At 37.9% G+C, this 51,933-nt stretch carries 49 protein-coding genes and 1 riboswitch; of the genes, 10 read left to right on the top strand and 39 right to left on the bottom strand.

Annotation, left to right across the window (positions count from 1 at the left end; translation table 11 throughout):
• Nucleotides 1-29: 29 nt before the first annotated feature.
• The 3 genes from CKJ95_RS23310 to CKJ95_RS07835 form a co-directional block, all read right to left on the bottom strand.
• Complete coding sequence (locus CKJ95_RS23310; protein WP_180271444.1) at nt 30-170, bottom strand: hypothetical protein; 141 nt, start codon at nt 168-170, stop codon at nt 30-32.
• A 121-nt stretch (nt 171-291) separates the two neighbouring features.
• Nucleotides 292-1,458 carry a TraB/GumN family protein gene (locus tag CKJ95_RS07830; protein ID WP_099352853.1) on the bottom strand — a complete coding sequence of 389 codons (1,167 nt, stop codon included), beginning with the start codon at nt 1,456-1,458 and terminating at the stop codon, nt 292-294.
• Nucleotides 1,459-1,602: 144 nt separating this feature from the next.
• Nucleotides 1,603-3,045, bottom strand: coding sequence for an alanine/glycine:cation symporter family protein (locus tag CKJ95_RS07835; RefSeq protein ID WP_257215734.1), 1,443 nt, complete (start codon nt 3,043-3,045; stop codon nt 1,603-1,605).
• Between the two features lie 246 nt (nt 3,046-3,291).
• On the opposite strand from CKJ95_RS07835, the gene CKJ95_RS07840 reads away from it, so the two are divergent.
• Nucleotides 3,292-3,633, top strand: a complete 342-nt coding sequence (locus tag CKJ95_RS07840; RefSeq protein ID WP_099352855.1) for a cupin domain-containing protein — start codon at nt 3,292-3,294, stop codon at nt 3,631-3,633.
• A gap of 42 nt (nt 3,634-3,675) precedes the next feature.
• Here CKJ95_RS07840 and CKJ95_RS07845 read toward each other — a convergent pair whose 3' ends face one another.
• Together CKJ95_RS07845 and CKJ95_RS07850 are read right to left on the bottom strand one after the other, a co-directional pair.
• Entirely contained in the window at nt 3,676-4,833 is a 1,158-nt protein-coding gene (locus CKJ95_RS07845; RefSeq protein ID WP_099352856.1) for an ABC transporter permease, read from the bottom strand.
• On the bottom strand, nt 4,823-5,575 hold the full coding sequence (locus tag CKJ95_RS07850; protein ID WP_099352857.1) for an ATP-binding cassette domain-containing protein: 753 nt from the start codon (nt 5,573-5,575) through the stop codon (nt 4,823-4,825). Before CKJ95_RS07850 ends, CKJ95_RS07845 begins: the two co-directional genes overlap by 11 nt.
• Before the next feature lie 189 nt (nt 5,576-5,764).
• Here CKJ95_RS07850 and CKJ95_RS07855 point away from each other — a divergent pair, with 189 nt between their 5' ends.
• Nucleotides 5,765-6,463 (top strand): LytR/AlgR family response regulator transcription factor, encoded by a 699-nt coding sequence (locus tag CKJ95_RS07855; protein WP_099352858.1) that lies wholly within the window; start codon nt 5,765-5,767, stop codon nt 6,461-6,463.
• Nucleotides 6,464-6,482: 19 nt separating this feature from the next.
• Nucleotides 6,483-7,262 carry a sensor histidine kinase gene (locus tag CKJ95_RS07860; protein ID WP_099352898.1) on the top strand — a complete coding sequence of 260 codons (780 nt, stop codon included), beginning with the start codon at nt 6,483-6,485 and terminating at the stop codon, nt 7,260-7,262.
• A 12-nt stretch (nt 7,263-7,274) separates the two neighbouring features.
• On the opposite strand, the gene CKJ95_RS07865 is transcribed toward CKJ95_RS07860, so the two are convergent.
• The 26 genes from CKJ95_RS07865 to CKJ95_RS07985 all read right to left on the bottom strand — a co-directional run bounded on the left by CKJ95_RS07865 (nt 7,275) and on the right by CKJ95_RS07985 (nt 32,380).
• Nucleotides 7,275-8,777, bottom strand: a complete 1,503-nt coding sequence (locus tag CKJ95_RS07865; protein WP_099352859.1) for a DHA2 family efflux MFS transporter permease subunit — start codon at nt 8,775-8,777, stop codon at nt 7,275-7,277.
• Between the two features lie 122 nt (nt 8,778-8,899).
• Nucleotides 8,900-9,829, bottom strand: coding sequence for a glutaminase A (glsA, locus tag CKJ95_RS07870; protein ID WP_099352860.1), 930 nt, complete (start codon nt 9,827-9,829; stop codon nt 8,900-8,902).
• 162 nt (nt 9,830-9,991) lie between these two features.
• A complete protein-coding gene (locus CKJ95_RS07875) occupies nt 9,992-11,080 on the bottom strand; it encodes an iron-containing alcohol dehydrogenase family protein (RefSeq protein ID WP_099352861.1) in 1,089 nt (362 codons plus the stop codon).
• Between the two features lie 24 nt (nt 11,081-11,104).
• Nucleotides 11,105-11,944 carry a MetQ/NlpA family ABC transporter substrate-binding protein gene (locus CKJ95_RS07880; protein ID WP_099352862.1) on the bottom strand — a complete coding sequence of 280 codons (840 nt, stop codon included), beginning with the start codon at nt 11,942-11,944 and terminating at the stop codon, nt 11,105-11,107.
• Nucleotides 11,945-11,974: 30 nt separating this feature from the next.
• Nucleotides 11,975-12,646: a methionine ABC transporter permease gene (locus tag CKJ95_RS07885; RefSeq protein ID WP_099352863.1), complete on the bottom strand. Its 672-nt coding sequence runs from the start codon at nt 12,644-12,646 to the stop codon at nt 11,975-11,977.
• Entirely contained in the window at nt 12,636-13,649 is a 1,014-nt protein-coding gene (locus CKJ95_RS07890; protein WP_099352864.1) for a methionine ABC transporter ATP-binding protein, read from the bottom strand. Before CKJ95_RS07890 ends, CKJ95_RS07885 begins: the two co-directional genes overlap by 11 nt.
• An 84-nt stretch (nt 13,650-13,733) precedes the next feature.
• Nucleotides 13,734-13,839, bottom strand: a riboswitch (SAM riboswitch).
• A gap of 187 nt (nt 13,840-14,026) precedes the next feature.
• Nucleotides 14,027-14,725, bottom strand: a complete 699-nt coding sequence (locus CKJ95_RS07895; protein ID WP_099352865.1) for an ABC transporter ATP-binding protein — start codon at nt 14,723-14,725, stop codon at nt 14,027-14,029.
• Nucleotides 14,718-15,482, bottom strand: coding sequence for an ABC transporter ATP-binding protein (locus tag CKJ95_RS07900; RefSeq protein WP_099352866.1), 765 nt, complete (start codon nt 15,480-15,482; stop codon nt 14,718-14,720). Before CKJ95_RS07900 ends, CKJ95_RS07895 begins: the two co-directional genes overlap by 8 nt.
• Before the next feature lie 11 nt (nt 15,483-15,493).
• The gene (locus CKJ95_RS07905) at nt 15,494-16,507 is read right to left on the bottom strand and encodes a branched-chain amino acid ABC transporter permease (protein ID WP_099352867.1); all 1,014 of its coding nucleotides are present in this window, start codon (nt 16,505-16,507) and stop codon (nt 15,494-15,496) included.
• On the bottom strand, nt 16,508-17,371 hold the full coding sequence (locus CKJ95_RS07910; protein WP_099352868.1) for a branched-chain amino acid ABC transporter permease: 864 nt from the start codon (nt 17,369-17,371) through the stop codon (nt 16,508-16,510).
• A gap of 230 nt (nt 17,372-17,601) precedes the next feature.
• Nucleotides 17,602-18,840 carry an ABC transporter substrate-binding protein gene (locus CKJ95_RS07915; RefSeq protein WP_099352899.1) on the bottom strand — a complete coding sequence of 413 codons (1,239 nt, stop codon included), beginning with the start codon at nt 18,838-18,840 and terminating at the stop codon, nt 17,602-17,604.
• 392 nt (nt 18,841-19,232) lie between these two features.
• Nucleotides 19,233-20,807: a benzoate-CoA ligase family protein gene (locus CKJ95_RS07920; protein ID WP_099352869.1), complete on the bottom strand. Its 1,575-nt coding sequence runs from the start codon at nt 20,805-20,807 to the stop codon at nt 19,233-19,235.
• Between the two features lie 161 nt (nt 20,808-20,968).
• On the bottom strand, nt 20,969-21,763 hold the full coding sequence (locus CKJ95_RS07925; RefSeq protein WP_099352870.1) for an enoyl-CoA hydratase/isomerase family protein: 795 nt from the start codon (nt 21,761-21,763) through the stop codon (nt 20,969-20,971).
• A 45-nt stretch (nt 21,764-21,808) separates the two neighbouring features.
• Nucleotides 21,809-23,293: an aldehyde dehydrogenase family protein gene (locus tag CKJ95_RS07930; protein ID WP_099352871.1), complete on the bottom strand. Its 1,485-nt coding sequence runs from the start codon at nt 23,291-23,293 to the stop codon at nt 21,809-21,811.
• A gap of 17 nt (nt 23,294-23,310) precedes the next feature.
• On the bottom strand, nt 23,311-24,510 hold the full coding sequence (locus tag CKJ95_RS07935) for a thiolase family protein (RefSeq protein ID WP_099352872.1): 1,200 nt from the start codon (nt 24,508-24,510) through the stop codon (nt 23,311-23,313).
• Nucleotides 24,507-25,256, bottom strand: a complete 750-nt coding sequence (locus CKJ95_RS07940) for a 3-hydroxyacyl-CoA dehydrogenase family protein (protein ID WP_099352873.1) — start codon at nt 25,254-25,256, stop codon at nt 24,507-24,509. The genes CKJ95_RS07935 and CKJ95_RS07940 overlap by 4 nt, the downstream gene beginning before the upstream one ends.
• The gene (locus tag CKJ95_RS07945; RefSeq protein WP_099352874.1) at nt 25,246-26,106 is read right to left on the bottom strand and encodes a 3-hydroxyacyl-CoA dehydrogenase NAD-binding domain-containing protein; all 861 of its coding nucleotides are present in this window, start codon (nt 26,104-26,106) and stop codon (nt 25,246-25,248) included. Before CKJ95_RS07945 ends, CKJ95_RS07940 begins: the two co-directional genes overlap by 11 nt.
• A gap of 15 nt (nt 26,107-26,121) precedes the next feature.
• A complete protein-coding gene (locus CKJ95_RS24110) occupies nt 26,122-26,301 on the bottom strand; it encodes a PaaD-like zinc ribbon domain-containing protein (protein ID WP_142353928.1) in 180 nt (59 codons plus the stop codon).
• The gene (locus tag CKJ95_RS07950) at nt 26,276-26,905 is read right to left on the bottom strand and encodes a Phenylacetic acid catabolic protein (protein ID WP_099352875.1); all 630 of its coding nucleotides are present in this window, start codon (nt 26,903-26,905) and stop codon (nt 26,276-26,278) included. Before CKJ95_RS07950 ends, CKJ95_RS24110 begins: the two co-directional genes overlap by 26 nt.
• A 5-nt stretch (nt 26,906-26,910) precedes the next feature.
• Nucleotides 26,911-27,135 (bottom strand): hypothetical protein, encoded by a 225-nt coding sequence (locus tag CKJ95_RS07955; RefSeq protein ID WP_099352876.1) that lies wholly within the window; start codon nt 27,133-27,135, stop codon nt 26,911-26,913.
• Entirely contained in the window at nt 27,132-27,461 is a 330-nt protein-coding gene (locus tag CKJ95_RS07960; protein WP_099352877.1) for a metal-sulfur cluster assembly factor, read from the bottom strand. Before CKJ95_RS07960 ends, CKJ95_RS07955 begins: the two co-directional genes overlap by 4 nt.
• A gap of 2 nt (nt 27,462-27,463) precedes the next feature.
• Nucleotides 27,464-28,405, bottom strand: a complete 942-nt coding sequence (locus CKJ95_RS07965) for a Phenylacetic acid catabolic protein (RefSeq protein WP_373604841.1) — start codon at nt 28,403-28,405, stop codon at nt 27,464-27,466.
• Nucleotides 28,406-28,908: 503 nt separating this feature from the next.
• On the bottom strand, nt 28,909-29,868 hold the full coding sequence (locus tag CKJ95_RS07970; RefSeq protein ID WP_099352878.1) for an MBL fold metallo-hydrolase: 960 nt from the start codon (nt 29,866-29,868) through the stop codon (nt 28,909-28,911).
• A gap of 195 nt (nt 29,869-30,063) precedes the next feature.
• Nucleotides 30,064-30,936 carry a PaaX family transcriptional regulator gene (locus CKJ95_RS07975; protein WP_099352879.1) on the bottom strand — a complete coding sequence of 291 codons (873 nt, stop codon included), beginning with the start codon at nt 30,934-30,936 and terminating at the stop codon, nt 30,064-30,066.
• Nucleotides 30,937-31,001: 65 nt separating this feature from the next.
• Nucleotides 31,002-31,451: an acyl-CoA thioesterase gene (locus CKJ95_RS07980; protein ID WP_099352880.1), complete on the bottom strand. Its 450-nt coding sequence runs from the start codon at nt 31,449-31,451 to the stop codon at nt 31,002-31,004.
• 131 nt (nt 31,452-31,582) lie between these two features.
• Nucleotides 31,583-32,380, bottom strand: a complete 798-nt coding sequence (locus CKJ95_RS07985) for an enoyl-CoA hydratase/isomerase family protein (protein ID WP_099352881.1) — start codon at nt 32,378-32,380, stop codon at nt 31,583-31,585.
• 277 nt (nt 32,381-32,657) lie between these two features.
• On the opposite strand from CKJ95_RS07985, the gene CKJ95_RS07990 reads away from it, so the two are divergent.
• Together CKJ95_RS07990 and CKJ95_RS07995 are read left to right on the top strand one after the other, a co-directional pair.
• On the top strand, nt 32,658-33,881 hold the full coding sequence (locus tag CKJ95_RS07990) for a benzoate/H(+) symporter BenE family transporter (RefSeq protein ID WP_257215733.1): 1,224 nt from the start codon (nt 32,658-32,660) through the stop codon (nt 33,879-33,881).
• A gap of 74 nt (nt 33,882-33,955) precedes the next feature.
• Nucleotides 33,956-34,249: a hypothetical protein gene (locus CKJ95_RS07995; protein ID WP_099352882.1), complete on the top strand. Its 294-nt coding sequence runs from the start codon at nt 33,956-33,958 to the stop codon at nt 34,247-34,249.
• Between the two features lie 38 nt (nt 34,250-34,287).
• Here CKJ95_RS07995 and CKJ95_RS08000 read toward each other — a convergent pair whose 3' ends face one another.
• Complete coding sequence (locus tag CKJ95_RS08000) at nt 34,288-36,915, bottom strand: putative bifunctional diguanylate cyclase/phosphodiesterase (RefSeq protein WP_099352883.1); 2,628 nt, start codon at nt 36,913-36,915, stop codon at nt 34,288-34,290.
• A gap of 275 nt (nt 36,916-37,190) precedes the next feature.
• Between CKJ95_RS08000 and CKJ95_RS08005 the strand changes: the two genes are divergently transcribed.
• Nucleotides 37,191-38,723: a glycine betaine uptake BCCT transporter gene (locus tag CKJ95_RS08005; RefSeq protein WP_099352884.1), complete on the top strand. Its 1,533-nt coding sequence runs from the start codon at nt 37,191-37,193 to the stop codon at nt 38,721-38,723.
• A 54-nt stretch (nt 38,724-38,777) separates the two neighbouring features.
• Here the strand turns inward: CKJ95_RS08005 and CKJ95_RS08010 are convergent, their stop codons facing one another.
• The 7 genes from CKJ95_RS08010 to rlmD all read right to left on the bottom strand — a co-directional run bounded on the left by CKJ95_RS08010 (nt 38,778) and on the right by rlmD (nt 46,649).
• Nucleotides 38,778-39,746, bottom strand: coding sequence for a cation diffusion facilitator family transporter (locus CKJ95_RS08010; protein WP_099352885.1), 969 nt, complete (start codon nt 39,744-39,746; stop codon nt 38,778-38,780).
• Between the two features lie 387 nt (nt 39,747-40,133).
• Nucleotides 40,134-41,159, bottom strand: coding sequence for a zinc-binding alcohol dehydrogenase family protein (locus tag CKJ95_RS08015; protein WP_099352886.1), 1,026 nt, complete (start codon nt 41,157-41,159; stop codon nt 40,134-40,136).
• Between the two features lie 68 nt (nt 41,160-41,227).
• Nucleotides 41,228-42,511 (bottom strand): TRAP transporter large permease, encoded by a 1,284-nt coding sequence (locus CKJ95_RS08020; protein ID WP_099352887.1) that lies wholly within the window; start codon nt 42,509-42,511, stop codon nt 41,228-41,230.
• A gap of 18 nt (nt 42,512-42,529) precedes the next feature.
• A complete protein-coding gene (locus tag CKJ95_RS08025) occupies nt 42,530-43,087 on the bottom strand; it encodes a TRAP transporter small permease (RefSeq protein ID WP_099352888.1) in 558 nt (185 codons plus the stop codon).
• 53 nt (nt 43,088-43,140) lie between these two features.
• On the bottom strand, nt 43,141-44,160 hold the full coding sequence (locus CKJ95_RS08030; RefSeq protein WP_099352889.1) for a TRAP transporter substrate-binding protein: 1,020 nt from the start codon (nt 44,158-44,160) through the stop codon (nt 43,141-43,143).
• A gap of 129 nt (nt 44,161-44,289) precedes the next feature.
• Entirely contained in the window at nt 44,290-44,961 is a 672-nt protein-coding gene (locus tag CKJ95_RS08035) for a GntR family transcriptional regulator (protein ID WP_099352890.1), read from the bottom strand.
• A 323-nt stretch (nt 44,962-45,284) separates the two neighbouring features.
• The gene (rlmD, locus tag CKJ95_RS08040) at nt 45,285-46,649 is read right to left on the bottom strand and encodes a 23S rRNA (uracil(1939)-C(5))-methyltransferase RlmD (RefSeq protein WP_373604843.1); all 1,365 of its coding nucleotides are present in this window, start codon (nt 46,647-46,649) and stop codon (nt 45,285-45,287) included.
• A gap of 341 nt (nt 46,650-46,990) precedes the next feature.
• Between rlmD and CKJ95_RS08045 the strand changes: the two genes are divergently transcribed.
• From CKJ95_RS08045 to CKJ95_RS08060, 4 genes are all read left to right on the top strand, one after another.
• On the top strand, nt 46,991-48,514 hold the full coding sequence (locus CKJ95_RS08045) for a spore germination protein (protein ID WP_099352892.1): 1,524 nt from the start codon (nt 46,991-46,993) through the stop codon (nt 48,512-48,514).
• A gap of 29 nt (nt 48,515-48,543) precedes the next feature.
• Nucleotides 48,544-49,632, top strand: a complete 1,089-nt coding sequence (locus CKJ95_RS08050) for a Ger(x)C family spore germination protein (RefSeq protein WP_099352893.1) — start codon at nt 48,544-48,546, stop codon at nt 49,630-49,632.
• A gap of 21 nt (nt 49,633-49,653) precedes the next feature.
• Nucleotides 49,654-50,757: a GerAB/ArcD/ProY family transporter gene (locus tag CKJ95_RS08055; RefSeq protein ID WP_099352894.1), complete on the top strand. Its 1,104-nt coding sequence runs from the start codon at nt 49,654-49,656 to the stop codon at nt 50,755-50,757.
• A 242-nt stretch (nt 50,758-50,999) separates the two neighbouring features.
• Nucleotides 51,000-51,614: a PH domain-containing protein gene (locus CKJ95_RS08060; RefSeq protein ID WP_099352895.1), complete on the top strand. Its 615-nt coding sequence runs from the start codon at nt 51,000-51,002 to the stop codon at nt 51,612-51,614.
• The last annotated feature ends 319 nt before the right edge of the window (nt 51,615-51,933 follow it).

The raw sequence follows: 51,933 nt of genomic DNA on the forward strand, positions 1-51,933 counted from the left end.
GTTTCCGACTCACTCTATGTTTTTCCCCCTCATGTTGTCAGAATCACACCTGGTTTCTGACTCACTCTTTGCCTTTTCTGGTTCACGCTGTCAGAATCAACCTTGGTTTCCGACTCGCTCTCTTCTTTTTCCGCTCGTGCTGTCAGATTCACACCTGTTTTCTGACTCACTCCCTGCCTCCCCCCTTCATGCTGTCAGAATCACCTATGCCTAGATTCGCTTCTGGCCATACTTAATCGATTTTTCCGAATACAAAAAAGACCTGTTCGCATCTGAACAGGTCTTTTTGTATCATAAATTTTTTATAAACAATCTCACAACATCTGCGCCACCGATAAATAAGCCGAGAGATGTACCTAAGTTACACAAAACAATAATTAATAAAATTCGTGTTACTTTGTTATGCCAGAAGCCCTTTACACTATAGACATCTGTTGAAAGTGTTTCAAAGTCCTTCACGCTTGGACGGCGTAGAAAAGCTTGGACAAAGCCCGCGATCCATCCTGCAGCAATTAAGGGATGCATGACCCCGATTGGTGCTGCAAAAAATGCGGTCACAATTGTAAGAGGATGTCCTAAAGCAATTGCTGCACCAATAGCTGAAAAAGAGCCCGTCCACAAGACTAAACTTATGGTTTGCTGCATGCCTGCTTCTGGGTTAGCAATAAAGGTATAGGCAATGATGGCCACGATTAAAATTGGAATCGCCCAACCGATAATTTTAGGCGCCTTTGATTTAGGCGGCAACTGCGTAAGCTTCTTCAAATCATGTTCTTTTTTAATTTCTTCCTTGATTCCAGGTACGTGTGCTGCCCCAAGTACGGCTACTACTTTTTCTCCTGGAGCATGTTTGATCTTCTGTGCCAAATACTGATCACGCTCATCAATGAGTGGCGTTTTTAATTTTGGAAAGCTCGTCGAAAATTCGGTTAGCATTGAATTCAGCATATCCTTGGATTTCATCTTTTCTAGTTCTTCCTCAGTAATCGTTTCGTTGCTGAAAATACTATAAATAATGGACATTAATAATTTCATTTTCCCTGTGAATCCGACTGAATTCCAAATACGTGAGAATGTTATTTGAATGTTCCGGTCTGCTAAAACTAATTCGGCCCCTACTTCTTTTGCGGACTCGATTCCTTGCATCATTTCTTGTCCGGCATTGATTCCAAATTGGCTAGCCATTCGCTTTTGGAAAGAGGAAATCGCTAGGTTCATGAGGAGCAAAGTGGCTTTCTTTTCTTTAATTACCTTGAAGATGTCCATTTCCTTCCACTTGTTACCTTCCATCATGGAGTGATATCTTTGTTCATCTAGCTCAATACAAACCGAATCAGGCTTTTCTGCTTCAATGACTTCCTTAACCTGTTCAGCGCTATGCTTTGAAACGTGAGCTGTGCCGATTAATATGTATTCTTTACCATCTAATTCGATCCTCGTAATATTTTCTTCAGACATAGTAGACCTTCCTTATAAATGCTCAATTTGTGTATAGATTTAATTTTAAACTAGAATGACTTAGATTTAAATTCTTTTTACTAAATATATTGAAACATAAAAATAGACCGATACCCTATAAAGGTTAACGGTCCATTTTTATCTTTATCCTGGGAATGACTTATCGTTATCTGCTAACGAGCCTGAAAGATTATCTTCATGCTTGTAATCATTCACCCAATAGTCGGCATTCTTAATTCCAAGCTTAACTGGATCAAAGACTGGATCTAGTCCCGCCTTACGTTGCTTCTCGTAGTCCTTCAATGTGACCAAGGCAGGTTTGGCCAATATGAGAATGGCGATAACATTCAGCCAAACCATTAAACCTAAGCCAATATCACCGAATGCCCAAGCAAGCTTCGCCTCATTCACAGTTCCATATGTCATTGATCCTAATAAGACAATTTTTAAAATAAACATCGCTACCTTACTATCCCTACCCCTTATTAAATAAGCGATATTTGTTTCTGCCATATAGTAGTATGCCATAATCGTTGTAAAGGCAAAGAAGAATAGTGCAACCGCTGTAAATCCAGCACCAAATCCAGGAAGTGCAGTTTCAACGGCAGCCTGTGTAAATGCTGGCCCTGCTTCAACCGTTTCTCCTAAATTATTTACAATAAATGTTTTATCTTCCGCCTGTACATTATACATTCCTGTAAATAAAATCATAAATGCTGTTGCTGAACAAACCAATAAGGTATCAATGTAGACAGCAGAGGCTTGAACCAATCCTTGTTTAGCAGGGTGAGATACTTCCGCAGCAGCTGCAGCGTGTGGTCCTGTACCTTGACCAGCTTCATTTGAGTAAATACCACGTTTTACTCCCCAAGCAATAGCCATCCCAATAATTCCGCCAAATGCCTGCTCTGCTCCAAAAGCACTCTTAAAAATTAAAGCAATTACAGCTGGCAACTGGCCAATATTTATAATCATGATAATAATTGCCATAATAATATAACCGATAGCCATAAATGGCACCACATACTGTGCAACGTTTGCTATCCTCTTAATACCACCAAAAATAATGGCACCAATTAACACAACCAAGATAGCTGCAGTTACCCATTTATTAATTCCAAATGCATTGTCCAATCCAGCAGCAATCGAATTCGATTGGATTCCTGGCATTAGAAATGCCATTGCGAGAAGGGCTGCAAGAGCAAAGATAATTCCATACCATTTCCAGCCGATTCCTTTTTCTATGTAATAAGCTGGCCCACCACGATATTGACCGTCTTGCTTTTCTTTGTAGATCTGCGCTAATGTCGATTCAATGAATGAGGTTGCTGCCCCAATAAAGGCAATGGCCCACATCCAGAAAACGGCACCCGGTCCACCAAATGCAATAGCGGTAGCTGTTCCAGCGATGTTACCTGTTCCAACACGCCCTGATAAAGAAACAGCCAATGCTTGGAAGGATGAAACTCCTGCATCAGAGCTTTTCCCTTTGAACATTAGGGATGTCATATCTTTGATGTGCCTTACCTGTAAAAAGCGAGTTAAAATTGAAAATAAAAGTCCTACACCAAGCATTCCATAAATCATCACCGGGCTCCAAAGGATACCATTCAACCAATCTGCAAAAGCCTGCACATACATTCCCCCTTCTTCATTTAGAAAATTCTATATATTAGGAATTATAATTCATATGTATAGACAACTCAATATTATTGTTGTATAACAGTAAAAATTCGTTCATTTTTAAATCATGATATACATCACAGTCTGACTTTTATTCCTACATTATAATGGGTATAGATAATCTAAAAAACATATTAAGGAGCGATCCAAATGAAAAAAGAAATGCTCAATCATTTTATAGAATATAATGAGGAAAGACTAACAAAGCGTGTCATCTTTAAAGAGGGTGGCAGTACCGTCTTTATGTTAAATTTCATGCCAAATCAAGCACTACCACCCCACAAGCATCCAGAGTCTAATGTATATCTACTAGTTCTTTCAGGTGAAGGTACTTTTACAATTGATGAGCAAGACGTTAAAGTGAAAAAGAACGATGTAATCGTTTGTAATGGAGAAGAAAACTTAAGCTTTGTAAATGATGGTTCAGAAAATGTAAGTTTATATGTCACACTTACAAAAATCCCTGATGAGAGATACGCACAGAATGTGTAAAAAAACTGCCGGCCCCTAATATAAAGGGTTGGCAGTTTATTATTAGTTCATTACCCATTTATCTTTCATAAACAAGATACGGCCAATCACAAAGAAGATAATCATACAAGCAATGTTGCTACCGAAAGCAAGTAGAATATGTTCATAGTCAATGATTCCGAACATTAATTCTTTTAATAAAGTAAACAAATTCATAATTGGCACAGCGAAGTGATAAGTCGTAAGTTCATTCACTCCTACCCCTACTATAATCATTGCTGGGAACATGGCAATCATCATTACAGGGCTACTATAGCTTCCTGCTTCCTTAATCGTCTTCGCGACTATACTTGTAGTCATGATTAATGACGCGGTGAATGCTGCGTAGATAACTGAAAGTAAAATTCCGATTCCAATTATTAATAAGGCGTCATCTCCAAATGATACAGCATTTTTGAGATTTTCAGTTAACAAACTAATCTCCAATGCAACTACAGCCAATGTAATAATGCCGATTACCGACCCAATTGTTGCAATCGTTAGCCATTTTGCAAGTAGCAAGGTAGATCGTTTAACAGGTGTCATTAACAGAGCTTCCATCGTTTTCTTTTCTTTTTCACCCGCAAATAAATCGGCTGCAGAAGGGCCTGAACCAACTCCGATTGCAATTGATAAGATTAATGGAATTAAAAATGCAAGCATATCAACGTTTGGATCCTCATTTGTCATTTCTTCTTGTGTAATCGTAAATGGTTGCATGATAGAAGGATCGATTCCGCCTGCCTGAAGGTTTCCGACAACCACTGTTTTCTCAAAAACTGTTAAGGCATTTAAGATAATTGCATTTAATTGAGTAGACTTTTGACTAAATGAATCCCCAACTAAAGTGACCGAAGCTTCTTCTCCATTTTGTGTCGCCTCAATGAAATTTGGTGTTAATTCCAATCCGACTTGTGCATCTCCGTCCTGAATGGATTGCTCCAAGTTGGGCGATTCAATAAGCTCAATATTCTCTACTCCTGAAAGTATCCTTTCTGCTTCGATCATGGAAGATTCTTCAACTGCAAGCTGGAATGTATCACCTTCGCCATCTGAAATCATATTTTCATAGAAAAACGTCATTCCAGACATCATGATAATTGGTAATAAAACTGTAAGTATTAATGTTCGACGATCGCGAAAGCAATCTTTTAATTCTTTCAAATATATTTTACGAAGCATATGTTTCGTTCCCCCTAACAAGTTTACTCATGAAAATATAATTCAAATCCTGACTTCCTTCTGATTTATAAAGATCATCTAAATCACCATGATAGACGAGTTCTCCCTTATGCATCATTGCGACTGAATCACAAAGCATGGAAACTTCCTCCATAATATGGCTAGAGAAAATAATTGTCTTACCATCACGTTTTAACTGATGAACAAGCTGTCTGAATACATTTGATGACGTAATATCTAATCCGGTCGTTGGCTCATCAAAGAGGATGATGTCTGGATTATGAATGAGTGTTCTTGCAATTGCTACCTTCTGTCTCATCCCTTTTGAGAACCCACTTACCTTACGATTCAAGTAATCTCGCATACCAAACATCCGCGCTAATTCATCAATCCTTATCTTCGTTTCATGCTTGCTTAATCCATATAGTGCTGCGAAATATTCGAGATTTTCACGTGCTGTGAGGCGATCATACAACCCGGTTTCGCCACCAAATAATACTCCGATTCTCTTTTTCACTTCTTCGGGATTTTTTTGAGTATCATAGCCTGCCACTTTAACATTCCCATCCGTCGGAGTTAGTAAAGTCGCAATGGTTCGTAGAAGAGTTGTTTTTCCCGCACCATTTTCCCCTAGCAATCCAACAACTTGCCCTCTTTCAACAGTAAATTTCACATGCTTTAATGCCGTTATAGAAGTCTTTTTATCTTTAAATCTTTTTGTCACTTCATTAATTTCAATCATTTTTTCCACCTCGTCTTGTTCTTATGTCTATATCATAGCCATCCTTTTTGAGAAAATCTCTAGTTATGTCGCGAATGTTCCTTTTTTTGTCGCGAAAAGGTCAAATTTTCCTATAAAGGTGTTAAAATAGAAAGATACTATATTTGGAAATTATCATTTGAATGTTGGTTATGTGAGGTAGATTTGAAAATGAAGGTTGGTCTTGTAGATGATCGTTTGATTGATTTGGATAAATTAAAAGCAATTGTAAGTGGCATTCCAGATATTGAGGTTATCTTCTCTACATTATCCGCAGAGGAAGCCTATGAACAAATCAAAAAAGAGGAAATCGATTTGTTGATTGCTGACATTGAGATGCCAAATTTATCAGGCTATGAACTTGCCGATATTATTCATACGCATGCACTGAATATTTCGGTGATTTTTGTAACGGGAAATAGTGGCTATGCTGTTCATGCATTTGAACTAAATGTTCATGATTATATAATGAAGCCCTATCCGAAGGAACGTTTAGTAAAATCAATAGAACGTTTACTCGAAAAAACAAAATCGGCTGAAATTCATGGAAGACTTTATTTAAAACAAAAAAATGAAATACATATTCTCCAAAAAAAGGAGATTATTTTTATTGAACGTTCTGGGCGTTCGACAACCATTTATACAAAATCAGGACCGATAAAAACCTATCAAACTCTGGGTGAGCTAGAGGGAGAATTACGAGAAAGAGACTTCATTCGGTCACACCGATCGTTTATCATCAATATTCACTATGTAAAAAACTTTTCGCTTTATGCGAAGAACTCCTATATTGTCACTTTCGAAGGCATTGAAGAACAGGCAATGATTACAAAAGAAAAAGTAGACTTTTTACAACAAAATTATTTTTAAGGTGGCGTAATGCTTGATAATGCTTTATTGGGGAATGATCGTGGTATTGGGGATTTTATGCCTTTATGCATGTTTATCACGACTTTCAATTTCAAGAAAAATGAATACTCTATTAGAAGAGGCCAAACATTTTGATGAACAGCGCGCTCAATTCAATGAAACCTTCCGAGTCGTTCGAAGTGAACGGCATGACTTTTTAAAGCATGTTTCCGCCATTCACTTTATGCTTGAAAATGGAAAAAATGAGGAAGCAAAACACTATTTGGATGAGTTGGTTGAGAGCTATAAAGAAACAAATCTTTCGATAAAAGGCGAACGTGGTGTGGTGGCAGGTATTCTCCATCAAATGTATCGCAAAGCGAGGGCACTTGATATTGCAATTGTGTATGATTTTGATTTGCCGCTTTCGTCCTTACCTTTGTCAGACCAGCAAATTGTTACCTTAATTGGAAATCTCTTATCAAATAGTATTGACGCGTGTGAAGAATGGCAAGATAAGCATAAAAGCCAGGCCTTCCTTACCTTGCAATTTTACAAACGAAGTGGATTGTACATTTTAACATGTAAAAATAGTACTCTTCAAATTCCAGCGTCCATCTTGGATCAATTGTTTGAAACCTTTGGAAAAACGACTAAAGGTGATGGTCACGAAGGACTTGGCACAAAGTTAATTCATAATGTTGTCTATGAAGCAAATGGATTTTTGGACTTTGTATGTAAAGACGAGGAATTCAACGTCAAAATTAAAATACCTGCAATAAGAGGAAAGCAAAAAGGAGAAATCAATCCGATTGGATGATTTCTCCTTTTTTTAATTTTTCGCTAATGTAGGTTGAACACCTTGCTTTGTTTTTTTCTTGCCTGTAATATCTTCTTCTTGTTTTGCTCGTTTCATAAAGAACGCAAGGATAAAAGCAAGGAAAATTAAGAAGGTTGAAACGAAAAATGTAAAATTAATTCCATCAAGCATAGCTTGTAATTGAATTTGTAGAGCTTGTGCCTCAGTAGGCTGCCCTTGAATATTGTTTAATAAATTCGCCGCCGATGATTCTTCTTTTAGTGACATCAGTGTAATTAAAAATCCGGTACCAATCGCTGCAGAAACTTGGTTCAATGTATTATTAACAGCTGTTCCGTGCGGGTATAAATTTCGCGGTAGCTGATTTAATCCATTTGTTGAAACTGGCATAAAGACCATTGACATACCAAACATTCGTACAGCATGTAGAACTAGAAGATACATATAGGTAGTTTCAAATGTCAGCTGGCTGAAAAGATAAGTTGTGATAGTTGTGATACCCAACCCTAAGGTTGCCAAGATACGTCCACCAAATTTATCAAATAAACGCCCATTAATTGGTGACATAAATGCATTCAATATTGCGCCAGGTAAAAGCAATAGTCCTGTATCCATAGGTGAAATACCTAAAATCGTTTGTAAATATATTGGAAGCAGTAAAAATCCTGAAAACATGGCCATGTTAACAACCATCGTAATCACAGAAGCTAATGTAAACATTGGATAACGATAGACCCCAAAATTAAGCATTGGGATGTCAAGCTTTGATTGACGTACAATAAACCAAGTTAACGAGATTATTCCAATAATTATGGTTCCATATACAAATGGACTTCCCCATCCCATGTTGCCAGCTGAGCTAAACCCATATAATAATCCACCAAATCCGATACTTGATAAAACTAAGGAGAAAAAGTCCAGTTTTAAGATTACTTTTTCCTTTTTATCCTTCAGCATGATAAAGCCAAGTATGAACACGATAGCTGCAATAGGCGTGATAAAGTGGAAAAGCATTCTCCAGTCATAATGTTCAATAATCCAACCTGAAAGTGTAGGTCCAATAGCTGGCGCGAACATGAGAATTAATCCAAAGACCCCCATCGCTGTTCCCCTTTTTTCAACTGGGAAACTCACCAACATTACATTCATTAATAGCGGCATCATAATTGCCGAACCTGATGCTTGGATCATCCGACCTGCAAGCAGGATAGAAAATACATGAGCAGTACCCGAAAGTATCGTACCGATTGTAAATAATCCCATTGCAACGATAAATAATCGGCGAACGGTATATTTTTCAATTAAAAAGGCTGTAGTCGGAATCAGTATTCCACTGATTAGCATGAAGCCCGTGGTTAACCACTGTACTGTCGATGGGTCAACCTTTAATTCCGTCATAATAGAAGGTAACGCGACATTTAATAATGTATTATTTAAAAATGAAATAAAGGCACCAACCATCAATATTGCAAGAATACCGTATTGAGGACGTACTCGTTTTTCGGAAAAATCCATTAAACTCCCCCCACATTAGACATTAAGTTCATAATTTTATACCATTGTTTTATTTAGCCATAAGATATATCTTATAACACGCCTTTTTGGATTGCAATGAAAATATCTCAGTTTGGGAACTGTTAGAACATGCTAAGGTTATAGGTTTTAGATAGGAGCTCAAGAAGCCTTATTCCACCTATGCTATTTCCTTTTTCATCTAAGGCCGGACCTAATATCCCAATTCCAAACTTACCTGGAACAGCCCCCATAATTCCACCGGATACACCACTTTTTGCTGGAATCCCGATCTTTATGGCAAATTCACCAGATGCATTGTACATTCCGCAAGTCACCATGAACGTTTTACAGATACGGGCTACACTTTTCGGCATAATTTGTTTACCTGTTGCCGGATCGACACCATCAAGAGCAAAAACAACGCCTATCCTTGATAAATCAAGGCAATTCATTTCAATCGCACATTGTTTTGTGTAAAGATCGATAAGCTCTTCAACATTTTCATCAATGATTTGGTGCTGCTTTAAAAAGTAACATAAGGCTCGATTGAGATGTGCCGTTTCAAATTCGGATTGCGCAATTTCCCCATTGTAATGGATCGTGTCATTATTTGCTAATTCACGAATGAATGTGAGTAATCGATGAAATCTCTCATCTACTGTGTTCCCTTTTATCATATGGGTAACAGCAAGTGCGCCAGCATTAATCATCGGGTTTAGTGGCTTTGAGGGAACCATTGTTTCTAGCTTTGCAATCGAGTTAAACGGGTCACCCGTCGGCTCCATTCCGACACGTTCAAATACATATTGTTTGCCCCTATCCATCAAAACGAGAGCAAGAGATACGACTTTGGAGATACTTTGTAACGAGATCTTTTTTTCAATATCCCCTGCGGAAAAGCAACGTCCATCCGGAAAGTTGATTGCAATAGACAGGTCATTCGGGTTTGCTTTCCCAAGTGCAGGTATATAATCTGCTACACGCCCATTTTTAGTTATTTTGCGTGCTTCTTTCACTAATTCCTTTAATTCATCATTTGATTTACAAGGCATTTTCATCACCACTAGTAGTCTTTACCAAATGAGTTTTTACTATGTTATAAGCAGGAGAATTTGCTAACTTAGCCTTTTCTCAATTAACTACGATTGCCAAAGGGTTCGTGTTCTTCACAAAAAAAAAAAAAGACAAGACGTCATCGTCTCATCCTCTATATGTTATGCTCTTGTATATTTCTCAAGCATCATAATCGCATTGCTTACGTCCTTTGCTTTGATTGATCCGATTGGCATCAAATGGATAGACTCTCCTGGGATTGTTGATTTCTCGGCTACTTGGTTAATACGTTCCACCGAAACATCAGTTACTCCAAGATCCTCAATAGACTTTGGCAATCCGAGTTTCTTATAAAACGGTAGTAGTTCTTTTATCTCGTCCAGCTTATTCTCTAAAACAAGCTGAATCAAAATCCCATAGGCAACTTTCTCCCCATGTAGAGCGGAATGAGTCTCTTCCAAAACCGTCAACCCATTATGTATAGAATGAGCTCCGGCAATTCTGCCGTAATGGTCCCCAAAGCCACCAACCATACCACCAAGTGTAATGATTGTTTCAAATACCTTTATAAAATCGTCATTAAGCACGCCACTTTTTACGGCTTCAATCGCGGCTTCGGCATGTTTCACTAAAAGATCCTTACATTGCTTAGCGGCATAATGCGAGACCAACAATGGTACCGGCTTGTTTTCAATCTTAGCCATTTGAACATCTGCTTCATACCATTTTGCGAGTGTGTCACCAATTCCAGCGATGAACATTTCTAGCGGTGCGTTCAATAAAATCCTTGGCTCAATCAAGACCAAGCTCGCATTATTCGGATAAATATCGTAGCGAATGAATGTCCCACTTTCATTATAAATCACACTTATCGGCGTCCACGGTGCGCAATTTGAAGCTAACGTTGGTATTAGCACGTAAGGTTTTTGGCAAAAATGGCTTGAAGCCTTGACTAAATCAAGAACCTTTCCGCCACCAACTGCAATCACAGCATCGAACGATTGTTTTTTAATAAATGATGAAAGGGATTCAATTTCAGTGATTGAACACTCTCCATTATATGAATATTGTTCCGATTGAATCTCACGAAACTTTGGTATATATTCCTTTGCTGCTTTCCAAGACTTTTTCCCATGAACGAATAAAACTTTTTCATAGGAGCGCTCAGCAAGCTTTACTTCAAGTTTGTCTAATATACCTTCAGATACAACATACTCACTAGGGGCTCCATAAACCGAAATGACATCCACTCTCACCACTCCCTACTTATTTGCTTAGTTTTCCATCCATGCTGGCTTACCAAAGCCTTTGAATTCCTCATCAATCACTTTTTCGAAATCCTCAGATTCTACTACTGCTTTTAAATCTTTCGCAAACTGTGAATCATTATTTTTCGCACTAATTGCAACTACATTTCGATACGAATCAGACATATCTTCAAGTGTAAGTGCATCTAATAAATTCATTTTTGCAGCTAATGCAAAGTTACCTGGGACTGCAGCTAGATCAGCACTTTCAACAGAACGTGGTAATTGACCAGCTTCGATTGGTTGGAATTTTAAATTCTTTTTATTTTCGTCAATATCTTTTTCTGAAACTGTTAATGGGTCTGCATCCTTTGCGATTGTAATCAGCCCAGCATCACGTAATGTGTTTAATGCACGTGCTGCATTTGTTGGGTCATTAGGAAGTGTTACTGTTGAACCCTCTTTTACTTCATCGATTGATTTATAAACGTTTGAATAAATTCCCATTGGTGCTGTCGGAACATTAATTAATGCTGTTAAATCCATGTTGTTTTCTTTTTCAAAGTTTTCTAGATAAATTGTGTGTTGAAATAGGTTTGCTTGAATATCACCATTGTCTAAAGCTTTGTTTGGTTGGATATAATCACTGAATTCAATAATTTCTACTGTGTATCCAAGTTCTTCAAGTCCTGGCTTAAGAGCTTTTTTAGCCATATCACTGTATGGTCCTGCTGTTGCGCCAATTTTTATATCTTTTGATTCTACATCTGAGTCTTTACTTTCACCATCATTGCTTGCGCTACTTCCACAAGCTGTAATAACGAATGCTACTAAGAGTAAGATAATTCCTGTTAACCACTTTTTCATTTTTTTTCCTTCTTTCTGTTTTTATGTTATTTATCTTTTATCTACTACCTTTGCAATGTAGTCACCAAGGAGTTGTATGACTTGAACTAAAATGATTAAGATTAGGACTGTCGCAAACATGATGGTATTGTCGTACCGGTAGTATCCAAATCGGATTGCTAAGTCTCCGATTCCTCCACCACCTACAGTACCTGCCATGGCTGAAAATCCAATTAAGCTAATAAGTGTTAAGGTAACACCAGATATAATTCCAGATCGCGCTTCAAGGAGCAACACATCTTTTATAATCATCCATGGAGTTGCTCCCGCTGCAATAGCAGCTTCGATTACACCTCGGTCAATTTCCCTTAAAGCTGTTTCCACAATTCTTGCGAAAAATGGAATCGCTGCTACTGAAAGTGAAACAGATGCTGCAGTCGGCCCAATCGTTGTACCTACGATGAAATTCGTGATTGGAATCAATGCAACAAGCAAGATAATGAATGGAATCGAACGAATTAAATTCACGACAAACCCTAAAATATTTTGAACTGCTTTGTTTTCTAAAAATAACCCTTTGTCGGTTACATATAGAAGAATTCCAACTGGAAGTCCGATTACAACTGCAATAAGTAATGAAATGGCAATCATATAGATTGTTTGGAAAAACGCTGTATTGATATCAGGGAGAAGCTCCATGAGATGATTAAAATCAATACCCATCTCGTAACACCTCCACTTGTGCAGCACGATCCTCAACATAGTTCAGTGCTGATTTGATTTCTTCTTTATTTCCCCTCAACTCCATGATAAAAATACCTAGTGCTGATTCTTGAATGTATTCAATGGAACCATGAAGGAAATTTCCTTTTACATTGAAAGTCTGAAGCATATCTGATATAACACCCTCACCGGCAATATTTCCTTTAAAGGTAACCTTCACGATTGGGCCTTTACATGAATCAAGAATGATTTCAGGAATCTCAAAGGAAACAACACTTTCAATAAATTCCTTTGTTAGTTCAGTGTTCGGGTTTGCAAATACATCATAAACAGAACCTTCTTCAATTACCCTTCCATCTTGCATAATCGCCATACGGTCACAAATTTCCTTCACAACATCCATTTCATGCGTAATCAGGACAATTGTTATGCCAAGTTCCTTGTTAATCTTTTTTAATAGTTTTAAAATTGATTTAGTTGTTGTTGGATCGAGCGCAGAGGTTGCTTCATCACATAGCAACACCTTTGGATCGTTTGCGAGCGCTCTTGCAATCCCAACTCTCTGTTTTTGACCACCACTTAGCTGCGAAGGATAGACATCTTTTTTATCTAATAGACCTACCATAGCGAGTAAATCCTCGACACGTTTTTTGATTTGTTCCTTTGGTAGATTGGCAGCTTTTAAGGAAAACGCAATGTTCTCAAATACTGTTTTTTGACTTATTAGATAGAAGTGTTGAAAAATCATTCCGATTTTCAAACGAGCGATGCGCAGGTCACTAGCTTTTAGAGAGGTAAGGTCTACCCCATCTACTAAGATGTTTCCTGAGGTTGGTCGTTCAAGCAGGTTGATACAGCGAATCAGGGAACTTTTTCCTGCGCCTGAATAGCCAACGATGCCAAAGATTTCGCCGGATTCTATTTGAAGAGTGACATTATCAACACCTGTGATGGTCCCTTTTTTTGTTTTATATATCTTTGAAAGATTGCGAATTTCAATCATTTAAATACCTCATTCGTATACCAGTTTTTTAATGCAAAAATACCTCTTTCATCTGAAAGAGGTATCGAAATAAAAATTTATCTCGACTTATCTTTCAGAATGAAAATCATTCTGCAGGAATTGGCACCTTCCCAAAATGGGGGTTGCCGGACGTCTTAGGGCCTAGTCCCTCGGTCGCTCTGGATAAGTTTGATTATTTATGAAAATTTATTATAGTTAGATATTACTAGCCAGTTAGTATTATGTCAATAACAACGTTACACTATCAAAACAGTATTAAACGTTTCCATTCTTATTGTAGCAACAAAATCTAAATTTTGAAAAATATTATTATCGGATAGTAAATAGCCCATTCCCGAGAATGGGAAGGGCTATTGTTAGCTGCTTAGCGCGAGATGTTGATACGCGATATCCATATTGTTTTTTAGTTTTTCCGGATTGTCGTGGTAGACTACCTTCCCTTTACTTAAAATATAGACATCATCTGCAATTCGTAAGGCAGTTGAAATATTTTGTTCAACTAGAAGCATCGACATTCCTGATTCTTTTAATTTTAAAAGGACGTCCATCACTTCACTGACCATTAAGGGAGAGAGTCCCTCTGTCGGTTCATCGAGCAAGAGGATTTTTGGATTTCTCATCAACGCTCTTCCGATTGATAGCATCGATTGTTCCCCGCCACTTAAGGTGCCAGCATGAGATTTTTCACGTTCCTTTAGGCGTGGAAAATAGTGAAAGATCTTCTCTAGATTCCATTCGCCTTTTTTCAGATCAGCGAAAACGGTTAGATTTTCTGTTACGGTTAGGTTCGGAAATATTCTTCTCCCCTGTGGAACGATACCAATTCCCTTTCTTGCAATTTGGTGACTTTGGAGCGAGGCAATATTTTTACCTTCAAATAGGATTTCACCTTGTACTTTATTAACAAAGCCAATAATTGAATGCATGGTTGTCGTTTTACCCATACCATTTCTTCCTAACAGGGTCACAACCTGGCCTTCTTTCACTTCAAGGTTCACTCCATGAAGGATGTGACTTGAGCCATAGAAGCTATTAACATCTTTCAACTTAAGCATGTGCAGCATCCCCCCGCCCTAAGTAAATTTCCTTAACCTCTTCATTTTCGCGAACCGCTTCTGGTGTACCATCGGCAATTAGTTTTCCTGTATGTAGGACAATCACTCGGTCCATATTACCGAATAACACGTCAATATCATGTTCAATCATACAAATCGTTACTTCTTTTGGCAGCTTATTAATTAGAGCAATAATTTGGTCGGTTTCAACCTGTGACATACCTGCTGTAGGTTCATCTAAAAGTAGAATCTTTGGCTTACCAGCAATAGCCATGACAATTTCAATTTGTCTTTGCACACCATAAGATAGCTCTTGTACCTTTTTATCGCTATACTGCTCAAGATTCCATTCCTGTAAAAGGGCATCCGTTTCTTCATGCAACGCTTGATAATTTTTGAGACTTACCTTCTTCCACCATTGCGTATGCTCTTTCCTCATTTTCTGTAAAACAAGGAGAACATTCTCTTTCACCGTTAATCCAAACATTAGATTGTTCTTCTGGAACGTTCGAACAATTCCATTTTCTGTCCTTTTATAGTTTGGTACCTTTGTAATATCTCGGTCATTATAAGCGATTGTTCCACCTGTTGGGTTCAAGTCTCCAGCAATCATATTGAAAAAGGTTGTCTTACCCGCGCCGTTTGGACCAATTAATCCGACACGTTCTCCAACTGATACATCCAACGTAATATCTTCAATTACTTTTAACCCACCAAAATGCTTTGATAGATTTTGAATTGAAAGAATTGTAGTCATCACTTTCCCCCCTATCCATTTATTTTTGATTGCGGTTTAATAGGTTCAATCGGTTGCTCAACATAATTTTCCTCTACAGGTTTGGACTTTGGTTTAAAAATGCTACCTGTTAGATTAGAGAACAATCCCGCAATTCCTGAAGGAGCAAAGATTGTGAATAGGATGAAGGCAGTACCAATAATCATCATCCAGCTTTCTGTGTATGAACTAATAATTGTCTCCAACACAACGATAAATGCCGCTCCAATAACAGGTCCCCAAAGTGTTCCTGCTCCTCCAACTAACACCATGATCAGTACAGAGCCAGACACTGTCCAGTACACATCTGTTGGGGCAACGAAGCCATTGAAAAATACATATAAACCTCCAGCCAATCCACCTAAAGTACCCGCAATCAAAAAGCTAATATTTTTATAGAAGGTTGTGTTATAACCAATCGACTTCATTCGGTCTTCATTTTCTTTGATTCCAATAAAGACGTATCCAAGAGGGGAATGAAGAAGTCTGTTAATAACGATCATAACAATTGCAAATACGACTAATACAAAGTAATAGATAAACACTTGATTGGATAGTAGAAAATCTCCAAACAGGCTTGGAGCAGGAATTCCTGACAATCCATTTGATCCACCCGTTACATCTGTCCATTGATAAATGATGGAGTATACCATCTGGGAACAGGCAAGTGTTAGCATCAAAAAGTAAAAACCGTGTGCCTTAGTTGATACAAAGCCTATTAAAATAGCTAGTAATAAGGCTAGCAGCATTCCAATTGCAATCGCTAGAAACACATTTGTAGATAAATGACTTGCCGCTAAACCAGTTGCATAAGCACCAGCTCCGAAAAATGCAGCATGCCCTAAGGATACCAATCCAGTCTGACCAACTAAGATATTTAAACTAATGGCGAATATCCCAAAGATCAAGATTTCCGTAAAAATGTTTACGTAATAGAGAGAAACAAAAAATGGAGCAGCAACCATTAATAAGAATAATACACTTCCTTTTATCCACTGTTTGCCCATTTATGCCCTCCTTCCTATCAATCCTTGCGGACGGATAATTAATACAGCAGCCATCAATGCAAATGTAATGATTAAGCTTAATTCTGGGACATAGAAACGACTAAATGTTTCAACCATACCCACTAAAAGGCTCGCAACAATTGTTCCACTTACCGACCCAAGTCCTCCTACAACTAGAACAACAAGAGATAATATGAGGATATTAAATTCCATTCCAGGGGCTACCCCTAGGATTGGGGAGCCCAGTACCCCACCGATTCCGGCCAAGAAGCTTCCAAAGAAAAATACCAGTGTAAAGACGAGGTGAATGTTGATTCCTAGCCCACCAACCATCTCTTTATCAGATAAACCTGCACGGATAACAGCGCCCCATTTTGTTTTTTCCTGGGTATACCAAAGGGCTAAAGCGATGACGATTCCGACGACAATTAATGCCAGACGGTATGAAGGGATCATATTCCCCATCACTTCAACCGACTGACTTAGGAAAGTTGGTGGGGTTACGGTCATGATGTTTTTCCCCCAAATGATGGAGAAGAGATCATGGAAGATGTATGCTAACCCAAAGGTTAACAATACCTGGGAAAGATGACCAAGCTTATAGGTAGGCCGAAGCAGGATTACTTCTAAAATCAATCCGATGACAGCAATAATAAAAGGCACAACCAAGAGTGCAACCCAAAATGGTAGTCCTGATTTTACAACGATTGAATAACCCATATACGATCCTAATAAATATAGGGAACCATGCGCTAAATTTAATACCCCTAAAATACCAAAAACGAGACTTATCCCACATGTAATAATGAATAGGAGAAACCCGTAGCTAAGCGCATTCATCAATTGCAAAACTAATGTATCCATTCCTTTCCTCCCAATCCGAAATGTGTAAGCGCCTCGCTCAGCCCCGACAAGCTAATGTTCTGTGCCAAAAAAGTCGCTCTTTGACTTTTCTTAGCACAGGTTATTAGACCTCGAGGGGCTAGGCGCTGGAACTAGACACAGAAAACTTCGTAAAATAGTAATAATATATTGGTAACTAGAAAAGAAGGAGGCAACACCTGTTACCTTTGCCTCCTTCTTTAATTATTTTCTTATTTTCCTGGGTCGACAACTTCTGGTACTGTGTCGATTACTTTATTTTCCGTCTTGTCACCATCAAGGTACGTTTCTACGATATAAAGGTTTTGAATAATTTGATGAGTTTCTGGGTCAAACTTGATTGGGCCTCTTGGGCTATTCAGTTCAACCTTTGAGATCTCCTCCACTAATTTATCTGGGTCTGAAACATCACCATTTAATGCTTCGATTGCTTTTGCCATAATAGCAGCTGCATCATAACCTTCTGCAGATTCGATACTTGGTCTCGCATCGTACTTCGCTTCATACGCTTCAACAAACTTTTTGTTTTCAGGCGTATCTATACTATAATCCCAGAAGATTGAAGCAATGATGCCTTCAGGAGCAGTTCCTTGCTGTGGACGAGTATCCTCAGCAGTAAGCCATCCAGAACCAATTAAAGGAATTTTACCTTTTAATCCATATTGCTCGTATTGTTGAACGAAGCGGATTGCATCTGTACCCGCAAAGAATGCATAGATTCCATCAATGTCATCACGATTCATTTTTGCTAGGTAAGAAGAGAAATCGTTATTTCCTAGTGGAGCAAATACTTCCTCAACAATTTCTCCACCTGCTGCCGTATAAGCATCCTTAAATGCTGCCGTAGCTTCATGACCAAATGCATAGTCAGCAGCTGTTAAATAGATTTTTCCACCAATATTGTCAAATGCCCATTGGCCCATAGAGTGTCCAATTTGGTAGGAAGAAAAAGACGAACGCCAGATATAATCACTACGTTTTGTTCTTGTTAAATCATTTCCACCAGCATGAGATACAAGGAATGGCAATTTGTTCTTATCAACTTCGTCACGAATCGCATAAGCTACCGCAGTACTGATTGGACCAGTTAAAATATCTATTTTGTCCTGCTCCATTAATTTACGAAGCTTACGTAAGGAAACTTGTGGGTCTGCCTCCGTGTCTTCATGAACAATCTCGATTTTCTTACCTGCAACTTCCCAACCAATTTCTTCAAAATAGAGCTCCATACCGTTCTTAACATTTTCCCCAAGCGAAGCATATACACCTGTTGAAGGTAGTAAAGCACCAATTTTAATTGGCTCATCACTTGAAGAATCAGTTGTCGGTGGTTCCTCATTTTCTTCTTTTTTGTTATTTTCCGTAGTTGTACTGATTGCCCCTGAGCTACAGGCTGAGAGCAATAGAACAAATGCCAACATGATCAACCAATTTCTTTTTACTAGTTTCATAGGTAACCCTCCCTTTAATGGAAACGCATTCAATATTGACCCTCTTTGGTGAATACACTTTTTAAGCTAACAGGACTTTTGGATTATGTATGGATACCCCCTTTCCAAAATTTTTAGTATTTTGAATATTATTATAGTTATAACTATCTAAATATTCAATACATATTTTCAACTTCCATAAAAAAAACGTAATAAATTTCTTTAAAATTTCATGCAAAAAAAATGGAGGAGGGTTGGAATAACGGCTTACATTTTATGCCTTTTATACCAACACGACCTCTATTTAATCAACACATACTGCAAATTAAGCTTTTTGTTATATTTAAAAAAAGTATTTTTTTGCTATCCTTAATTTATTACGTTAATTTTACTTCCGCATCGAAAACCATTGATTATTGTCTTAATTTAAAACGTTGCATCTTCCCAGAAGCCGTTTTTGGGATTTCATCCATAAACTCTATGATTCTAGGATACTTATAAGGGGCTAAGTTTGCTTTTACATAAGCTTTTAATTCTGCTTTCAATTCTTCAGATGGGGCAACTCCTTCTTTAAGGACAATACAAGCTTTTGGAAGGTCTAGATTATCCTCTGTCTTGACGCCAATTACCGCGACCTCTAGAACAGAGTCATGTTTGAGTAGAGTTGATTCTACTTCAATTGGAGAAACCCAGATTCCGCCTACCTTCAGCATGTCATCTGAACGCCCTGAATACCAAAAATAACCTTCTTCATCCTTGTAATATTTATCCCCGGTATACATCCACTCGCCTTTTAGTTTTTTCTGATTTTCAGCGATATTTGCCCAATAACCACCAGTTAGGCTTTCCCCTTTAATAACTAAGTCCCCAACTTCATTTGGTTCTACTTCCACGAAATCGTCGTTGACAATTTTCGCCTCATATCCAGGGACGGGCTTCCCTGTGCTTCCAGGACGAATATCTCCAACCCGATTCGAAATAAAAATATGTAGTGCTTCTGTTAATCCAATACCATCCAAAATATCAAGATTAAAGAGTTGCTTCCATTTGTTCACAAACGTATCAGGGAGCGCCTCACCGGCAGATACACATACCCTCACTGATGATAAGTCAGGAATTTTTCCTGTACGCTCAACATAGTTTATCAAACTACCATAAAGTGTTGGAACACCAAAAAAGATCGTTGGTTTTGTCTTTTCAAGTGTTTCAAACACTTTATCAGGCGTAGGACGATCATTTAATAAAACAGTTGTTGCTCCAGCTCCTAATGGGAAATACATCCCATTTCCAAGCCCATACGCAAAAAAGAGCTTTGAAGCGGAGAAGGTAACATCATTTTCACTTATCCCCAAAACTTGTTTCCCATACGTGTTATACGCTGCTTCCATGCTTCGTTGATGGTGAATAACACCTTTTGGATTTCCAGTGCTACCAGAACTGTATAGCCAGAATGCAGGGTCATCCTTCACTGATAAAAACGACTCAAGCTCTGTTGAAGCATTACTCATCAGTTCATGGTAATCAATTTCATTTGCATCTACTGTTATGTTTTCTGTGACGACGATAACATGCTGAAGGAAGACAAATCGATCTCTATTTGCCTTAATTTTGCTCCAAAGATCCTCGTGAATAACAAGCACCTTCGAGCGACTGTGGTTTAATAGATATTCATAATCCCCGGGCTGTAGCATGGTGTTAGAAGGGATTGGAAGTGCACCTATTTTTATCGCCCCATAAAAGGAAATAATATTCTCAACCGTGTCATGCATAACCATTAGCATACGGTTTTCATTTTCAACACCCAACTTTTTGAGAGCGTTACCAAATTGGTTCACACGATTAAGAAGTTCTTGATAAGAGACTTGTTCGTCTCCACTTATTATCGCTATTTTTTCCCCTAGTCCGTTTCGTACATTTTCTTCAATAAATCGATCGGCTGCATTGTACTTCGTTGCAATTCCCTTTAAATCCGAAGCTACCTTTATCACACTTTTCCTCCTTACCTATCTTGTAGATAGAAAAAATTTAGGATAGTGGAGGTAATCGTTTACCTCCACCTTTTTTTCGGAGTAATTCATAGTTGATATTTTGACATTGACACTGTGAATATAGTGTTAATAAACCGAAATGAAGAATAATAAATTATTTCTTACTTACCTGACCAGTTTGGTTCACGCTTTTCAATGAATGCACTTAAACCTTCTTGTGCATCTTGTGAACGGAATAATAGGTTTTGAAGTTCACCTTCATAACGGATCGCTACGTTAAGTGGCATTTCTTTCCCATTCATGATTGATAGCTTAATATTAGAAGTTGCATATGTTGCGCTGTTTGCGATTTTTTGTGCATACTCTAACGTTTTCGCTCTTGTTTCTTCTTGTGGATATACACGATCTACTAGTTTAATAGCTAATGCTTCTTGTGGTGTTAATGTTTCCCCTGTAATATTTAAATCTAGGGCTTTAGAGTGTCCAACTTGACGAGCTAGACGCTGTGTTCCACCTGTACCTGCTAATACACCAAGAGATACTTCTGGAAGTCCAATTTTTCCTGCTTGGTCTCCCATGAAACGTAAGTCACAAGCTAGGGCCATTTCTAGTCCCCCACCAACAGTATGACCTTCTAAACAAGCGATCCAAATTTGTGGTGAACGTGCAATTTTATCTAAAGTTTCGTTACAGAATAAGCAGAACTGTGTTTTAAAACGTGGCTCAGCAGATTTTAAGAAATTGATATTTGCTCCTGCTGAGAAGAATTTTGGCATATCACTCATTAGTACAGCTACTTTAATGTCATTGTCAAAACGAATGTCATCAATTGCCGCATTTAACTCTTTGTAATACTCAAGGTCATATGAGTTTGTTTTATTTACATGAATGTGAACTTCAGCGATTCCGTCGGCTTTTTTTACAGTAAGATTTTTTGTTTCTAAATTAATTGACATGTTTACATTCCTCCATTTGTTTTATTGGAAAATTATTTATATATACTATATTCTGAAAATATTCAATGGGCGTTCTCCATTATATGAGACAACACTCTTTGTTTCTGAATAAAGATCAAGTGTTTCTATACTCAATTCTCTTCCAAAGCCTGATTGCTTGTAGCCACCAAATGGTGTTCCAGGGAAGGCTGAAATAGGGCAGTTTATCATGACAATACCTGCACGAATGCCTTCTGCAATTCGATGTGCTTTACCGTGATCCTTTGTCCAGACAGCTGAACCAAGTCCAAAAATAGAATCATTTGATTGCTCTAGCACTTCAGCTTCATCTTTAAATTTCATGATTACTACAACTGGACCGAAGACTTCTTCTTGGGCAATTCTCATATCATTTGTGACATTTCCAATTACAGTTGGTAAATACCAATACCCTTTATCAAATTCGCTGCCTTCTGGTCTTTTTCCTCCATAGAGAACTTCTCCGCCCTCTTCAATTGCAAGTTTTACATAGCCGTCTACAACTTCTTCATGGTCTTTAGAAATCAGGGCTCCCATATGCGTTTCCTTATCGAATGGGTCACCAACCTTTAGTTTTTGGGCTTTTTCAATAAATTTTTCTACAAATTCATCATAAATGTTTTCATGTACAAATAATCTTGAACGGGCCTCACAGGATTGGCCAGTGTTATAGAAGATTCCATAAATAGAACCCGCTACTGCTCCATCAATATCAGCATCATCAAATACGATATTAGGAGATTTCCCACCTAACTCTAAAGTAACACGCTTTAAGGTTGTTGAAGCTTTCGCCATAATGTCTTTCCCGGTTTCTGTTTCACCTGTGAAGGCTACTTTATCGACACCAGGGTGAGTCGTTAAGTAAGGACCAATTACGGAACCGCTTCCTGTGATAACATTCACTACGCCTGCTGGAACTCCTGCTTCATGGCAGATATCTGCAAGCATATAAGCAGTAATCGGCGTATGTGAAGCTGGCTTAAGAATTACTGGACATCCTGCTGCAATGGCAGGTGCGATTTTCCAAGCAGCCATCATTAATGGATAGTTCCATGGAATAATTTGCGCACAAACTCCTACAGGTTCTTTTACGGTATAGTTAAAAAATCCATTCGGAACTGGGTTCGTACGTCCTCCAAAGGTTGTTATGGCCCCTGCATAAAATTCAAAGTCTTCAATAGCTTGACCAATTTGCCCCTTGGCAGCAGCAACTGTTTTTCCACTATTTAATACTTCTGCTTCAACAAGGTCATTGAAACGTTCGCGCATAATTGCCGCAATATTGTTAAGAACTCTTGCTCTTCTTGCTTGAGGCAATTTCGGCCATTTTCCGTTTTCAAATGCGTTTCTTGCTGCGTCAACAGCACGGTCCACATCTTCTTTTGTCGCTTTTGCTACTTTTGCTATAGCTTCACCAGTTGCAGGGTTATACGTTTCAAAAAATTCATTATTGCTGCTATTTGAGTATTCTCCGTTAATCAATAGTTGGTACGTTTCTTTTAATTTCACCATAGATGTTGTTTCACTCCTTACATTTTCTCTATAATCGTTGCGATTCCTTGACCGACGCCGATGCACATAGTGGCTAAGCCATAATGCACATCACGTTTCTGCATCTCATGAACAAGTGTAGTAACAATACGCGCACCGCTGCATCCTAGTGGATGGCCTAAAGCAATTGCACCACCATTGACATTTACTTTATCCATGTCTAGTTCGAGTTCTTTAATACATGCAACAGATTGAGCTGCAAATGCTTCATTTATTTCAATCAAATCAAGGTCATCAACAGTTAACCCCGCTCTTTGTAATGCTTTTCTTGTCGCTGGAACCGGGCCAATTCCCATATAGTCAGGATGGACACCACTAACAGCAGATGTCACTACTCTAGCAATCGGCTTTAATCCAAGCCTTTCAGCAAGCTCCTTTTCCATTACGAGGATGGCACTAGATCCATCATTAATACCAGATGAGTTTCCAGCAGTAACTGTCCCATCCTTTTTGAAAACAGGCTTAAGCTTAGCCAGCGTCTCTAAAGTAGTTCCGGTACGAACGTGCTCATCCTCCCTGAAAAGAAGAGGCTCTCCTTTTCTTTGTGGGATCCCAATCGGCACAATCTCATCATTAAATCTGCCACTTTGAATCGCTGCGGCTGCCTTTTGCTGACTTGAAAGGGCAAGCTCATCTTGTTCTGCTCTTGAAATTCCATATTTCTCTGCTACATTTTCAGCCGTTTCTCCTAAACTAATTGGAGGATACATTTCATTCATGGTTGGATTAACAAGTCTCCAGCCGAGCATCGTGTCATGCAAAGTTTGATTTCCCTTTGCACTTGTAACTTGAGGTTTCATCATGACATAAGGAGCACGGGTCATACTTTCCGTTCCTCCTGCAATAAAGACATCTCCTAACCCTGACTTAATCGCAGCGGCTGCCTGATTAACTGCCTCTAATCCAGAACCACAGAGTCTATTAACCGTGACTCCCGGAATCGAAATAGGTAGTCCAGCTAATAACAATCCCATTCTTGCAACATTTCGATTATCTTCACCTGCTTGATTCGCACAACCGAATAACACATCTTCAATTAGAGACGAATCCAGGTCAACACGAGCCATTAATTGCTTGATCACATGGGCTGTAAGATCATCAGGTCGTACACTTGTAAGCGAACCGTTAAGTTTTCCTATTGGTGTCCGCACTGCATCAATTATGACAGCTTCTCTCATGCCGAAAGCTCCTTATTTTTGCGGTTTTGATAATGGTAAAAGCATTTATCGTTTTCTCCACCAATCCAGCCTGCGTACACAAGTTTTCGAATAAGTGGAGCTGGGCGATAACGCTCCTCCCCTAATTCACGATATAATCCACTTAACACTGCAAAGATATCATCTAGCCCAATTTCCCCTGCCCACTCAAGCGGACCCATTGGATAATTAGTGCCTTTTTTCATCGCAACATCAATTGCCTCAGCCTCTGCCGTTTGCTCTGAAAGTGCATAGGCCGCTTCATTAATAATCATTGATAAAATCCTTGGGAAGACAAAGCCTACCTCATCCTCGACAACTTCGATATCCTGATTAATGAATGAAAAAGTGTCTGTGGCAGCTTGAAGATAACTTGCATCAGCTTGTAATGGCAATGCCACTTCAATTAAACTGCCCTTTCTAAAATTAGCGAAAGTCCCAAATCCTATTAATCTTTCAGGATGAAAAAGCCATGAAGCAACCTCAGTCGCTGTCACGCCAAGGCTAGTTGATAAAATCAATGTAGAAGGTAAAACACTTGCCTCGATTTCCCCGATTCTACGTTTCTTTTCTTTCTTATCAAGATTCATCGTTTCAATGACGACATCCACCTGTTTGTTCAAAGCTTTCGCATCAACCAAATGAACGTGTGGACTGTCTTGAAAAGAATTGGAGAGTTCTTTTGCGATAAGGTTATCCCCTACGATAGCGACTGTTTTAATTGTCATAATTAAAGAACCCTCCTTTTGTTTTTCTTCCTAAGCTACCTGATTGGACCATCCGCTCTTGGTAGTAATGTGGGCGGAATCTGCTTTCTCCGTGAAATCCTTCATATACCGATTTTGTCGTTGCAAAATTGATATCAATTCCGATGAGGTCCTGCAATTCAAAAGGCCCCATCTTAAAATTGCCGGCATTTTTCATAATTCGATCGATTTGACTTGGCGTAGCAATCTTATCATTCATAATTCGCAATGCTTCATTATAAAATGGCCGTGCCACTCGATTTACAATAAAACCAGGGGTATCCTTACACATCACAGGACTTTTGTTAATTGTTTTGGCAAATTGTACAAGAGTTTCAACAGTTGAGGAAGCTGTTTTTAACCCTTTTACTACTTCAACAAGCGGCATGATTGGTGCCGGATTGAAAAAGTGCAAGCCTGCGATTCGTTCCGGATTAGCACTTTGACCTGAAATTTCTGTAATCGAAAGTGAGGAAGTATTCGACGCCAATATCGAATCTTTCGTACAGATTTGTTCCAGTTGTGAAAAGATGGACCGTTTTATTTCCAGCCTTTCCGGTGCTGCCTCAATCACCAATTGGCAATCGGCAAATGAGCTCATATCCGTTGTGATATCCAGATTCTTTTTTGCATGTTCTGAAGTGGCATGGGTGATTTTTTCTTTGACTACTAATCTATCTAACTTTGATTCTATTGCCTCTTTCGCACGTGTAACAGTTGTTTCATCGATATCAAAAAGAATGACAGGGTATCCGTTTTGGATAATTAATTGAGCAATCCCTGCCCCCATTGTTCCGGAACCTATTACACCTACTGTTTTTATTTGCTGCATAATATTCGATCCTTTCTACTTAGCCGCGTCTTCCTTTTGCCATCGAATGTATTCGAATACACTTTTACACTCATTACAATAGTATTGTCGAACTAATTGGGCTGTGCCAAAGGATGAAATCTTCTTTACATCTTCAGATGAGCAGAACGAACATTGGGCATTCTCTTTTTTAGCCGACATGTTGCTTTGCCACATCCTTTAAGACTCCCCCGAGTGTTGCATCGAAATTCTCTACCAATCTAGCATCCTTTGGAATGATATTTTCAGTAACGAAATACATATCATTTTCTACTTTAATTAACCATTCCTTCGCTTCTTGCGCTGTTTTTGTAATAGCCTCTTTCGTTCTTCTCGGGATTGACCCTTTATCGAGTAGAAGCTGCTCACACCAGCTCTGTGAATAAATGAGATGTTCTTGCTGCTCCTTTAGCATTTTTGTAAAAGGAGGATTCACATTTGGATTATTTGCTTCAATCATAGCTCGCATAACGAGGTCAACCGCTACATTTGTTACATAAATTCCAGCAATCAGTTCAATCCAATTCCCAATTTCAACATTCTGTTGAAATGCTTTTCCGGTTTGGTGCTTGACTTCGGACTTAACACCCGATAAATCGGCAACCCAGCGATAAAGCAGTCTTGAATGTCCTAGTTCCTGCTGTGCCATTGCAATCGATGAAAGCGTTCCTTCTAAAGTTGGCCCACTAATACCAATTTCAACTAATCGGTCACCTAAAATGAATTTATTATCAGCAATCGTTTCACCAAGTTCTATTAATGAAATATGTTCCTTAGACATCAGTCTCACTCCTTTGCAAATAATGGTTCTGGGCTTCGAACACAAACTAGAGCTTCTTTTTTAACAACATACATTTCTACCCAGTCTTCTTCGTCATAAATATGTTGTGCATAAATCTTTGCTAAATCATCATTAACTGCCTTGAATGTTCCCACATGAATAAGTTCATCTCCACGATTGATTCGAGTGAGAAGAAGGTAATCATGTTTTTTTGCAACGTCTACTGTCATGAACTTACCCCCCAGTGCTTTAATTTTTTCTTTCCTTCTTCGCTTAGGTTAGCTGTCGTCCAAGGTGGATCCCAAACGACCTGGATCTTAACTTCCTCCACCTCTTCTTCTTTCAACAAACGCTCTTTGATATCGTTTTCAATCCACTGCATACAAGCACAGCCAGTGGATGTGTATGTCATTTCAACTTCCAATTCACTTTCGTTTTGGGTAATGTTATAAATTAGCCCCATATCCACAACACTGATTGGAAACTCAGGATCCATTACTTCTTTAAGTGCATCCCAATACTTTGTTGTTTGTTCTTTTTGGAAAATTCCACTCATGTTTATGCCTCCTCTGCTCTCATTGCTTCTAACTCCCAAACTCCCTTTTGAATGCGAGTAACAAACTCTTGGTTCTGAGGACCTCTCTGCTTAAATCGCTCAATTGCACCTTCCCATGTATCCGGCTGGTCTGTTAACCATTTTTTGTTTTCTGCATCAAATTTACAAGGGAATGGTACGTCAATCACATATTTTCCTTGGTCTTCATCGAAATGAGCCGGAACCTTCACTCCGATTGACTCACAGAACGGAACAGCCGTTGACAACCATTTTTGTCTTAGTTCATCATTGGTTCGCCCTTTTAATCGATAATCCAATTGCGCTGAACGGCTCTTAAGGTTATCTGCAACACCGAAGAATTCGAGTGCCATTAGGAACATCCAATCCACTGCATCTTGTACTTGCTTCGCCGTTTCCGGATTCTTCATTGCATTTTTCATAATGATTTCACCATTACGAAGGTGGAATAATTCTTCTTTATCAACCTTTACAAGTGCACGTTTCCAAGGTCCATAGGAAGTGTGTTCGTATGCATCACCTAAAAGCGTATACCCAGAACGATCAAATAGTCCGTTAAAGACTCCTAATTCAACCCAGTTGTCTAATTTAAAATCAAACGCGTACGGATTTTTCCATCGGTTGGCTGGTCGACGGTAGAGCATTTCATCAATATCTTCACCAAGGTCCTCCAGCAAACGGTAAGCGATATGAGCATGACCGATTTCATCTTGCATAACTGCTAGAGCGGTAATTTTATAGTTTAAGTTTGGGGCTTGATCGTAGACTGTTAATAATGGTGGGACACTAAGAAGTTCTGTATCTCCTACAATCGCGAGTGTTTGTTTTAGCGCTTTCAAATATTCGTCATTCATATCCTCCATGCGCTCCACAATAAATCCGTTTTGAACCTTTTCCAGTAATACCTCAGCCTCTTTTATACTCATCAATGAACACCTCTTTGTATTACGTTTTTTTAACTATCGTTTATAATATGTAATATAGAATATTTTAAATTGTTTGTCAACATGTTTATGATGTTTTTTAGACGTTAAGTTTAAATTCGTAATAGATGATGAGGTGGAATGTTGGTTTGGTAGTTGTTTTATATGCCCTGGGGTTGTGTGCGAAAGTAGTGGGTTATTCTTGGGATGAAGGGGATTGGGCGCTGAAGGTCGCTGGGTTTTCCTCTTCATCAAGGCTATGAAGAGGATTTCAAGCAAGGATTACCTACGTTTTTCCTTTTCATCGGAGGGAAGAAGGACTTTACCTGCGCACCGCCGCTCCGCCCGGGACTTCATCACGGCTATGAAAGACTTTACGAACGAGTAACTATGCCTTTCAGGTCTTCACTCAAAACTCTATATAAAACAAAAACCCAAGATTGCTATTTTATTAACAATCTTGGGTTTCCTACCTAATCTATATTTGATATTTTACTAGTATTGTTTCAACTTTGAACATAAATTATAGGATCTTGTTTAACCTTCGCAACTCGGCCTTCACGTTCTAGATAGTTTAAGTGCGCAATCGTTTCTGCAATAGCAAAACGCCATTGGTGAGGGTTGAGCTCTCTGTGAGAGAACAAAACCTTCGCAATCTCATATGTCGTTTTATGGTCGGCCAAGCTTTCAATATAATCGAGACGCTCTTTGTGATGTTGGATGAGCTCATCAATTCGTTCAGTTACATTTAGCACTGGTGAATGATGGGCAGAGTAAATTTTCCTAATCGGATATTTCCTAACTTTACGTAAAGAATCAATATATTCATGTAATGGATGCTGACTAGCACCGGGCCATACACTAATATTTGGAGTGATTCTTTCGAGAATATGATCGCCACCAACTAAGATGCCTTCTTTTTCATGGTAAAAACACACATGACCCTCGCTATGTCCAGGCGTATGAATAACCGACCATTGTTGATCACCAAACTCAATTGTAGCTCCAATCGGTTTTACAACAGGTAATGGGAGTACATTCTTATGTAATTTATCCATATGGTCTGCGATTCCATCTGCTAAATCTTCAGGAACTCCATGTTGCAAAACCATTTCTTTCATTTTCGCAACCTGAACGCTCCCCTCACCCCATACACGCTCAATCATGGCTGCATCCACTTCATTCATAAAAAGGTCAGCACCTGTTTGTTCCTGCATCCAGCCGGATAGACCAGAGTGGTCTGGATGGAAGTGTGTGAGATAAATTGTATGAACATCACTAAAAGTGACTCCTAAGTGAGCAAAAACCTCTTGCCAAGCATCTCGTGCAGCAGAGTAATTTAACCCTACATCAATCAGACAATAGCCATCATTTTGTTTAAAAAGATAGCAGTAAACATACTTCATCGGAAACGGAACTGGAATCCCGATCCGATAGCCGCCAAACTCAATTTTTTCAATATTCATGGCTCACCCCTATAATCAAATGCGCCCCTTGGCGTATTTGCGCCCGATTTTTTTCGAGCAAGCTCGAAAAATTTCCTTTAAAAAATCGTGGCATCCGCCGGAGGCTTAACTTTGTTCAGTCGGAGTTTTATCCACCAACTGAATTGATACTTTGCATTCCTCAATCCACTAAAATAAGGACTTTACTGAATAAAGTTAAATGTAGATTTCTCCAAAAGGATTGATTGCTTTATCACGTTCAATATGGATTTCACGATCAGGAGCTCCCTCAAAGACAGACTCAAAATAGCGGATTGATGGAATCGATAAAAGCTGATGGATATTCCAGAATAATTCTCGAGCCTTTATGCCAATCCATCCTTCTGGTAGTAAATCTCTTGGGAAACCTGGATCCTGGAAGAGGAATTTCCGATACTCATGCACCAACACCGTTTTCTCAATAAAACATTCCTCATCCTTTAAAGTGTTATTTAGAGCCTTTTCACGAAGTTCCTCAAATTTAGGTGTAAACTTATCAATAAACGTTTGATATTCATCTTTCACCAAATTTAAGTCCCAACCGATATCGATAATACTTTGGTTATCATGGGAAACAATTGAGGATGACGTAAATAAAAACACATATTCCTCAATTTCGTTTGCCTTAATCATTTCTGTTACTTGGTCCTCAACTGGATTAGGCGTCACCAATGTACTATTCGTAAGGTTGCCAAATCCGGTCCAAATCAGTTCTTTGCGAATTTTATTTCGAATCTCTCGCTTTTCCTCAGGAAACGAATATGTAAGTATTCTCCACTGCCGATCCCAAATGTGGTTTTGAGTGGCATATACCCTATTTACCCCCTCATCAACACGGCCTTTTGAAGTAGCGGTATAATAGCTCTTCTTTCCTACTTTTCGTACTTCCAGTAAATTATTTTGGACCATCCGAAATAACGCGCCTCTTACAGACGATTCGGAGATCCCAAACTGTTTCATTAATTCAATTAAGCTACCTACCCAAATTTCTCCTCCATAATATTTAATATATTCACCATATAATGTAAACATTAAGGACCTTGGTTTCATAGAACGTCACCACACTTATAATTATTTTTCAATATTTTTACTTTTATTATAGAGGATTTTGGAGATTATGCATTAAAAAGTGGTCTTTTTCCTGATTCATTTGTGTGGAGGTCTTCTTTAAGAATGGCTAATACGTCATCTGGTATTGGAACTGCTTTAATTTCAATAGGCGTTTGTTTTACCCACCCTCTAATTTCATATCCATGTCCAGTACGTGTTTCCCCTCTATATACCTCATGCCGTAGCCTGATTGTTTTTGTTTTAATTTCTTCAACCTGCGTTTTAATCGTAATGATATCATCATATAATAATGTTTTTTCAAAGCTACATCTCGCATCAAGCATCGGCAAGATAATTTGACGTTCTTCTTCTAAAGTGTTTGGTGACAAGCCACAGCTTCTAAAAAATTGGTGACCCGCGATGTCAAACCATTTAAAGTAATTTGGGTAGTATACTATACCCGCTTTATCTGTGTCTCCCCAGTTAACAATAACTTGAAATTCATTCGATCTCACATTTCATCCCCCCTAGTGTTAAAAAAGGCTCGCGAAGGTCGCCGAGCCTTAAAGATAATTAATTTGAAGTTAGTAGGCTATTTTAAAAGAGCGATACCGGAATTTCCGGCATCGCAATGGATTCATTGATCTTATTTTCCACTCCAGTTCGCTTCACGCTTTTCGATGAACGCACTTAAGCCTTCCTGAGCATCTTGTGAACGGAATAATAAGTTTTGAAGCTCACCCTCATAGCGGATTGCTACGTTTAGTGGCATTTCTTTACCATTCATGATTGAAAGCTTAATATTAGAAGTTGCATATGTTGCGCTGTTTGCGATTTTTTCTGCGTATTCTAACGTTTTTGCTCTCGTTTCTTCTTGTGGAAACACACGATCTACTAGGTTAATATCTAGTGCTTCTTGAGGTGTTAACGTTTCACCTGTGATATTCAGGTCAAGAGCTTTAGAGTGTCCAACTTGACGAGCTAGACGCTGAGTTCCACCTGTACCTGCTAGTACGCCAAGGGAAACTTCCGGAAGTCCAATTTTACCTGCTTGATCTCCCATGAAACGAAGGTCACAAGCTAGAGCCATTTCTAAACCACCACCAACTGTGTGGCCCTCTAAACAAGCAATCCAGATTTGTGGAGAGCGTGCAATTTTATCTAATGTTTCGTTACAGAATAAGCAGAACTGTGTTTTAAAGCGTGGTTCAGCTGATTTTAAGAAATTAATGTTAGCTCCTGCTGAGAAGAATTTTGGCATATCACTCATTAGTACAGCTACTTTAATGTCATTGTCAAAACGAATGTCATCAATTGCAGCATTTAATTCTTTGTAATAGTCGAGGTCATAAGAGTTTGTTTTGTTTACATGAATGTGAACTTCAGCGATCCCATTAGCTTTCTTTACTGTTAATGTTTTTGTTTCATTTACTGTAGTTGTCATTCTTCATTACCTCCTAGAATTATGTATTACGTTTTTTAATCTTTCGTAATTAATTTAAAATATACTGAATCTTTTTTAAATTATCAAACCCGTAAATTGCTCATTTTCGCAGGGAAATAATATCTTTTCTCTTAAATACTCTTTCTTTCTATCTTTTTGGAGGTTTTTAAAACGTTCGTAAAAAATACGTAATTTTTATTTTGGATTGTGGTATTATGAAACTAAATACATAAGCTCTATTAGAAACGTGGATATCATGAGAATCAAGGAGGTTTAAATGAAAAATAGAGTTAAGGATCTTTACGGTAATCTAAACATTAATACGATTAGTTCAGGTATTGTTGCAGCTATTTTCGGGTGTACAGGTCCTGCACTGATAATTATCGGAGGTGCATCAAGCGGTGGTTTAACCCACGAACAAACGATCAGTTGGTTATTTGCGGTGTATTTTTTCGGAGGTTTATTGGGACTATTTCTATCTTTAAAATATAAACAACCGATTGCTGGGGCATATTCAATTGCTGGGGCTGTGCTAGTGGCAGGTGCTTTGTCGCATTTTTCATTACAAGAAGCAATTGGCGCCTATCTTGTAGCAAACCTCATTGTTCTTATACTAGGTGTAACAGGATTAATCGATAAAGTGATGAATTGGATACCTGTTCCAATCGTAATGGGAATGATTGTTGGTGTCATGATGCGATTTGCGATTGAGATGATTACTTCTGTTGAAGTGTCCCCTCTGTTAGCAGGTTCGGCCATCTTAGTCTATTTGTTATCCTCACGATACATAAAAAAAGTACCACCTGTTTTATCAGCGTTAGTCGTTTCAGTACTCCTTGCCATTGTCATGAATGAGTTTAATTTTTCAAATGTACAAAGTTCGTTTGTGCTTCCTCAACTAGAACTTCCAACCTTTAGTTTGAACGCCATTATTTCTCTTTCTATCCCCCTTGCAATCTTGATTATTTGTACAGAGAATGCACAAACAACCGGAATCCTAATGGCAAAGGGATATAAACCGCCAATTAGCGCAATGGCCATCTTTGGTGCAATTTTTGGTTTTATTGCATCCTTTTTCGGAGCTCACGCTATCAACACTGCGGGGCCCATGACTGCGATTTGTGCATCAGATGAATCAGGTAAAAAAGAAGGACGATTCGCTGCTTCTGCATCAAATGGAGTTTTATTTGCAAGCTTCGGTGTGTTTGCGGCGTTTGTTGTTCCTTTTGTAATTGCGATGCCAGGTGTAATCGTGAGTACCATTGCAGGCTTAGCAATGATAGGTGTACTCTTATCGTCACTTAAGATTGCTTTTTCCGATACAAAATTTCAAATGGGGGCCTTTTTTGCATTCGTTATAGGAATGTCTGGAGTGAATTTCTTTCATATCGGTGCCCCATTATGGGCGATTGTAGGTAGTGTTCTTGTCTCCCTATTAATCGAAAAAAATGATTTCGAAAGAAAGATAAAAGTAGAAAAAAACCTCAAGCATGGTGCGTAGCTATCATGATGGATGCGTTATAAATAGATGGACATACTAATCACATCCGAAAATCTCATGAGAGGTGAATCAACATGAACATTGATATAACATCTATTTATGACAACATGCCAGATTTTTCGAATCATATGGAAGCTAGAGAATGGTTTAAAAATGAGTTTAAAGACAGATTTTTCTTAAGGACACATAGTGATAGCGACGGGAAGATGACGTATTTCTATCACATTGTCAAAGATCCGGAAACGTATCAAAGATACATGGAAAGCTTTGCAAGTAATGAGAAACGTGAAATAACAGAAATGTCAACATTTGAAAGCTATACAACCGTTGAAATTACAGAAGACGGGGATGTAAATATTACAATATAAGAAAAAGGAGGTTTCCAAAATGGAAACCTCCTTTTTCTTTATTCAACTTCTCCAATGACAGCTTCTTTGAACTTTATTGATTTTTTATTTTGGATAAATTCAACCATATCAACTTTATTAATTGGTCGACTGAATAAATAGCCTTGTATTTCGTCACAGCCCATTTTTACATGGACCTGACATTCATCCCAGGTTTCTACTCCCTCTGCCACCACGTTCAACTGAAGTCCATGTGCAATATCAAAAATCGATTTTACTAATAACCCCTTTTTCTCATCTTTGTCAATATTATGGATAAATTGTCTGTCGATTTTAATTTCGTCAATTGGAAGCTTCAATAATTGGTAAAGAGACGAGTACCCCTTTCCAAAGTCATCAATTGAAATCTGGACCCCTAGATCTTTCAGGTTTCGAATCCGATCCGCAACATGCTGTTGGTCCTTAATAAACACACTTTCTGTAATTTCAAGCTTTAAATATTTTGGATCTAATCGAGAATCATGTAATGCCTTTTTGACCATTGAAACAAGATAATCTTGTTGAAAATGCTTGGCTGATAGGTTTACCGAAATTGGAACATGTAGAAGGTTTTCAAGCTGCCATTGTTTATTTTGTCTACAAGCCTGGATGAGAGACCACTCATCAATTTTTGAAATGAGACCGATTTCCTCAGCCACATCTATAAAGACTCCAGGAGAGACCACCCCTAATATGGGATCATTCCAACGGATCAAGGCTTCAATACTTGTAATTTTACCTGCCATCGTCTTCGGCTGATAAAATTGTTCAAACCGATTCTTATCCACTGCTGTACGCAGAGCATTTTCGATTTCTAATCGCTCTTGAAATTTATTTTTCATGGATTCATTGAAAAACTGAACAGTATTGCCGCCTTTCTCCTTCGAGATGTACATCGCAATATCTGCATATTTTACTAATGTATCTAAATCTTTACCATCTTCTGGGTACACACTGACCCCAATACTTGCCGTTATATAGTGATTTTGACCGGCAATTGTATAATAAGATAAAAACTCTTTGACAATCATGTCGAGTGTTTTATTTATCTCATCCCTGTTATCAACAGAATGGACTACTACAAACTCGTCCCCTCCAAGTCTGAAAACCTGCCTATTGTCCTCTTGTAACTTCTTTAGCTTGTTACCGGTTGCTTTTAGAAGTGTATCCCCTGCATCATGACCTAATGTATCATTGATTTGTTTAAACTGATTAAGGTCGATAAAAATAATGGCAATCTTTTGATCATGGTTATTTCGTATCAGCTCACGTACATATTTTTGGAAGAAATAACGATTAGGTAAGTATGTCAAACTGTCGTAAAAAGCAAGTTTATGAAGCTTGTCCTCGGATTCCTTCAATCTTGAAGTTTGCTCTCTTAGAATCCGGTTCATCTCAATACTCTCTTGGAATAACTCCTTCAGCTTATCTGCCATCTTCTTTAAATTTTTACTCAGGATGCGAAGCTCTGATATTGTTCCTTGCGGCCATTCAATATTTTCTAAAGAACGGAGCTTTTGTGGTAATCCTGTTGTAATTGTTGTCAGTTGCCTTAGGTTATTCGTTAGCATTCGGCTTACGGCCATAACAAATAATATGGCTGAAACAGCTAGAATTAGTAAATACTTTAGCTGGTCGAGTGAAATATTAAAAATTTGTTGTTGATACCCAGCGATTGGATACTGCAACATAATTCGGTATGAACCAGTATCCCTTGTATAAAAGTAAACAGCATCATCCCATCTCGTAATTGGCTGCATATCGTTGTTAGCAACCGGTAAAGCCTCAAAAACATTGGATGAAATCTTCCGAATCTCATATTTATTAGGATCAAAATCCATCACGACTGTCGATGAAACGACACGATTTTTATTGTCATATACAATAATATCGATGTCTTGGTTCTTATTCCGCCAAATAATTTCTTCAATTTGATTGACGTCGCTACTCCCGTTTGCTTTTTCCAGTTGAAGCAGGTCATTTTCAATCCGATTTACTCTCGTTTCACTAATTTGAACTAGATCTTTTTTAATGACTTCAAATGTGTTTAGCGTATTGGTGATTACACTAATAAAAAACGGAACAAGAATCGTTAAAATCGTAATTTGCGATAAAAACTGGTGGACCGATACATTATTTTTACTGATTCGATTGTTTTTAACAAACTTGTAGAATGGGAAATAAGCCAGTAGCATATCTGCAACTAATACATTGAAAAGTCCATTTGCAACATCCTTACAGATTTGAAAATAGAGCGCACTTCCTGAAAGTGATTCTCGACAGAACATAAAGAGCAGCACTATTCCAATTAAAATCCAGAAAAAAAAGTCTACGAAAAACATTTTTGCTTTTCGCCCTCGTAAGAAAAAGGCACCAACAAAAACGATTTCAACAAGCATGATAATTGCATAATAAGGACTGTTTGAGAAGAATATGGCAAAAAAGATAGCAATTAGACCCGTTACAATTGCGGCGGTATACCCAAAAATACGGAGTATTAAAAACATCGAAATACTCGCAAATGTAAAAGTAATTCCATATAACAGCGTTAATTTGAAATGAGAGGCTAATACTACGAATCCTACCAGGGATACTAATAGGATTAAATCAGTATTTATTTTGCCTTTTATCTGCGAAAATCCTATCATAAAGTCTCCCCTGATTTATATATATGTAAATCAATATGTTCACTATGGTTATGATAATAATATCATAAATTCTACATCTTTTTTTCTATTTTTGCTTAACCAAATCATACCGTTTTAACTCAGTTCAAACAATCAATCTACTTCCTTTTCCCTATAAGTAATAATAAGTTAGGTTTATTGGCAAAAAGTGATAAATTCTGCTACCCTAATATTGGCAAACTTTTATGGGAAAACTATTTGGTACATAAAAGTAATGTAAAAGAAAGGGTTTTATGATGAAGCAAATATCAAACGTTTTTTGGATTTCGGTTGCTATCGTACTTGCAGCTGTCATATTTGGTGTTGCAGCACCAAAAAGTTTCGAAGAAGTAACAGGTAATATTCAATCATTTATTACATCAGCCTTTGGATGGTATTACCTTATTTTAGTCACAATCATTGTGATATTTTGTGTTTTCCTCATTTTTAGTCCTGTTGGGGCGATTCGATTAGGAAAACCTGATGAAAAACCTGAGTATTCAAATATATCATGGTTTGCGATGTTATTTAGTGCAGGGATGGGGATAGGTCTTGTATTCTGGGGAGCTGCCGAACCACTTTCCCACTTCATGGATCCTCCACTAGCAGAGGGTGCTACAAATGCTTCCCAAAAAGAGGCAATGCGCTATACATTTTTCCATTGGGGGATACATGCATGGGGAATTTATGCACTTGTTGCCCTTGCCTTAGCCTATTTTAATTTCCGAAAAGGTGAACCAGGTTTAATTTCAGCTACACTAAAGCCTGTTTTGGGCAAGAAAGCAATGGAAGGAAAACTAGGTACTTTGGTTGATGTACTAGCCGTATTTGCGACGGTTGTAGGTGTTGCAACGACGCTTGGGTTTGGTGCGGCACAAATTAATGGAGGTTTAGCCTATTTACTCGATATCCCTATTAGTTTCTTCATTCAACTAATCATTATTGCTGTTGTTACCGTCCTATTTATGATCTCTGCGTGGTCCGGATTAAGTAAAGGGATTAAATATTTAAGTAATGCAAATATGATTTTAGCACTTGCCTTACTGATATTAATGTTCGTAGCAGGTCCTACAGTTCTAATTCTTGACATGTTTACAGATACACTTGGTGGATATATACAAAATATTGTACAGATGAGTTTTAGAATTGCTCCACTTAATGAAGAACACCGTTCTTGGATTAACGGCTGGACTATTTTCTACTGGGCTTGGTGGATTTCATGGTCACCGTTTGTAGGTATTTTTATTGCACGTGTATCCAGAGGAAGAACAATTCGCCAATTTATTATCGGAGTTTTATTGCTTCCAGCTTTGGTAAGCTTTATATGGTTTTCGGTATTTGGTACTTCCGCAATAGAAGTACAAAAGCAAGGAAGTGTAGATCTCTCACAATTTGCTACAGAAGAAGTTCTTTTTGCTATCTTTAATGAGTCTTCCTTAGCGGTTGTTTTATCGGTGGTTGCCATTATACTTGTTTCGACATTCTTTATTACATCTGCTGACTCGGCTACGTTTGTACTTGGCATGCAAACCACATATGGTTCACTTACACCATCAAACTCTGTAAAACTAACGTGGGGTATTCTACAATCAACAGTTGCAGCCATTTTATTATATAGCGGTGGTCTACAGGCATTACAAAATGCCCTCATTGCAGCAGCTTTTCCTTTTTCAATTATAATGGTGCTGATGATGATTTCACTGTATCGTTCATTAACTAAAGAGAAAAAAGAACTTGGCTTGTATTTGAAACCAAAATCAAAGAAAAAATCTACTGCTCCTCAGCAGTAAAAACCAAAAAACCGGCACAGTGCCGGTTTTTTGGTTTTTAAAATCTTTTCGTTATTACTTAGTAACTAACCCTTGCGTCCATGATTTAACCCCATCATCTTCTACGAATTCAATGATTACATCTGTAACACCTTTTATTCCTTGAATTTTTTCTTCAATACCTTCTTTTATTTTAAATGCTTCTTTTACGGATATATTGGAGTCAATTTCCAGTTTCATTTCGATGTGGAAATCCTCCCCTTCTTTCATCGCAAACAATGCGTTTATATCTTTTATTTCTGGACTTGCATAAATAAGCTCTGCAATTTTGTTTTCTAACTCTTCATCGGCTTCACCAAGTACTCCCTTGGCATTATCCAAAAACACTCTTCCTACTACGTAAAACATCATTAGACCAATTATGATTGAGGCAATTCCTTCTGCAGCATGCCAACCAGCATAATAGGAGAGTAAAATTCCAATGATTGCGATGACTCCTCCAAGGGTTGCGACTAAATCCTCCATAAATACAAGCTCTGTTGCAGGGGTAGCTCTTTTTAGATTCCCGAAGCTTTTACCTACTATTGCAAATCCCTTTGCATCTACACTTGCTTCATGGAGGACTTCCTTCATTGCTTTATAAAGCACGTATGCCTCCAATATCACGGCTATTCCCAAAACAGAAAGGTTAATTGCAATACCAGATGATTCGGCTGGGTGGATAATATGATGATACCCTTCTTTGATCGCTTCGTAACTCATGATCCCAACTATGATTACTGCACCGAGTAAGACTAAGTTTACGAGGCGTCCAAAACCGTTCGGATATTTTTCAGAAGGCATTTTTTTACTCAATGCACTACCGATGAACACGAAAAATTGGTTGGCTGCGTCCCCTAAAGAATGCAACGTTTCAGCAAACATCGCGACATTCCCCGTGAAAAAGTACGCAGCTCCTTTAATAATTGCAATAATGGTGTTTACAATTGAAGCAATTAAAGATGACTTATTTCCATTCTTTAATAAACTTTGTTTTTTTGACATATTAACCTCCAATGGGTGATTCTTGGTAATACTAGTAGTATTAATTACTTTTGAAAAATTTATCAGAGGAATTGCGGTAAAAATAAATAGATGCCTGCACTTAGAGTACGGTTGCGGTTTTAATGGGGAATGGAACAAACTCTAATCCAGTCCAAATTTAAAGCCCACCGGAATATCTAGAAAAACTAATAAACAGGTTTTGGTGTATCGGACACAAAATTAATTTTATCGGACAAAGTCAGCTGGATTTCGGACAAAATTACGAATTTATCGGACACAACTTTCAAGATATCGGACGTAGTCCTATTAATATCGGACATACCCGCAATTCCAGCCAAACAAAAAGCCTTCCGGAACATCCGGAAGGCCGATTAACATATTTTAAGTTTAGGCGTCAAAATTTAATACAATCTTACATACTTCAGCTTGGTTGTTTTTCAAGAACTCAAAGGCTTCTGCAATTTCTGTAAAATGGAAGGTATGTGTTTTCATTTTTTCTGGTTGCACAGCCCGAGTTTCAAATAATTCGATTACGTGAGGGAAACGATAATTATTTAATCTAGAACCTAAAACATCTATTCCTTTTTTCGTAAATGCAACTTGAGGAACTGAAGAAGGTTTATTCCCAGTACCAAGTGTCACAATACGTCCTGATGGAGCAACTAGCTCTAAAGCTTCCTCGAGACTTTGTGGTGAGCATACAGAATCAATGATTACATGTGCCCCGTCACCTTCTGTAAATTCCTGCACAACTTCTTCTAGGCTTTCATTCTTTACATTTACTACTCTGTCTGCTCCCATATCCTTTGCACGGTCTAGGCGTTTATCCACAATATCCGTCATCATTACAAAAGCCCCACGTGATTTTGCCACTTGCATTACAGCAATACCAATTGGCCCGGAACCCATAACCAATACTTTATCTCCAGTTGTTGTACGGCCGCGTTCATTCGCCTCAACACCAATTGAATAAGGTTCTACTAATGCTGCACTTTCTCTATCTATTTTTGATTCATCCAGTTTATATGCATTTTTTTCAGTCGTTTTTACGTATTCCGCAAAACCACCATCACGATGAACACCTGTTACTTCAACAGTATCACACACATTATGATGACCAGTTCTACATGCATAGCAATGTCCACAGCTATTCACATTGTCTACTGCTACAAGGTCACCAACTTTTACTTTTGTAACGCTTGTACCAACCTCTTCTATAATGCCAGCAAATTCATGCCCAATAATTCGAGGATACGTAGCTAATGAGTTTGTTCCGTTATAGATTCCTACATCGGAACCACATATTCCACCAGAAACAACTTTAATGATGACATCATGCTCATTTTCAATGAATGGTTTCGGAACTTCTTTAATTTCAACTTCAAACGGTTTATTTATTACTACAGCTTTCATGTCAATTCCCCCTGATGCAAATTTTAGCTATCTTTATTTAATGTTCTACTCTATGATGTTGTTTTCTTTTATTCACCTGAGAACCATTCTATTGGTACTGTCACTAGCTCAGGAACAAGAATTAGTAGGAATAACAATACAATCTCAACGATAAGAAAAGGCATAATTGCTTTTACGAGACGCCCAATACTAATCTTTCCTGCCCCGGCGGCAACATTTAGCACAGTACCTACTGGTGGTGTTAATAGACCAATAACATTATTTAAAATAAATAATAGACCAAAGTATACGGGGTCAATACCCGCAGCATTAATAACAGGCATTAGTACTGGTGTTAAAATCAAGATTGTTGGGTTAACATCCATAGCCATTCCAACTAGGATGACAATAATATTAATAACGATTAATAGTAATAATGGATTATCAACCAATGGACTTAAAATATTTGTCACAGTTTCCGGAATGTTTCCAATTGTCATTAACCATGCTGAAACCATTGCTGCTGCAGCTAAAAACATGATTACGCTTGATGTTTTAGCTGAACTAATTAAACTTTCTAAGATATCTTTTGGTTTTAATTCACGATAAACAAAGACGCCAATAAATAATGCGTAAACCACAGCAATTACCCCAGCTTCTGTCGGAGTAAAGAATCCACCTCTTAGTCCAGTTAAGATACCAACTGGCATTAAAATTGCCCATATTGCATCAACACAGGATTTTACCATTACTTTAAAGCTAGCTCGTGGAAGTTTATCTACTTTATCTTTTCTCGCGACAATTGCCCAGACGATACATAAAGCAATTGAAATGTAGATTGCAGGTGCAATACCCGCGATAAAAAGTTTTGTAATCGATACACCCGCAGTAACACCAAACAAGATCATTGGTACCGATGGTGGCATGATAGGTGAAACAATGTTACCTGCTGCAATCAATGCAGTTGAACGATCACGGTTATAGCCAGCTTTCGCCATCATCGGAATCAGAATAGCTCCTAGCGCTGCAGTTGAAGCAACCGCTGAACCTACTAAACTAGCAAAAAGTACAATTGCTAAAATAGCTACATATCCTAATCCACCGCGTATATGCCCAACTAATGAGGTTGCGGCAACAATGATACGTTTTGTTAATCCACCGCGATTCATTAAATCTCCACATAAAATAAAGAATGGAATCGCCATCATTGCAAAACTATCCGAACCGACCATTAAATTTTGTGCAAGGATTTGTGTATCAAAATCTCCTAAGTATAACATCATAAATACGCCGCTAAGTAGTAACGCAAATGCGATTGGAATCCCAATTGCCATTGCTCCTAATAATGCGACTAAGAAGATAACCATTGTCATTTGTTCGACCTCCCTTAACTACTTTTTCTCTTTGTCTTCATCTTCATTTTTCATTTTTTCTAATACATCATCTTCATCTGATTCATGTAAGGTGATGAGTTTATCAATTGATTCAGGCTCTTTCATGACCTTAATGATGTTAGAAATACAAATAATCGCAATACAAATTCCGGTCAACATCCCTACCCCATAGATGATGGATAGTGGGATTCCTGTTGCTGCCGCCCGTGCCTCCACACTTTGTAGCGTCATTGTATACGCTCCGTGGGTAAGCATTGCCATTATGATAATGATAATGCCTTGTGCAAAAATATAAGTTATGCGCTTTAAGCCTTTTGGCAATTTATGCATAACGGAGTCCATTCCTAAATGAACATTCGATCTCATGGCACCAATTGCTCCAATATACGTAATATAAACGAATAAATATCTTGCAATTTCTTCAGACCATGTTAAACCTGAATTAAAAACCGTACGTAAGACGACATTTAAAAAGACAAATAAAACAATTAAAGCAAGCATAATGCCGAGTAGATAATCTATCCCTTTAAAAAGCCTGTCATTAAACTTGGACATGTGTTTCCCTCCATAAAATTAATTTTCAAAAGATAAGGTTGCGTTTACATTTTCTACTCAACTGAGCGAATCCGATTAATCATATCTTCAGCCCAATCATATTTTTCGTACAGCATTTCATATACTGGTTGAGCCGCGTCGATAAGTTGTTGTCTTTCCTCTTCAGATGGAGTCTCTACAACAATTCCTTGTTCTTCTAGGAAATTCCGGTCATCTTCAATACTATTTTCATAGATATCCCATGTTCTATTAGAGGTTTGTAGGGAAACTTCTTCAAATATTTTTTGGTCTTCTTCAGACAATGTGTCCCAAAATTCTTTACTCATCATTAGCTGATTTGATGAAACCATATGGTTTGTTTCATAAATATAATCTTGAACCTCGAACCAACCTTCTTGTCTAAAAGTAGACATCGGATTATCCTGTCCATCAACAACACCTTGCTCTAGAGCAGTAAACACTTCACCTAGGTCCATAATTACAACGTTAGCACCTAAAGATTCGGCTAATTTAACATGGATTGGATTATTTGGCATTCTCACTTTTTGACCTTTTAAATCTTCTGGAGATTCAATTGGATAGCTTGAGCTAAAAACACGCGCACCGTTTGGATTCCATGCAAGAAACTTAATTGGTTCCTGTTCTTCGAAATTCTTTGCTATATACTCTCCAACTTCTCCTTGATACACTCTTCTTGCATGTGCAACATCCTTAAAAACAAATGGAAAATCGGGAGTTGCCATCATCGGAACCTCACTCCACATTACTGTTCCGATTGCAGTCATTTCTACAATTCCACTACGAGTAAAGTCATATAATTGTTTTTCTCCACCTAGTTGTCCAGAATCATAAATTTCTACATTGTATCTACCATTTGTGAGTTTTTCAATTTCTGGTTCGAATACCTCTTTTAAAGCTACATTGACTGGGTTAGAAGGTGAAAGTGTAGTGCCTACCTTAACCAAAATTCCCTTATCCGCGGTAGCTGCTTCTGAGCAACCTGATAGAATGATAGCGAGCACCGCAACTATAAAGAATGTTATTGTTTTTTTACCAACATTCAGTTTTTTCATTTTAAATTACCTCCTTATATATCACATAAAACCCTTACATTTTAGTTTAAAAGGTTCATAACGCTTACGTTAATATACCAGTATACTTGTCGACAAGTTGAATTTAAAAAAATATAGTTATACCGATAATTACATTATAGTATCCTTCACAGTTTCACGAGTATCTTCAAAATGGTCATGAACTACTCTTTTTATATATTCCAGATCCTTTGAGACGATAGATTCAATCAATAGACGGTGTTTCTCTATTAATGGCTCAATCTCATTTGAGTTTTCAAGGAATCTTTTTTTTGTAGTGACTAGCAATGCTGTGAAGACAATGTCTCGAATATTATTCCATAGATGAAGCATTCTTTTATGATTTGCCGCTTCTATCATTACCTCATGAAATTTCAAATCCTGAATTGTAAATTCAATATGTTGATTATACTTAGCGGCAATGATCATCTCATCAAGTATTCTATTTAGTTTTCCGATAATATGCTGATGTTCCATTTTAGAGAGCCGTTCGATCACAAATGTTTCAATTATATATCGCACATCATACAATTCCTCGATATCTTTTGGAGACAATCCAATCACTACAGCACCCATGCGCTCTAACCGAATCAAACCTTCATTTGATAAAGTTTTGAGGGCCTCTCGTACAGGGGACCTGCTAGTCCCAAATTCTTCAGCAATAGAATTTTCAGATAAAACTGTTCCAGGATTAATGCTTTTGTTGATTATTTTCAAACGTAATTCACTTGATATCTTTTCTCCTAGAGAAGTGCCTTTTAAAGCGATAGAAGGAAATTCCATTAAATCAACTCACTTTTATAAATGTCTTATACTAATCATTTTAAGTTCTTTATATCTTCCTTTCTTTCACGGTTGTATACTTGTACACAAGTTTGTCATAAATTAATATATACTCAAATTGTCTCCTTGTAAAGAGAAAACGTATTCAATTTTACAAAAATTCGACAAATAATTTGGGAGGAAATGCTTTAATTAATCTTGACTATTGTGATGAAAGACTTTTCAAAGTTATTTTGAACTTGTTTTGTCCTTCAAAACGTTCAAGGTATAAAAAAACTGCCCCCCGTATGTTAATCTTTACATCACGAAGGACAGACGACACATTATTCTTTGACAAGCAATGCAACTGCTTCAACGTGCACGGTATGTGGGAATAGATCCACTGGTTGAACACCTTTTAGGGTATATCCAAATGGTTCTAGTTCTTTAATATCCGTTGCAAACGTTTCGGGATTACAAGAAACATAGACAATTCTTTCTGGCTGAGAGCGACCAATTCTTCTCATTACTTTACCACCAGCACCTGAACGTGGAGGATCAAGTAAAAGTAACTCTGGTCTTCCAAAGCTTTCAAGCACTTCATCAATTCCTTTTCGTGCATCCTTTGCTAAGAAGTACGTGTTTGATAATCCATTATCTTTTGCATTACGTTTTGCAGATTCAATTGAGCTTTCAACAATTTCAATTCCTGCAAGCTTTTCAACGCGACTTGCAAAAGGAAGGGAGAATGTTCCTACACCACAGAAAAGATCAATCATTTTTTCTGTTTTCTTCGGTTCCCCCATTTCAACAGCTAAATCGACTAATTTTTGAGCTTGAGTTGGGTTGGTTTGGAAGAACGTATCAAACCAAACCCGGAAACGGTATCCGTCCATTTCATCATATATGAAATCGCGTCCCGCTAATAAATGTGTTTTTTCAGATTGAGTGCGGTCAGCCCAGTCTGTATTTTCCAGCCATAATAAGCTTTTTACCTCTGGGAATTTTTCTTCAATGCGTTTTACTAGATCATCTGCAGCATTTTTAAGTTTTCCTTCTGGTGCTTCAGTTGCAAAAAGAGCTAACATGACTTCACCAGTTACAAAGGATTGTCTCACCATAAGATGACGTAGAAGACCTTCATGCTGATCTTTGTTATAGCCAGGTAGCTGATGATCTTTTGCCCACTGGGCTACTTCCATTGCACCTTCCACCATTTTTTCACCTGCAATTAGACATGTTTCAAGAGAAATGATTTTGCGGAAGTTTCCTTGTTCATGTAAACCTAGTGACCCTTCAGGTGAGAAGGTAAATTCCATCTTATTACGGTAATGCCATGGCTCGTCCATTCCGATTGTATCTTTTACAAGTTCCGGATTGAAACCTTGTGATTCAACTTGTCGCTTCACATAATCCGTTTTGTACTGAAGCTGTCCTTTATAATCCCAGTGCTGCCATACACAGCCACCGCATTTTTCAAAATGAGGGCAAGGCGGTGCAAGACGTTGGTCATTTTCGGTTAGGATTTCCTCAGCCATCGCTTTTCTTCGTTTGCGGTCAGGCTGGTCAACGGTAACGCGAACCTGCTCGCCAATTAAGGTTTGCGGAATCGTGAGTTTTAGCTTCTTCTTATTGCCGTGCTCATTTTCACGCCACACGACTCCCCGTCCTGAACCTTTTTCATCTAAACTTTTTATATCAACAATCATCGTTTCAGGTTTTGTTACTGCCAATTACTGTTCCTCCTCGGTAAAACTTTTTTCTATATTCGAGTTAATATATCTGCGTTATCGGATTCTTGAAAAATATAAGTATAGTCCATTTCTATCCTATTTTACAACATACTAACCAAGTATAAAGCACAACGCACAATTTTGGAATTCCTAACATCCTAGAAAGTATTAGCAAACGAACAATGCAGCAATAACTCTTCCTAACACAAATCAAAAAATTCGTGTACAAGCAGATATTAAAAAGGCGAATATTTCCTACTTTGTCGTTAAATACTAACTGAAAGATTTTGCAACTTTGTATAGGGTTAGGTGGAGGTATGTTTTGGAAAAAGAAGGATAGCAAAAAGACTGTTAAAAGTTATGAAACTGTGGAGAAAACGATTGAAGAAGTATTTGAAAAGGCAAAAAAGTCGAGTGATTTTAAAACTGTCTCACCTATTGAAAAAAATGATAACTTTTCAATAAGTTATTTTGAAACGTTAGTTGATACTAAGATTCTGCAACAGTCTCTATTACCTAGTTTAAAGGAGAAAGTTACAGAAATCGAAAAACTTCATGATTTAAAAAATATTATCCCAATTGAAGAAATAAAATTTTCAAGGAACCCATCGGAACTCGAAAAAGCCTTCCATCAAGGGACATTAGCCGTATATTTCAAAAACCAAATGGATGAATTCGCTCTATTTAAGATAGGAAACGCGAGGTTAGGTCAACGGGAAACAAATGATACACAAAATGAATTTAGTGTGATTGGGCCAAAGATTGGATTTATAGAAGATATTGGAACAAATCTTCATATGCTAAGAGAACATCTTGATACGCCGGACCTTATCTATGAAGAATTGATCGTTGGGACAAGAACACATACAAAGGTTGTCATTGCATACGTAGATGGTGTTACAAATCCTGAGTTTATAAAAACTGCAAAACAGAGGTTACATAACCTTAATGTTGACGTGGTTTTTGACAATACTCAACTGGAACAAATGATTTCCGATCATTCGTCATCTCCATTTCCTTTATTTGTAACTACAGAAAGATTGGATCGGACAGTAGGAGCGCTTTTATTAGGACAAATTGTACTAATAACTGATAAATCCTCCTATGCAGTAATTGGCCCAGTAAATCTAATGGATTTTTTTTCAAATCCAGAAGATTTTTATCTTCCGTCTTTCATTGCATCTTTTTTTAAATTAATTCGGATAGTTGGAATGTTGTTCTCAATATTTGCTACTTCCTTTTATGTAGCAATATTAACATTTCATTTTGAGGTTATACCGAAGGACCTGCTTGGTCCTCTCATTAACTCGAGAGCCAATGTTCCCTTTCCTCCTGTTCTTGAAGTTTTATTCTTAGAAGTGACCATTGATTTACTCAGGGAAGCAGGTGCACGTCTACCCACAAAAATTGGACAGACACTAGGTATAGTTGGAGGAATTGTAATCGGACAGGCAACTGTTGAAGCAGCACTTACAAGTAATATTTTATTAATTATTGTTGCACTTTCAGCATTGGCCTCGTTTACAACGCCAATTTATAAAATGTCTAACGCTGTTAGGATGTTAAGATATCCTTTCATCATACTTGCTGCCATTTGGGGTGGTTTAGGTATTTATGTAGGTGTTCTTTTTATAATCGGACATTTGACTCGACTCAAATCATTAGGAGTTCCTTATATGATTCCGCTTTATCCCTACCGAAAAGGCTGGGCACTTGGTTCCTTTATAAGGCCTAATTTCGTAAAACTAAATAAACGTCCATCTATTTTTAGACCATTAAGTAACAAACGATATACTCCAGCTTCGACTCAAGACACAGAAGATGGACTGAACTCAGAATAAAATTCTCTAAAAAAGAAAGCGGAGATAATATGGGTAAATGGAGAAAGGTTAATATAGTTGTCATTGTATTCATATGTATCGTAAGCCTAGTTGGATGTACAAGAACTAAGATAGTCGATAAATTGAGTATTATTCATGTGTTTGGTTTTGATTTAGGCGATAACGGAGATGTGATTGGAACCGCTTTGTTCCCTGAATATACAAAAAGCAAAGGGAGCGATAAAAGTCAATATTTAGAAGAGAAAACAGATGCAGTTGCACTATTAAGACCTAAAATGTCAACACATACGAGTACCCCAGTTGCTTTATCGAAAATAAGGGTTTTAGTATTCGGTAATGAATTTGCAAGAACTGGTGTTAACGATGTAGTAGAACGGCTTCTTTTGACACCAGAAATTGCGACCAATATACAAATTGCCGTTTCTACCCACAGTGCTAAGGAAACACTTAAAACCTTAAAAAAAGGGGACTTGACGCTAGCTGATCAAATCAAACAAAATATGACGGGACAACAACTTCCAAAGATGAACCTGCATGTTTTCTTAAACCATTTCTATGGTGAAGGTATGGATGCGTTTGTACCAATGCTAGCCATTGACGAAAACGATAAGATACAAGTAGATCGAGTTGGGATTTTTAAAGATGATAAGCTCAAACTTCACTTGAATGAGCAAGAAACCTTTATTTTCTCGACTTTAGAAAATTATCGGACACAAGCCATATATGAAATTGTCCTTGACGAGGAGGATCGAACAGAAGTTATTCTGATTCAAGCGTTTCGAAATAAAAGGAAGTGGGAATGGGTAAAAGATGAGCAGCAATTAAATCTTTCGTTAAAACTCATATGGACAGTTACACATCATCCGGACCGTTTTAACCTAGAAAATCCACACGATCTTGAAACGATAAAAAGATTAATTAAAAAAGATGTAAAAAAAGATATCGAGGAACTATTAAATACGTTCAAAGAAAAAGGTGTGGATCCACTCGGAATTGGAAATATTGTTCGATCACAGGATCGAGATTGGGATGAAACATCCTTTTATGAACAATACCCTGCTTTACCTATAAATATTGATATACAGTTAAAAATCATACATTCTGGCCTTCAAGGCTAGGCTAGACTAGGATGGTCAACAATGAATAGTCAGATTAACGAAAATAAACAAGTCTCTCCTTATTTCCTGTTCTTTTTAATACATGGCTCTCAAACAGGAATTGCTGTATTAAGGTTTCAAGGAAATGTAAGTAAGGGGGCTGGTAGTGAAGCATGGATGTCCGTACTTGCTTTGGGTTTAAGCTTTCAGCTTTTATTTATGATGATGCTATATATCTTAAAACAGTCTACCGCAGGGGATATTCTTTCCTTTCATAAAGACCTCTTGGGAAAGAAACTGGGAGGGGCTTTAAATTTATTATTGGCATGTTATTTTTCACTGGCCGGTGTAGCGGTTGTATATGGTTATATTGATCTCCTCCAAGTCTGGGTTTTCGATGGGATTCCTAGTTGGGAGTACGCTCTTCTTTTTTGTTGCCTCATTTTTTATCTGGTCTCAGGGGGATTTCGAGTGATAACTGGAGTTGCTTTTTGGGGTGTCGTGATACCCGCCATCTTGCTAATCTCCTTTTTTTCCATCGCTAACTATTTGGAGGTCTCATACCTTCAACCACTTTTTGATCACAGTTTAAAAGACCATTTTAATTCGGTAAAAGCAGCTGTCCCTTTATTTTTAGGGGTTGAAACAGCTCTTGTTTATTTTCCTTTCATTAAAAATGGAAAGAAGGCAAGCAAATGGGGGCATTTTGCTCTATTGTTTACCACAATCTTGTATACTGTGGTAACCCTTTTCACTTTTATGTTCTTTGCACAAGGAAAAATACATCACTTAACATGGCCAACCTTAACGATGATTAAAATTATACAGTTCCCGTTTTTGGAGCGCTTTGAGTTTATCTTTATCTTTACCTGGCTCTTAGTCATCATGCCTGTCATTTGTTTATATCTTTGGTCAGCGATTCGAGCTATTAAAATTACTCTACCAAAGATAAAACCAACCTATATTCTGCTTTTTTTACTAGCTGTGTATTTTTTAGTAAATAGCCAACTCACTGATATCTTTTACACGCAATACATTCAAAAGATGGTCGACATAAGTAGTTCAACTTTCTTGTTTGGGTATATCCCGCTTCTATTCATCGTAAGCGTTATCCGTCAGTTCATTAAAAAGCAAAAGGAAGGTTGAGTTTCTCGGCAAGTGTATTCGTCGTGGAAACTCAACCTGTTTTTAGTCGATGTTATTAACAGCTTTAGATTCTATATTTTCAAGAATGTTCAGTAGGACTTCTTGTTGAAGTTTAAAGACACTAGGTCCATTAATCCTTATTACCATATAACATCATTTAGAAATTTATGGTTATACTGCTTCCACAAACGCGATATAATGAACTTGGAGTGAAAAGTTTTTGAATGGAAGGGGATTTTATTTTGTTAAAAAAATTCGCAGCTGATGCTTTAGGTTTATCGGATATCGGAAAAATTATTGGCCCTGAGGACTATGATAAAACAGACGCAGATGATTACATTAGACACGAGGATAATGAAAAGATTTACTTCTTAATTAAGACAAAAGCCGATGAGTATTGCTTCACAAATATCGCTTTCATCCATGTTGATGGCGCCAATGCCGTTTCTTCTAAAAGGATGCTAAAACGCTATCCGTATTCACAGCATAAAATCACAAATGTTTTTCTCGAAACTGCTGGTAGAGTCGACTTAGATATCGAAATTAAATTTAACTTAGGTAATCAAGCTTTTAGTATTGATGTGGATAAAAGACAGATTGATAAATTAAATGATTTATATAAAGCACTCGTTTATATTTCCGAAATCATTCATGAAAATAACGTGATGTACGATATGGCGATCAATAGCTTGGACAAAGCGGTAACAGTATTGCATAATTCTCGACCAGCAGAAATCCAGCTAGCTGAGGAATACAAACAACTAACTGAATATGGCTTCTCATGGCTATCATCAGCTCGTAATCAGTACCTCAGAAAAGACTTTGGTGAGGTTTTTGAGAAGTATATAAATAATTAATAGAAAAGACGGCGTTCAGAATTATTCTGATGCCGTCTTTATTTTTTTATAGATTAGTCAAGGCAGCGGATGAGGTGGGATTTTACTAGTTTCAATCGCTTTGTTTGGGTCTTTATTAGGTTTATGAAGGACTTTGAGTGGGTCTTTATTAGGTTTATGAAGGACTTTGAGTGGGGGCCGTCGAGGCGTTCGGGATTTCATCTGATCGGTGAAGGACTTTGAGAGATGGCTGCCGAGGCGTTCGGGACTTCATCACGCTTATGAAGGACTTTGCGCGATGACCGTCCTGGCGTTCGGGACTTCATCCAGCCTATGAAGG

The sequence above is a fragment of the Fredinandcohnia onubensis genome (assembly GCF_002734285.1).
In the GTDB taxonomy this organism is placed as follows: domain Bacteria; phylum Bacillota; class Bacilli; order Bacillales; family Bacillaceae_L; genus Ferdinandcohnia; species Ferdinandcohnia onubensis_A.

Bases quoted from the DNA above. Each gene is read 5' to 3' on its own strand.
- CKJ95_RS07830 (WP_099352853.1), bottom strand. From the start codon at position 1,458: ATGTCTGAAGAAAATATTACGAGGATCGAATTAGATGGTAAAGAATAC.
- CKJ95_RS07835 (WP_257215734.1), bottom strand. From the start codon at position 3,045: ATGATTTATGGAATGCTTGGTGTAGGACTTTTATTTTCAATTTTAACT.
- CKJ95_RS07840 (WP_099352855.1), top strand. From the start codon at position 3,292: ATGAAAAAAGAAATGCTCAATCATTTTATAGAATATAATGAGGAAAGA.
- CKJ95_RS07845 (WP_099352856.1), bottom strand. From the start codon at position 4,833: ATGCTTCGTAAAATATATTTGAAAGAATTAAAAGATTGCTTTCGCGAT.
- CKJ95_RS07850 (WP_099352857.1), bottom strand. From the start codon at position 5,575: ATGATTGAAATTAATGAAGTGACAAAAAGATTTAAAGATAAAAAGACT.
- CKJ95_RS07855 (WP_099352858.1), top strand. From the start codon at position 5,765: ATGAAGGTTGGTCTTGTAGATGATCGTTTGATTGATTTGGATAAATTA.
- CKJ95_RS07860 (WP_099352898.1), top strand. From the start codon at position 6,483: ATGCTTTATTGGGGAATGATCGTGGTATTGGGGATTTTATGCCTTTAT.
- CKJ95_RS07865 (WP_099352859.1), bottom strand. From the start codon at position 8,777: ATGGATTTTTCCGAAAAACGAGTACGTCCTCAATACGGTATTCTTGCA.
- glsA (WP_099352860.1), bottom strand. From the start codon at position 9,829: ATGCCTTGTAAATCAAATGATGAATTAAAGGAATTAGTGAAAGAAGCA.
- CKJ95_RS07880 (WP_099352862.1), bottom strand. From the start codon at position 11,944: ATGAAAAAGTGGTTAACAGGAATTATCTTACTCTTAGTAGCATTCGTT.
- CKJ95_RS07885 (WP_099352863.1), bottom strand. From the start codon at position 12,646: ATGGGTATTGATTTTAATCATCTCATGGAGCTTCTCCCTGATATCAAT.
- CKJ95_RS07890 (WP_099352864.1), bottom strand. From the start codon at position 13,649: ATGATTGAAATTCGCAATCTTTCAAAGATATATAAAACAAAAAAAGGG.
- CKJ95_RS07895 (WP_099352865.1), bottom strand. From the start codon at position 14,725: ATGCTTAAGTTGAAAGATGTTAATAGCTTCTATGGCTCAAGTCACATC.
- CKJ95_RS07900 (WP_099352866.1), bottom strand. From the start codon at position 15,482: ATGACTACAATTCTTTCAATTCAAAATCTATCAAAGCATTTTGGTGGG.
- CKJ95_RS07905 (WP_099352867.1), bottom strand. From the start codon at position 16,507: ATGGGCAAACAGTGGATAAAAGGAAGTGTATTATTCTTATTAATGGTT.
- CKJ95_RS07910 (WP_099352868.1), bottom strand. From the start codon at position 17,371: ATGGATACATTAGTTTTGCAATTGATGAATGCGCTTAGCTACGGGTTT.
- CKJ95_RS07915 (WP_099352899.1), bottom strand. From the start codon at position 18,840: ATGAAACTAGTAAAAAGAAATTGGTTGATCATGTTGGCATTTGTTCTA.
- CKJ95_RS07925 (WP_099352870.1), bottom strand. From the start codon at position 21,763: ATGTCAATTAATTTAGAAACAAAAAATCTTACTGTAAAAAAAGCCGAC.
- CKJ95_RS07930 (WP_099352871.1), bottom strand. From the start codon at position 23,293: ATGGTGAAATTAAAAGAAACGTACCAACTATTGATTAACGGAGAATAC.
- CKJ95_RS07935 (WP_099352872.1), bottom strand. From the start codon at position 24,510: ATGAGAGAAGCTGTCATAATTGATGCAGTGCGGACACCAATAGGAAAA.
- CKJ95_RS07940 (WP_099352873.1), bottom strand. From the start codon at position 25,256: ATGACAATTAAAACAGTCGCTATCGTAGGGGATAACCTTATCGCAAAA.
- CKJ95_RS07945 (WP_099352874.1), bottom strand. From the start codon at position 26,106: ATGCAGCAAATAAAAACAGTAGGTGTAATAGGTTCCGGAACAATGGGG.
- CKJ95_RS24110 (WP_142353928.1), bottom strand. From the start codon at position 26,301: ATGTGGCAAAGCAACATGTCGGCTAAAAAAGAGAATGCCCAATGTTCG.
- CKJ95_RS07950 (WP_099352875.1), bottom strand. From the start codon at position 26,905: ATGTCTAAGGAACATATTTCATTAATAGAACTTGGTGAAACGATTGCT.
- CKJ95_RS07955 (WP_099352876.1), bottom strand. From the start codon at position 27,135: ATGACAGTAGACGTTGCAAAAAAACATGATTACCTTCTTCTCACTCGA.
- CKJ95_RS07960 (WP_099352877.1), bottom strand. From the start codon at position 27,461: ATGAGTGGAATTTTCCAAAAAGAACAAACAACAAAGTATTGGGATGCA.
- CKJ95_RS07965 (WP_373604841.1), bottom strand. From the start codon at position 28,405: ATGAGTATAAAAGAGGCTGAGGTATTACTGGAAAAGGTTCAAAACGGA.
- CKJ95_RS07970 (WP_099352878.1), bottom strand. From the start codon at position 29,868: ATGAATATTGAAAAAATTGAGTTTGGCGGCTATCGGATCGGGATTCCA.
- CKJ95_RS07975 (WP_099352879.1), bottom strand. From the start codon at position 30,936: ATGAAACCAAGGTCCTTAATGTTTACATTATATGGTGAATATATTAAA.
- CKJ95_RS07985 (WP_099352881.1), bottom strand. From the start codon at position 32,380: ATGACAACTACAGTAAATGAAACAAAAACATTAACAGTAAAGAAAGCT.
- CKJ95_RS07990 (WP_257215733.1), top strand. From the start codon at position 32,658: ATGAAAAATAGAGTTAAGGATCTTTACGGTAATCTAAACATTAATACG.
- CKJ95_RS07995 (WP_099352882.1), top strand. From the start codon at position 33,956: ATGAACATTGATATAACATCTATTTATGACAACATGCCAGATTTTTCG.
- CKJ95_RS08000 (WP_099352883.1), bottom strand. From the start codon at position 36,915: ATGATAGGATTTTCGCAGATAAAAGGCAAAATAAATACTGATTTAATC.
- CKJ95_RS08005 (WP_099352884.1), top strand. From the start codon at position 37,191: ATGAAGCAAATATCAAACGTTTTTTGGATTTCGGTTGCTATCGTACTT.
- CKJ95_RS08010 (WP_099352885.1), bottom strand. From the start codon at position 39,746: ATGTCAAAAAAACAAAGTTTATTAAAGAATGGAAATAAGTCATCTTTA.
- CKJ95_RS08015 (WP_099352886.1), bottom strand. From the start codon at position 41,159: ATGAAAGCTGTAGTAATAAATAAACCGTTTGAAGTTGAAATTAAAGAA.
- CKJ95_RS08020 (WP_099352887.1), bottom strand. From the start codon at position 42,511: ATGACAATGGTTATCTTCTTAGTCGCATTATTAGGAGCAATGGCAATT.
- CKJ95_RS08025 (WP_099352888.1), bottom strand. From the start codon at position 43,087: ATGTCCAAGTTTAATGACAGGCTTTTTAAAGGGATAGATTATCTACTC.
- CKJ95_RS08030 (WP_099352889.1), bottom strand. From the start codon at position 44,160: ATGAAAAAACTGAATGTTGGTAAAAAAACAATAACATTCTTTATAGTT.
- CKJ95_RS08035 (WP_099352890.1), bottom strand. From the start codon at position 44,961: ATGGAATTTCCTTCTATCGCTTTAAAAGGCACTTCTCTAGGAGAAAAG.
- rlmD (WP_373604843.1), bottom strand. From the start codon at position 46,649: ATGATTGTTGATATAAAAAGTTTAGATGAAAAAGGTTCAGGACGGGGA.
- CKJ95_RS08045 (WP_099352892.1), top strand. From the start codon at position 46,991: ATGTTTTGGAAAAAGAAGGATAGCAAAAAGACTGTTAAAAGTTATGAA.
- CKJ95_RS08050 (WP_099352893.1), top strand. From the start codon at position 48,544: ATGGGTAAATGGAGAAAGGTTAATATAGTTGTCATTGTATTCATATGT.
- CKJ95_RS08055 (WP_099352894.1), top strand. From the start codon at position 49,654: ATGAATAGTCAGATTAACGAAAATAAACAAGTCTCTCCTTATTTCCTG.